Below are 54,546 nucleotides of genomic sequence, written 5' to 3' on the forward strand. Positions count from 1 at the left end.
CCGCCGCCGAAATGTTGCGTCAACTCGGCTACGACTCCGTGCGGTTGATGACCAACAACCCGGAGAAGCTGCGCCAGCTCGCCCGCTGCGGCATCGCCGTGGTGGAGCGCGTCGCCCACATCTTCCCGGCGAATGGCCACAACGAAGCCTATCTGCGCACCAAGGCCGAGCGCAGCGGCCACATGTTCTGACCCGCCCCGACGAAGGCGGGACCGGGGCAGGAATCGCCCCGCCCCCGGCAGTTCTTGCCGCGTTCCGCCCCACGGGGAATCCGATTCCGGGCGAATCGGGGGAAAACACTCCAAAATCCTGGCACAAACCTTGCTTACCTTGTCGATGACCCTCGTTCCGGGAGAACGCTCATGGCCATCGACGCCGCCTCATACGACAGCACCGCCGCCGCCCGCCCGGTCGTCGCGCGCGAGCGTGAGACGTCGCCGTCGGTCAGCCGCGACAGCGAGCCGGTCGAGATTGAAGGCGACCTGTCTTTTGGCGATTTCCTGGACGTCATCAACCCTCTGCAACATTTGCCGATCATTGGCACGCTGTATCGCAGCCTGACCGGCGAGACCATCCAGCCCGCCGCCCGCGTTATGGGCGGCATTCTGTATGGCGGCGTCATCGGCGGTTTGGCGTCCATCACCAACGCGGTGATCGAGCAGGCCAGCGGTCAGGATGTCGGCGATCAGGTCATGGCCTCGCTCGGCTTCGGGGAAGGCGCCCATCCCGCCGACTCCGTCGCCGTCGCGGCAACCACGGGGGGGCGGCGCCCGCCGCCTCCCCCGTGGCCCTTGCTTCGAGCGCGGCCCCCGCCGCCGGGACGCCCCTGACAACCCGCCAAGCGTCCGTCCCCGTTCAAGTGGCCCAAACCGCCCCACAAACGGCGCAAAAGACCGCCGACCCGGCGGCGGCCAGCGTCGGCGCGCCGATCAAACTTGCGGCGGCGGCGCCCACTGCGGCGGCGCCCGCTTCCGCGATGCCCAGCTCCGCGATGCCCAATTCCGCTCAGGCCGGTCCCACCCAGGCGTCCCTGTCGGGCGGCCCGACTCCGACGCTCAGCAAGATGCCCGCCCGCGACACCCCGCTGGCCAGTTCGACCATGGTCAAGCACGCGGTTCCGAAATATGCCGCGCCAATGCCCGGCTCCATCCCGGTCAGCGCCCAGGCGGCAAACGCCAACGCCGCCGCGTCGCCGGAAGCCCTGTCGGAAACCATGATGCGCAACCTCGCCAAATACGAACAATCGCGCAAAGCCGCCCAATCCGCCGCCCCGGCGATGCGGGTGTCCAGTTGAGCGGAGCCATGGAGAGCGGGGCCATCGAAATCGCCGTCTACCCCGACGGGCGGCTAAGCTGGCCGAATCACACGGTGCGTTGCGCGCTGGGTCGGGGCGGCATCCGCGCCGACAAGCGCGAAGGCGACGGGGCCACGCCGGTTGGCCGCTTTCCCTTGCGCCGGGTGCTGTGGCGGGCCGACCGGCTGGAGCGCCCGGACAGCGGCCTTCCCACCCAACCCATCGCCCCCGACGATGGTTGGTGCGACGCGCCCGAGGATCCCGCCTACAACCAGCCAGTCACGCGCCCGCACCCGACCAGCCACGAGTCGCTGTGGCGCGAGGACGGGGTTTACGACGTGATCGTGGTGATGGGCCACAACGACGATCCGGTCGTCGCCGGTTTTGGCAGCGCCGTGTTTTTGCACGTCGCCCGCCCGGATTGGCAGCCGACGGCGGGCTGCGTCGCCCTGCCCTTGGACGATCTGCTGGCCCTGCTGAAGGATTGCGGACCAGGCAGCGCGTTGACCGTTCCCGACCCGTCCGCCCAAAACCCCGCCTAGGTCAGGCCGCCGGGTAGGGGCGCGAGCCGAAAATCGCCGTGCCGACCCGGACATGGGTCGCGCCAAAACGGATGGCGGTTTCAAAATCGCCGCTCATCCCCATGCTGACCTCGGCCAGCCCGAGGCGGCGGGCCATCTCCGACAGCAGGGCGAAATGCATCGCCGGTTCCTCGTCCACCGGCGGAATGCACATCAACCCCGTCACCGGCAGCCCGAGTCGATCCCGGCAATCGGCCAAAAACGACTCGACCTCGGCGGGGGGAATGCCGGCCTTCTGGGGTTCCTCGCCGGTGTTGACCTCGATCAGGCAGCGTGGGCGACGCCCGGATTTCACCATCTCCTCGGCCAACGCCTCGGCCAGCTTGGGCCGGTCCAGCGTTTGGATGACGTCGAACAGGGCCACCGCGTCCTTGACCTTGTTGGTTTGCAGCGGACCGATCAGATGCAGTTCCAAATCGGGGAAGCTGGCCTTCAGATCGGGGAATTTGCCCTTGGCCTCTTGCACGCGGTTCTCACCGAACACCCGCTGACCGGCGGCCAAGGCTTCCGCCACGGCTTCCGCCGGGTGGGTTTTCGACACCGCCACCAGCGTGGGCGCGCCCGAGTCGCGACCGCAGGCGGCGCTGGTTTGGGCGATGGCCGCGCGCACGGCGGCCAAACGCCCCGTAACATCGGTCACGGCGACGTCGGCCCCTGTGACATCGGTGGGACGGGCGGGGTGCGTCGGGGTCATGGCGGCTTTCCCTATGATCGGGGCGGGTGTACAGCGAACCGTGCGGCGTGTTAGCGGACAGTCGTCGGAAAGGCAAGCCTCCCACGGAACGCTTCGCCACCCCAAACGCTTATCTTTTGAAAACGCTCAAGGAGACCTCCGCATGCGGAGTCTGTTTCGCCCCCTGCTGACGGCCCTGACGCTGAGCTTGGCCATCCCGACGATCGTCAACCCGGCCCTGGCCCAAGACGCCGCCAAAGACGCCGCCAAACCTGCCGCCAAGCCCGCCGCCAAACCACCCACGCAGAAAGCGGCGCCAGCCAAGCCCGCGATGCCGCGCACCATGCCGGGATCACCGATGGCGCAGATTCCCTTCGCCGATCAGCCCTTTCCTCTTCAGGACGACGGCACCTTCCGAGGCATTCTCGACAAAATCGCCGCCGACGCCAACCGCCGCTGCACTCGCCAGGAACAATTCGGTTGGGAAATCGCCAAAGGCGATCAGGAGCGATTGGACCGCATTTTTGGCGGCACAATGGCCGCCTTTGAGCAGAACGGCTATCTGCTCGGTCAATTCACCGCCAAAAGCGCCCCCAACCCGGACATCGTCACCTATCTGGCCGACAAGGACAAACGACGCCTGCTGCTGGTCTGGGCGCCGATGACCGATTCCGCCATGTTGATGATGTGCGACACGGATTCCTTGGGCGCGCACAAACCCTGAGCAATCATCCAAACGAAAAAAAAGGCGGCGGATTTCTCCGCCGCCCTCGTTTGCTGCCAGAATGCGTTCGATTAGAACGACAGACGGGTGTCGATCAGGAACATGTTGGCCTTGTCCTTAGCGGCAGTGCCAACCTTGTTGTCAAAGTAGCTGTATTCCAGACCCGTGGTCAGGCCGGGAGCGATCGTGTAGGTCGCGCCGACCTGGTACAGCTTGGCGCGGGCGTTGTCGGCGACGGTCGAAGCCAACTGGCCCGTGGCGCCACGGCCATCGGTGTAGGTCGCGGCCAGGATGACCGGGCCGACGGTGTACTGGGCGCCCAGGATCCAGACCTGCTGGTTGTCAACACCGCGCGAGGACTTGGTGTAGCCGGACTTGCCGCTGTTGGCGTAGCTGCCGCCAATGACCAAAGCGCCATAGCTGACGTTCAGGCCAGCGTGGATCGAGCTGAGATCCTTGGTCGTGGCCGCTTCGGCGTCGGCGAACTGATAGGCCACGCTGCCTTCGAGGCCAACGGCGCCGACCGTGCCCTTGTAGTAGGCCTGGACTTCAGCGACGTCAGAGTAGATCTTGCTGCCCTTGACGCGGTTCACCGAGGTGGCGGTGTCGCTGTACTTCGGAGCGTAGGCGGCGCCGAGCTGGAAGCCCGAGAAGCTCGGGGTCAGGTAAACGAGCTTGGTGGCGTTGTCACCCGACTCGAGGGTGCGCAGCGCGCCCATGACGTAGGGCATCGAGCCGTTGTAGAAGGTCGACCAGAAGCCGTCCGGCGAACCCGAGATGCCGTCGACGTTCGGGCCGATGACGCCGGATTCGTCCGACAGGCCGTTGATCGTGCCGGCCTGGACCGTGCCGAAGCTGCCGTTGGCGAAGATGTACGCGCGGTCGGCGGTGACGGTGTTGCTGGGGCCGGAAGTGCGGATGCGCAGACGCGCGCCGTATTCCAGACCGTTGTCGGCCTTGGCGGTCGGCGTGAACTTCAAACGCATACGGTTCGAGAATTCGGTCTTGCGCAGGTTGCCGTCGTTCTTCTGGTCGGTGTAACCGGCCTGGAAGAAGGCGTCGCCGCCGACCAGAATGTCGAACTTGGTCTTCGACTGGGCGGAGGCGGAGCCGCAACCAGCGGCGAGGGCAACTGCGGCGCAGCCGATGACGAGAGAACGCTTCATGGATTGTCCATCCTTATGGCAGTCGCCCCTGTTCCGGGGCTGAGCGGTTTTCCTGGTCCTTTGGAGATACCCTCTTCGCGTTTGCCTCGGCAAGCACCAAAACAACCTTGAAACACGAGCGTCATCACAGCGTGACATCAAAGACACAGGATTAAGCTGTTGTATTTGCTTTCATTTGCTCATCTGCATGCAAATTTGGCGCATCGCTGCTCGCAATTTGTGCGATGCGTCACGAATTGAGGCGGACCGTGTTTGGACAAGACGACATTTGGACAAGAAAAAAGGCGGTGACAAACGTCACCGCCCTTCTTCAGCAAACGGACGAAGCGTTGATTAGAACGCCAAGACCGAACGCAGGATCACGACATGGCCCTTGTCGTCATCGTCGCCGGTGACAACGGTGTTGACCTTGTCGCTCTTAGCCGTGAAGTAGTCGTACTGAGCCTGGAGAGCCAGACCCGGGGCGACGGTGTAGCTGGTGCCCAACTCGTAGACGTCCAGCTTGCGCTTGCCAGCCAGGATGGTCGAGCCGGGATCTTCGCCGTGCTTGTAGTTGGCGCCGACGACGATCGGGCCAGCGGTGTACTGCACGCCGACGGTCCAGTTGGACACGTCGCCGGTGTAGGTGTAACGGGTGTTCTGGCCCGACTTGCCGAAGTCGACATAGCCGCCGCCGAGCACGAAACCGGCGTAGCCGATCTGCGCGCCAGCCTGCCAAGCGCTCAGGTTCTTGAAGCTGTCAGCCGCGTTGCCGCTCTTCGAGGTCGTGCCGCCGGTGTAGGCCGCGCTGCCCTTGACCGTCACGCCACCGAAGGTGTCGCTGAAGTTGGCGCCGATTTCGAAGACGTCCTGGTAGGCGCCCGAAGCCTGGGCGGCCGCCGTGGTGACGTTCTTCACGCGGTTCACGTCGGTGTAGTAGCTGTCCGAACGCGGGGTGTAGGCGGCGCCGAGCTGCAAGCCCGAGAAGCGCGGCGAGTAGTACACGACCTTGGTCGAGTTGCCGCCCATCGGATCGAGCGTGGCCCACACCAGGCTGTTGCCGCCGTTGACGGTCTGCGCGACGCCGCCGTTGCTGCCGATGTCGGCGCCGGCGTAGCGGCCGTTGATGGTGGTGCTCGCGCCGTTGCTGGCACCGATGTACGCGGTCACGCGGTCATAGAGACCGAGCGGCAGGTAATCGATCGGGGTCGAGACGGCGGTGTCGTCGTTGAACTCGTTGGTCGAGCCGAGACGAACCTGACCGAAGCTGCCCTGCGCGAAGATGAACGCGCGGTCAGCCGTCACGTTGTTGTTCGTGCCGTTGCCAGCAGCGCGGAAGCGCAGACGGGCGCCGTATTCCAGGCCGTTGTCGGCCTTGGCGGACGGGATGACGGTGATGCGCATCCGGTTCGCGAATTCGGTCGAACGCAGGCCGGTGTCGTTGTCTTGCGACACGAAGCCAGCTTCGAAGTAGGCGTCGCCACCGATCTTCAGATCAAACTTGGTCTGGGCGTTGGCGGCGCTGGCGCCGACCACGAGAGCGACGGCGGCGGAGCCGGCGAGCAGATAACGGTTCATAATTGTTGCCTCCATCCTGGCAGCAGATGTTTCAGCCTGGTTGACGTCCTGGCTGTGACCTAGGTACGCACCCCGGCCCAACCCAGCAAGCGGCAAATCGAGACGAATGCTGCATTGAAGGGACAGTGTGTCGCACGGAGCACACTAACAACGGGTGATGACCGTCTGTGACTTGGTTGTTCCGCAACTGCGAAGCCCCGCTTCCGCTGTTGCGCGGGGCCGTCCATTTATGGTCTTTTCAGCGGCATTCCGCGCGTGACTCACGCGCGGCGCCCTTCTTTCTTGATCCGGGTTCCCGACCATGCGCCGCTTGACCGCTTTTCGCCTTGTCCCCGTTCTGCTCGCGGCGTCCGTGACGGTCGCAGGCTGCGCCGATTGGGGCGGCAAGACCGAGACCATGGAAGAACAGACGAAGAGGCAGGACTACAAGTTCGGCAGCATCCTCGGCACCGAGGGTGGCTTCAATCTGTTCGGCAAAAACAAGCGCGGCAGCGGCGACCAGGACAACGCCAACGGTCTTGGCGTCAACAGCTTCCTGTGGCGCGCCTCGCTCGACACGCTGTCCTTCATGCCCATCGCGTCGGCCGATCCGTTCGGCGGCGTCATCCTGACCGACTGGTACACGTCGCCGGAAACGCCGAACGAGCGTTTCAAGGTCAACCTCTACATCCTGGACAAGCAACTGCGCGCCGACGGCGTGCGGGTGTCGGTGTTCAAGCAGCAGCGCAACGGGGCCGACTGGCGTGACAGCAACGTTGGCGCGGAAACCGCCGGCACGCTGGAAGACGCCGTGCTGACCCGCGCCCGCCAGTTGCGCGTCGCCGCGCAAGCCGCCGCGCGTTAAAGACCCCGCGCGTTAAAGAGTTGGGACCGGCGGGGCGTGACCGGCACGCCCCCCACTTCTGTCTCCGCAAAGCTGATCGATTCAACGGGAAACGGCGTCCTCCTCATGTCGCGTTACAATGTCAAGGAAACCGAAGCGAAGTGGCAGAACGCGTGGGAGAGCCAAGGCTGCTTCACCGCGCGTGAGGACGCGTCCCGTCCGAAATACTATGTGTTGGAGATGTTCCCCTATCCGTCGGGGCGCATCCACATGGGCCATGTCCGCAACTACACCATCGGCGACGTGATCGCCCGTTTCAAACGGGCCAAGGGCTTCAACGTCCTGCACCCGATGGGATGGGACGCCTTCGGCCTGCCCGCCGAAAACGCCGCGCTTGAGAAGAAGACCCACCCGGCGACCTGGACCCGCGAGAACATCGCGACCATGCGCAGCCAGTTGAAGACGATGGGCCTGTCCATCGACTGGGACCGCGAGATCGCCACCTGCGACGTGGAGTATTACCGCCACGAGCAGAAAATGTTCCTGGATTTCCTGAAGGCGGGCCTCGCCTACCGCAAGGAAAGCTGGGTCAATTGGGATCCGGTGGACAACACCGTGCTGGCCAACGAACAGGTGATCGACGGGCGCGGCTGGCGCACCGGCGCGCTGGTCGAAAAGCGCAAGCTGTCCCAATGGTTCCTGAAAATCACCGCCTTCGCCGAGGATCTGCTGAAGGGCCTGGAAACGCTGGACCGCTGGCCCGAGCGCGTCCGCATCATGCAGGAAAACTGGATCGGCAAATCGACCGGCGTGCGCTTCCGCTTCGCGCTGAAGGACCGCGCCGACACGCTGGAGGTGTTCACCACACGGCCCGACACGCTGTTCGGCGCCTCCTTCGCCGCGATTTCGCCGAATCACCCGCTGGCCGCCGAATTGGCCGCGTCAAACCCGGAACTCGCCGAATTCATCGCCGAATGCAACCGGCTGGGCACCAGCGAGGAAGCCATCGAAACGGCGGAAAAACGCGGTTTCGACACCGGCCTGAAGGTCGTTCATCCCTTCGACTCGGGCTTGGAGCTGCCGGTTTACGTCGCCAACTTCGTGCTGATGGAGTACGGCACGGGCGCGATCTTCGCCTGCCCGGCCCATGACCAGCGCGATCTGGACTTCGCCCGCAAATACTGCCTGCCGGTGCTGCCGGTGGTCGTTCCCGCCGACGCCGATCCGGCGACCTTCACGGTGGGGACCGAGGCCTACACCGGCCCCGGCCTGCTGCGCAACTCGCGCTTCCTTGACGGACTCGACACCGAGTCGGGCAAGCAGGAGGTCGGCAAAAAGCTGGAAGAGGCGGGGCAAGGCGAACGCACCACCCAGTACCGTCTGCGCGACTGGGGCGTGTCGCGCCAGCGCTATTGGGGTTGCCCGATCCCGGTCATCCATTGCGACTCTTGCGGCATCGTCCCGGTTCCCGCCGACCAGTTGCCGGTCGTGCTGCCCGAAGACGTGACCTTCGACAAGCCGGGCAACCCGCTGGCCCATCACCCGAGTTGGAAGCACACGACCTGCCCCGACTGCGGCAAACCGGCGCTGCGCGAAACCGACACCTTCGACACCTTCATCGAGTCGTCGTGGTATTTCGCCCGCTTCTGCTCGCCCAAGGAAGACTCGACCGCCTTCACCCGCGAGTCGGTGGATTACTGGCTGGGCGTTGACCAGTACATCGGCGGCATCGAGCACGCGGTCCTCCATCTGCTCTATTCGCGCTTCTGGACCCGCGCCCTGAAGACTTGTGGTTATCTGAACCTGGACGAGCCGTTCACCGGCCTGTTCACCCAGGGCATGGTCAACCACGAGACCTACAAGGACGCCGACAGCGGCGCCTGGCTCGCCCCGACCGATCTGGAAAAGGACGACGCGGGCCAGTGGGTCCGCGCTGACAGCAAGGCCCCGGTCAATGTTGGCCGCGTCGAAAAGATGTCGAAGTCCAAGAAGAACGTGGTGGACCCGGCGCACATCATCGGCACCTACGGCGCCGACGCCGCCCGCCTGTTCATGCTGTCCGACAGCCCGCCGGAACGCGATCTGGAATGGACCGAATCCGGCATTGACGGGGCGTGGCGTTACATCAACCGCCTGTGGCGGATGATGACCGAGACGCCGGTCGCCCTGCCCGCCGCCGGATCGCCCAAGCCCGCCGCCTTCAGCCCCAAGGCCGAAGCCGCCCGCCGCCTGGTCCATAAGACTATCGCCGGAATGTCGGAGGATCTCGACAAGTTCCGCTTCAACAAGGCGGTCGCCCGCGTTCGTGAACTGTCCAACACCCTTGGCGAGTTGGACGGCAGCGGCGAGGGCGAAGCCTGGGCGCTGCGCGAGGGCTTCGAGTCGGTCGTCCGCCTGATCGGCCCGATGATGCCGCATCTGGCCGAAGAGCTGTGGATCGAGCTGGGTCACAGCGGCCTGCTGACCGATCAACCTTGGCCCGAGGCCGACCCCGCTTTGGTGGTGGAAGACAGCGTCACCATGGCCGTTCAGGTCAACGGCAAGCTGCGCGCCACGCTGGAGCTGCCGCGCGACATGGCCAAGGACGCCGCCGAACAGGTTGCTCTGGCGGACGCCAACGTGCAACGTGCGTTGGAGGGCAAGCCCGTCCGCAAAGTCATCGTCGTCCCGAACCGGGTGATCAATGTCGTCGTCTGACCTCAGCGCTTTCCGCCGCGCCTTGGCGCCCGCCCTCAAGGGCGGGCTGCTGGCTTTTGCCCTTGTCCTCCTGTCCGCCTGTGGTTTCCAGCCGCTGTACGGCGACAAGAGCTATGGGGCGGGGGCGACGGAAAAGCTGAGCGAGGTCGACATCGGCCCAATCGCCGACCGGGAAGGGCAAAAGCTGCGCAACCTGCTGATCGACCGTTTCTATCCGTCGAGTCGGCCCAGCAGCACACGCTACCGTCTGGAGATTTCCCTGACCGCCAGCGAACAAAAGCTGGCCTTGCAGAAAGACGCCTCGGCGGTGCGCGCCCAGCTCAACGTGATGGCGCCCTACCGGCTGATCGACACCACCAACGGCGCGGTGGTGTTCAAATCCAACTCCCGGACGATCATCAGCTACAATGTTCTTGAGCAGCATTACGCGGGCGTGTTGACGGTCGAAAACGCCTATGATCGGGCGTTGCTGGACATCTCGAACGACATCACCACCCGCATCGCCATGCATCTTGGCCGTCAACCGTAAGCGCGTCCGCCTGCGCGGCCGGTCGGAAGCGCCGAAAATCTCGGCACAAGGACCCCGTTTGTGAAGCTGCAAGCCAGGGCGATTGATGGTTTTCTGCGCAACCCGGACCCCAAGGTCCGGGCTGTGTTGCTTTATGGCCCCGATGGCGGGCTGGTGCGTGACCGCGCCCAGCAATTGGGCCGCAAGATCGTCGCCGATCTGTCCGATCCCTTCCGCGTCGCTGAATTCACCGGGCGGGCGCTTGCCGACGATCCGGCCCGGCTGGTGGACGAGGCCGCCGCCCTGTCTTTCACCGGCGGGCGCCGCCTGATCCGGGTGCGCGAGGCCGAAGACAACGCCACCGCCGCCTTCGCCGCCTTTTTCGATCCGTTGCCCCTCGGCGACAGTCTCATCGTCGTCGAGTCGAGCGATCTCGGCGCCCGGTCCAAACTGCGCCTGCTGTTCGAGGGGGCCGAGGGCGGCGTCGCCATTCCCTGTTACGTCGAGGATGAAGCCTCGCTGGGCCGGGTCATCGCCGACCTGCTGCACGGCCATGGCCTGAGCGCCGACCCCGACGCACTGGAATTTCTCAGCGCCCATCTGGTCGGCGACCGCATGGTGGCGCGCGGCGAGGTCGAAAAGCTGGCGATCTACATCGGCGAGGCCAAGCGTGTCCGGCTGGAGGACGTCCAGGCCTGCGTCGGCGACAGCGCCGCCCTGTCGATGGACGAACCCATTTGGGCGGCGGCGGAGGGCGACTTCACCACGCTCGACCGCTCGCTGGCCCGGCTGTTCGCCGAAGGAACCTCGCCGGTGCCGATTTTGCGCGGGGCGCAGCGGCATTTCCAGCGGCTGCATCTGATCGGCGGCCAGATTGCGGCGGGCAAATCCGCCGAGGCCGCCGTCGAGTCGATCCGCCCGCCGGTGTTTTTCAAGCTGAAATCCCGCCTGATCGCCCAGACCCGCCGCTGGTCGCCCAACCTCGTCCGTCAGGCGCTGGAACGGCTGGTGGACGCCGAGGCCGATTGCAAAAAGACCCACATGCCCGACGAAACCATCTGCGCGCGGGTGCTGTTTCAATTGGCGTCGCTGGCCCGGCGGTAAAGCGTCGGCGTCGCGGCCCCCTCCCCATCCCTCCCCCGCGTTGCGGGAGAGGGGGCCGGAGCTTTGTCAGGGTTCTGTTTTGTCGGGGTTCTGCAGAGTTCCCTCTCCCGCAAAGCGGGGGAGGGTTAGGGAGGGGGAAAAGGTTGCGGCGGCGAGATTGTGAGAAACCCGCCCCTCACTGCCCCAGAACGTCAAAACTCGGCGGGGCCGCGTCCACCACGCGGGCGCCGGTGGGCGCGACCTCCAAAACCGCCAAGCCACGCTCCACCAAACCATTGGCGCGCAGGCGGAACAGACCGTCCAGCCCCTCGAACCCACTCGGGTTGGTCATCGCCTTGCGGTCCATCGCCCCGCCCGCGCGGCTCAGCACGGCGGCGACCGACGTCGCGTCATAGGCCAGCGTGGCGATGCGCGGCGGCTTGCGGCCATAGGTCTGCTCGAATTTCGACTCGAAGGCGGCGCGCGCCTGCGGCGTCGGGGCGGCGTACCAGCCGCCGACCAGCGCCGGTTCCTGGCCCAGCGCCGCCGTTCCCTGCTGCGCGTCGTCCCACAGGCCGGTGCCGAGGAATTTGACCTGCTGCGGCGACACGCCGTTCGCCGCCAGCGCGGCGGCCAGCCCTTGGGCGCGGTTGCCGCCCTCGGCCAACAGAACCGCTTGCGGCTGACCCACGCCCTGCGCCACCTGCTTGGCCGGACCCGACAGATCGGTGACGGCGGCGTCGTAGCGCTCGACCTGCGCCACCGCCCCCAACCGCTCGGTCGCGCCCTGCATGGCGCTGACCACGGCGTCACCATAGGGGGTGCGCGGAGCCAGCACGACGAAACGGCTGACGCCGCGCGATTTGGCGAAGCCCGCGACCCGCCCAACCTGATCGGCGGGAACGAAGCCCATCACGAAGGCGCCGTTTCCGGCCTGGGTCCAATCGTTGGTGAAGGCCAGCACGTCAACCCCGGCGTTCTGCGCCACCGGCTTGACCGCCGCGACCTCCGCCGCGAAGAGCGGGCCGAGGATGAGGCGCGCGCCTTCGGCCAGCGCCTGTCGCGCCGCCTCGGCGGCTCCGGCGGGGCTGCCCTTGGTGTCGCGGGGCAACAGCTCGAAACGGTCGCCCGCCATGTCGAACAAAGCGAGCTGCGCCGCGTCGAGCATTGACTGACCAATGCCGGCGCTTGGCCCGGTCAACGGCAACAGCAGCGCCACCTTGACCGTTTCCGACGCGTCGGCGGACGATCCCGACGCCGACGCCGAGGTGGCGCCCGGTTGCGGCCCTTGTGCCACGGGCGGCGGGGCCGTTACAGTCGAGCACGCCGACAAACCGCCGGCGATCAGCAAGGCCGCCACGCCGTGACGTTTCAGACCCAGTGAGAAAGCTGTTGCCAAGCGTGCCACCGATTGTCTCCACATCCGCTACGGCTCAAACCGAAGGCCAAGGTAGCGGCACGGAGTCCGTAAGTAAACTCGCGCCCGGTCTGTATGTCGTGGCGACCCCCATCGGGAACGCCGCCGACATCACCCTGCGCGCCCTCGACACCCTGACCCGCGCCACAGCCATCGCCTGCGAAGACACCCGCGTGACGGCGAAGCTGATGGGGATGCACGGCATTCACACGCCCTTCGTCTCCTACCACGAGCACAACGCCGCCAAAATGCGCCCGATTTTGATCGAGCGGATGAAGGCGGGCGACTCCATCGCGCTCGTCACCGACGCGGGAACGCCGCTGGTTTCCGACCCTGGCTACAAGCTGGTGCGCGAATGCGTCGCGGCGGGGGTGGCCGTCACGACCCTGCCCGGCGCCTCGGCCCCGCTGGTGGCGCTGGTGCTGTCCGGCCTGCCGACCGACCGCTTCCTGTTCGCCGGGTTCCTGCCGAACAAGAGCAGCGCGCGCCGGGCCACCGCTGGCGAGTTGAAGGGCGTTCCCGCCACCCTGGTCTTCTTTGAATCGCCGCAGCGCCTGCCGGAATCGCTGGCCGATCTGGCCGAGATTCTGGGGCCGCGCGAGGCCGCCGTCGCCCGCGAACTGACCAAATTCTACGAAGAGGTGCGGCGCGGCACTCTGCCCGAACTGGCCGCCCATTACGCCGAGGCCGGTCCGCCCAAGGGCGAGGTGGTTCTGGTCATCGGCCCGCCCGGCGAAGAGGCCACCCCCAGCGAAGCCGACGTGGACAGCCTGCTGCGCGAAACGCTGACCCGGCTGTCGGTGCGCGACGCGGCGGCGGACGTCGCCGCCCGCACCGGCCAACCCAAACGCGCCGTCTACGCCCGCGCCCTGGAGCTGGCGCGGGACGAGGGAAAAGGCCATGTCTGACCCCGATGCGATGCGCCGACACGCCGAGAGTTTCGGGCGCTTCGCCGAGGGCCTTTGCCGCTGGGCCTTGCGCCTGAAGGGCTACCGCATTCTCGCCAACCGGCTGCGCACGCCGCTGGGCGAAATCGACATCGTGGCCCGGCGCGGCCAGACCATCGCCATGGTCGAGGTGAAGGCGCGCCGCGACTGGGATTCCGCCAACGAGGCGGTCAACGCCCGCCAGCGCGGTCGGTTGGCCCGCGCCGCGCATGTCTATCTGGCGGCCAACCCGCAATATGCGGGCTATGTCTTGCGCTTCGACGTGATGCTCGTTACGCCTTGGTCCTGGCCCCGCCACCTGATCGACGCGTGGCGACTCTGACCACGGGACAGAGACAGCCCCCTCCCCCTTGGAAGGACAGAAGGACAGGCCTTTGACCAGCCACGCCGAAGCCCGCGAGATCCTGCGCCAGATCGGCGACCAACCCGACGACGCCATCAATCTGGCCGAAGCCGCCCTGGCGCTCGCGGCGCTGGACGTGTCCACCGCCGACCTCACCGGCTACCGCCGCCACATCCAGGCCATCGTCGCCGATCTGGCCGAACGGGTTGACGACGCCTTTCGGGAGGCCGACAGCCTGGAGGCCCGCATCGCCCTGCTGCATCAGGTGATTGGCGAGCGCCACGGCTATTCCGGCGATCACGACACCTACGATGATCTGCAAAACGCCAACATGATGCGGGTGATCGACCGGCGGCGCGGCCTGCCGGTGGCGCTGGGCATCCTTTACATGCACGCGGCGCGCTCGCAGGGCTGGTCCATCGTCGGGCTGAATTTTCCCGGCCATTTCCTGGTCCGCGTCGATCTGGGATCGGCCCGCGCCATCATCGACCCGTTCAACGAGGGGCAGGTCCGCAGCGTCGTCGATCTGCGCGACCTGCTGAAGGCCACGGCGGGCAGCGCCGCCGAGCTGTCGCCCGACCATTACCAGCCGGTGGCCAACCGCGACGTGCTGCTGCGCCTGCAAAACAACATCAAGCTGCGCCACCTGTCGGCCCACGACATCCCCAAGGCGCTGGAGATTCTGGAGGGCATGCGCCTGTTCGCCCCGCATGAACCGGCCCTGTGGCGGGAAACCGGCCTGCTGGAAGCCCACACCGGCAAGCTGGCCGACGCCATCACCGCGCTGGAAACCTTCATGGCGCTGAGCGGCGACGAGCACCAGCGTCACCAAACCGCCTCGCTGATCCAGACCTTGAAAAAGCGTTTGAACTGAACAGGTCTTTCGCGCCGAACACCCGAACCAACCGACCAAGCAATCCCTAGGGCCGTTTGAAGGCCGGAGACGTCGCCATGAGCCTTGCCGTTGCGTTCCAGATGGATCCCATCGAGTCGATCAACATCGACACCGATTCCAGCTTCATGATGGCGCTTGAGGCGCAAAAGCGCGGCCATCGCCTGTACCACTACCACCCGCGCGACCTGATCCTGACCGGCAACCGCCTGACCGCCCGCGTCCGCGAACTGACCGTCGCCCGCCAGCGCGGCGCGCATTACACGCTGGGCGAGCCGGTGATGACCGACCTGTCCACGCTGGACGTCATCCTGCTGCGCCAGGATCCGCCCTTCGACATGGCCTACATCACCTCGACCCATCTGCTGGAGCATGTGCAGCCCAAGGTTCTGGTGCTGAACGACCCGGCGGAGGTCCGCAACGCCCCGGAAAAGCTGTTCATCACCCGCTTCCCCGATCTGATGCCGCCGACGCTCATCACCAGCGACAAGCAGGCGATCCTGGATTTCCGGGCCGAGCACAAGGACATCATCGTCAAGCCGCTGTTCGGCAACGGCGGGGCCGGGGTCTTCCACCTGAAGGCGGATGACGAAAATCTCGGCTCCCTGCTGGAGATGTTCACGCAGTTGTACCGCGAGCCGGTGATCGTCCAACGCTACCTGCCGGAAATCCGCCAGGGCGACAAGCGCATCATCCTGATTGACGGCGAACCGGCGGGCGCGGTCAGCCGCATGCCGCAGGCTGGCGAGGCGCGCGCCAACTTCCACGCCGGGGGCAGCGCCAAGAAAACCGAACTGACCGAGCGCGAGCGCGCCATGTGCGCCGCCATCGGCCCGGTCTTGCGTGAAAAGGGGTTGGTCTTCGTCGGCATCGACGTGATCGGCGATTACATGACGGAGATCAACGTCACCTCCCCCACCGGCATCCAGGAGATCAACCGCCTGGATGGCGTTCAGTTGGAATCCCTGCTGTGGGACGCCATCGAACGCCGCCGCGCGGCGGCCTGACGTCTGGGTCTCTGCAATCTTTTCGTGCGTTTGGCGGCGTCCCCCTCTTGCGGTCAAGCGGGCGTCGTCTTATCTTCGGGATCAAGGGGACGGTGGCTGTCACCACCGTCCCCCCGGTCCGGTCCTTAGCCGAGAAGGTCAAGCAGACGCTTGATGACTTCCAGGATCAGGACCAGAAGGGTGAGGATCTCTTTCATCCCCGATTCCTTCTTCGTGTGGCGGGGGCGGCCAGTCCGCCCCCTCCCGACCACACGGATTGGCGGTAGCACACGACGGTGTGCTGCACAACCGAAACAACGCATCCCCCGGTTGCCAAATCCTGCGCCGTCACACCCGCGAACCGCCCCCATTTTCGCGCCGCGCCTTGACCACCGGACCGCAGAGGGCGATAACGTCGGCCTCCCAGAGTTTTCGAGCGAGACCACCCGTGAACCGCATTTTCTCCGGCATGCAGCCGACCCGGCAGCTTCACCTCGGCAACTATCTGGGGGCGCTGCGCAATTGGGTGGAGTTGCAGAACAGCTACGAATGCATTTTCTGCGTCGTCGATCTGCACGCCCTGACCATCGACCAGGACCCCGAGGTTCTGCGCAACAACATCCGCGAGGTCACGGCGGCCTACATCGCCGCCGGCATCGACCCGGACAAGAACATCCTGTTCAACCAATCCTATGTCTCGGCGCACGCCGAGCTGGGCTGGATCCTGTCCTGCCACACGCCGCTCGGCTGGCTGAACCGGATGACCCAGTTCAAGGAAAAGGCGGGCAAGCAAAAGGACATGGCCAATCTGGGCCTGTACGCCTACCCCACCCTGATGGCCGCAGACATCCTGCTGTACAAGGCGACCCATGTGCCGGTCGGCGAGGACCAGAAGCAGCATCTGGAGCTGGCCCGCGACATCGCCGGGGCCTTCAACCGCCGCTATGAGACCGATTTTTTCCCGCAGCCCGAGCCGCAGATCCTGGGCGAAGCCACCCGCGTGATGAGCCTGCGCGACGGCAAAAAGAAGATGTCGAAGTCGGACGAATCCGAATATTCGCGCATCAACATGACCGACGACGCCGACACCATCGCCCAGAAGATCCGCAAGGCCAAGACCGACCCGGAACCCCTGCCCGAAACCGTGACCGAACTGGAAACCCGGCCCGAGGCCGACAACCTCGTCACCATCTATTCGGCGCTGTCCAGCCAGACCCGCGAACAGACGCTGGCCCAATTCGCCGGCGCCCAGTTCTCCGGCTTCAAGGCGGCGCTGGTCGATCTGTCGGTCGCCAAGCTGGCGCCGATGACCACCCGGATGAAAGAGCTTCTGTCCGACAAGGGCGAAATCGACCGGCTGCTGCGCCAGGGCGGCGAGCGCGCCGCCGCCATCGCGGAAAAGAACCTGAACGACGTCAAGGACATCATCGGCCTGCTGCGGCCATAAGGGGAAAGACCCGCGCGATGACGCCCCCGATCCTGCTCACCGGCTTCCAGCCCATGAACGATGACGCGGTCGATCCGACCGCCATCCTGATGGACCGGCTGGCCGGGGAGCCGGGGGTGGCCGCCGCCCTGTTGCCCCCCGTCTATGACGCCTGCGGCGACGCCTTCGTCGCCCTGTTGAACGAGCATCGCCCGCTGGCCGCCCTGTGTTTCGCCGCGTCGGCGCGCAGCGACAGCGTCCAGATCGAGCGGCTGGCCTGGAACCGCGACGAAAGCGAACAGGCCGACGCGGCGGGAAGCATCCGCCTCGACCAGCCCATCCTCGCCGACGGGCCGACCGCCTACGGCTCCACCCTGCCGCTGCCGCGCGTGATGCGGGAATTGGCGATGGCCGGGGTTCCCGTGACCTTCAGCGATTTTGCCGGGGGCTTTCTCGGCAACCACCTGTTCTACCGCGCCCGCCACGCCATCGACCGCGCCAACCTGGACGTGCCGATGGGCTTTTTCCACATGCCCTTGCTGCCCGGACAGGCGCAGGCGGTTCCGGGGCGGCGCGGCATGGGTTTGGAGCGTCAGGAGTTGGCCGTGCGCACGCTGGCGACGATGCTGCGGCGGGCGCTGGTCCCCACCGCTTAAAACTATACGGCCATCAAGCGGATTTGACGGCGACGGCCCGGCGGTTGTCCGGCGGGTTCACGATGGCGCGCAGTTCCGCCAGAAAGGCGCGACCCTGGTCGGTCAGCGTCACGATCTTGCGGCGGCGTTCGCGCGGGTCTTCCTGCGCCTGGACCAGATCCAGCCCGGCCTTGCCGAAGCTGTGCCAGCGGCTGAGCGCGGCGACGTTGCGCGAGGCCGAGGATTGGGCGATGGCCAAACGTTCCGCCAGCTCGCCGATGGAAATGCCGTCGCTCTGCGCGATGGTCATGAAACTCAACGCGTATTGAATCGGCAGGTCGGGGTCGAGCTTGCGGAACGCCTCAAGCACCTGGACGACGGTGGCGACCTCGTCATGACGAACACGGTTCGGCATCAGATCGCCCCCGCCATGTCCAGCGCTACGCGGAGCGCGACGGTGGTCCCCAACGGGCCGGTGTGTAGATGACGTTCAAACGTCCAAGCCATAGGATGACTTCCCCGTTTTCCCGCCGCAGGTCGAACGACCCGGTCGGCGATGCCCAAAGGGCGTGTTCAACGAAGAGACGATGGCCGCAAAAGCCCAGAAAAACACTCATAGGATCCTCTCGATGTCCGAAAGTCGCGTTCGCTCAAAGGTTCGGGGGCGGCGTGATATTGGCGATTTGGCGTTGCGGCGTGATTGGCCGGACCGGCGGTTCGGCAAGTCCAAGTGGCGGGTACGACGGTTTTCATCGTGGTTCTCCAAGGGTTGAACAGAATTGAGGGTTGATGTGAGGGCCGGCGCGCAAGCGGCGTCGGCGGATCGGGTATCGCCGCTCAGCGCTGCGCTTGCAACGCCAAAAAGCTCCGCGCGTCGGTCAGGCTGCGGTCGCGGATCGGCGTGGGGGTCTGGAACCGCTGGTCTTCGCGGGGCAGCCCGATGTCGCGCCGCAGATGGTCGTTCAGACGGTCAAATCCAACCAAACGATCCATCCCGGCGCCGCCGTCGGAATCGAGCCAGCGACTCCGCAAGGCCGTCCACAGGGTCGGCATGATGATGCTCCTTTCATGAGCGGGGGAGACGACCGGATCGGTCGCCTCCTGCTCACGAAATAATTCCGCAGGCGGATGTGTTGCGTCAAGCAGCGATCCGCCATCCGCCGTGTTTTCCAGACGATTTTGTGACGGGTGTGTGTTTCAGAACGCGGCGGAGCCAAACCGGAAGGTTCAGCGTCCGCCGAACCGACGGGCCAGCGCCGCGTCCAACGACCAGGAACCGGCCCCGCGCGCGATCAGCAACAGAAAGCAGGTCGCCCACACGCCGTGAGTCGGCCAAGCCGCCGGATAGACGAACAGTTGGATGACGGCGGTCATCGTCAGCAGCGCCAACGCCGACAGGCGGGTGGCGAAACCGGCCACCAGCAGCAGGGGAAACAGATGTTCGGCCAACGCCGCCAGATGCGCGGCGACGGCCGGGTCGATCAGCGGCAAGCGATACTCGTCTTCAAACAGGAACAGGGCGTTGTCCGACAGCCGCCACCCCGCCATCTTGGTGCGGCCCGATTGCCAGAACAGCGCCGCCGGAAACAGACGGGCCGCCAGCAGCAGCGCCGCGTCGGGAATCCGCGCGAGCCTTGCGGCGGCGTGGGTCAGGCCGGTGAGAGCGGTCATGACGAGTCCCCTGGCTGGCGTCTGAGTCAGGTGGGACGCTTCACGGGATCCAGCGATCCCGGCCCAAAGGGCGTGGTGATGCTGGTGCAGCTCCCTTTCGGCGTCAGCTTCCAGGCGTCGCCCTGGTAATCGACCTTCGAGGTTCCGGCGCAGCTTGTGCCCGGCGTGGCGCAATCATTCTGACCGGCCAGCGAGACGCCGTAGCATTTTTCTTTGCCGCTGTTGGTTCCCGCCTGCGACGGCAGCGCGGCGAGGGCGAGCGTGCTGGCGATCGACACCGCCAGCGCCAGTTGGAAATCGCGACGATTCATGATGGATCCCTTTCAATCGAAAGACGCTCGGGTCTTTGGAAACAAGGCCGGGGCAGGCGGGATCAACGCCCGCCCGCCGCCGACCGTTGATCGCCTCAGTTCAGATCCTTCGGGGCCTTGGCCTTGATGTCGGGCCAATTGGTTTCGGCCTTGGCGATGTTGCCGGGAACGTCGCGGCTCCACGCCTTTTGAACATCGGCGTTGACGTTCAGGAACAGCTTGCCGTCCACCACCCGGAACAGTTCGGGGTCGCCGTCCAGCTTCTTTTCCAGGGCCACGCCCATGGCGCAGAAGCCGCCATAGGCCGGTTCGTATTTCGCCGGGTTGGCCTTGAACAGATCGCGGTTGGCCGCCGAGACGAACTGATAGGTCGCGCCGTTGTGGCTGGCCGAATATTGAGCCATCCCCTTCATCGCCTTGTTCTGGGTCTGATAGGCGACGGCGTCGTAACCGCGCAGGATCAGCGTGTTCTTGTCGATGTTGATCGTCGCGGTCGAGGCCGGGTCATAGGCGAAGCTGGGCGACGGCGCGACGGCGACCGCCAGACCGGCGACGGTCAAACCAACCAGCGCGGCGTGGCGCAAAACGGACAGAGTGGTCACGGGCATGATGTGAGTCTTTCTTGCGGGGATCGCAGCGGCGGCGATCAGGCCGACAGCGGGCGGGCCGCCGGGAAATCGATGGTCGTTTCGGCGATGTGGTTGGCGTAGTTGGTCAGGATGTTCAGGACGACGTTCGCCAGAACCTCCAGAATCTCGCCGTCGTTCAGGCCCCCGGCGCGGGCGGCGTGCAGGTCGGCGTCCGACAGCTTGCCGTGATCGGCGACGATGGCGCGGGACAGCCGGACCAGCGCCAGACCACGCGGATCGGCGGCCTCGCCCTTGCGGGCGGCGTCGATCTCATCCGGGGTCAGACCAGCGCCCTTGCCGATCAGGCTGTGAGCGGCGAGGCAATAGTCGCAGGCGTTGACCTCGGCGACCGCCAGCGCGACGCGCTCACGGTCCGGCGCGGAGAGCAGACCCGCGCCGACGGTCTCGGCCAGACCGAGATAGGCGTTGAGCGCGACCGGCGACTGGCCCAGCGTGGCGACCAGATTCGGCACCATGCCCAGCTTGCCCTTGACGGCGGCGAATTGCGGGGCGACGGAGGCCGGGGGAGCGTTGCGGTCCAGCGGAAGAATGCGCGGCATCGGGAAAATCCTTGGTGCAAGATCGCAGGGTCTGCGGTGGGGGGAGAGCGGGGAGCCGCTCGACACAGGACGGAGAGTGCCGTACCCTTCGATACAAATCGTCCTGATGAAATTGCAGATCGTCCAAATGACCACGCTCGCGATCAGCGCCTCCGATCAATTGGCCGCCGTCTTCAGCCGGGTCCGCTTGACCGCGCGGGTGTTCCACACCGGGGTGCTGTGCCAGCGCGTCGATTTCCCGGCGGGCGGGGCCGGGCATCTGCATCTGTTCCGATCCGGACACTTGGAGGTGCATGGCCCAGGAGCGGCGCGGCTGTCGCTGGACCGCCCAACCGCCCTGTTCCTGCCCCGCCCGGAGGATCACCGCTTCGTCGTCGGCGACGAGGGCGCCGATCTGGTTTGCGCCGAGATTGATCTGGGCGGGCCAGGCAACCCGTTGGAAAGCGCCCTGCCCGCGATGATCGCCCTGCCGCTCGACCCGTCGGACATGCTCAGCGGCTCGCTCGGCCTGCTGTTCGGCGAGGCGATGGGGCATGGCAGCGGGCGTCAGGTGGCGTTGGACCGGCTGGCCGAGGTGGTGGTCATCCACCTGCTGCGCCGCTTGATGGAAACCGGAGAGAGCGACGTCGGCCTGTTGGCCGGGATGGCGCACCCGGCGCTGTCGCGCGTTCTGGCCGGGCTGCACGCCAACCCCGCCGGATCCTGGACGTTGGAGCGGATGGCCGACGAGGCGGGCATGTCGCGCAGCGCTTTCGCCGAGACCTTCCGCAGCGTCGTCGGAACCACGCCCGGCGATTATCTGCGCGAATGGCGGCTGCAACTGGCGCGAACCGGCATCGCCGCCGGTCAATCGCTGAAGCGCGTGGCGGCGGAGGTCGGTTACGCCAGCCCCGCCGCCCTGTCGCGCGCCTTGGGGGAAAGCCCCAGCGGCTCCCTGCGGGTTCTCCGCCGTCTTTGGCAGGAATAGCCGCGCGGCGGCGGGCGCGACTGTGGCAATTTCGCATCGCTGCGGCGGCGTTTTGCTGCGCGGAACGTGACGATCCGGCACATCTGGACAAGCGGCGGCGGCTCGGTCAAACAATCCGCAGCCGTTTCGGGGGCTTGGCCCCACCCCTTCCCGCCAGCGAGACCGTCACCGTGCCTGTCCGCGCCACCTCCGCGCCGCTCCGGCGGTCGTCAATCGCTCGATTGGGTCCGGCGGCGCGCGTGGCCGCCGCCGCTTTTGGAGTCGTCGTCGGCCTGGCCGCGTTGGCTTGGTCGCCGCCGCTGCGGGCGGAGCCGCGCTTCACCCCTGGCCCCTGCTGGTTCACCGTGCCGGATGGCGAGGCCGCGCTGTGCGGCACCGTCGCCGTGCCAGAGCGGCGCGACCGCGCCGGATCCGGCAGCTTCCGTCTGCCCGTGGCCGTGCTGCTGAGCACCGCCCGCCAGCCCGCCGCCGATCCGGTCCTGTTTCTGGAGGGCGGCCCCGGCGCCTCCCCCTTCGGCAGCGGCGAGGCGACGGAAGAGAGGATGGAGGTGTGGTGGGAACTGTCCGCCCCCTTCCGCCGGTCGCGCAACCTCATCCTGTTCGACCCGCGCGGGGTTGGTCGGGCCGCCCCCGACACCGATTGCCCAGAGCTGGACAGCGTCGACGCCTCGCCGCGCGCCCGCCCCGTCACCCGCGAACAGCGGGCGGCGGCGGAACGCGCCGCCGTCACCACCTGCGCCAACCGCTTCAAGGCCACCGGGTTGAGCGGCGCCCTGTTCTCCACCCCCATCTCCGCCGACGACGCGCTGGACGTGGCGACCGCGCTGGGGGCGCAGCGGGTCAATCTGTTCGCCGTGTCCTACGGCACCCGCGTGGCGCTGGAGATTTTGCGCCGGGCGGGCGGGCGGGTGCGCAGCGCCGTGCTGGATTCGGTCTACCCGCCCGACGTCAACGCGCAAGAAGAGGCGCCCTGGCTGGCCCAGCGCGCCTTCCGGCGGCTGTTCGACGATTGCGCGACCAACCGCGCCTGCCGCGCCGCCTATCCCGATCTGGAAAAGCGCTTCCTCGCCATGGTCGAGCGGCTGGACCAAAACCCGGTCGATCTGGTGGTCGGGGAATTCGAGTCGCGGCGCGCCTTGCGGCTGACCGGCGCGGCGGTGATCGCCGCCGGGTTGGAAGCCATGTCCACCGGCGAGGCGTTGGCCAGCGTCCCGGCGATGCTCGACCGCGCCGCCCGTGGCCGGTACGACGCGGTGGCGGAATGGGCGCCGACCAGTTGGTTGGGCGACCCCGACACCGCCGACGGTCTGGCCTTTTCCATCGAATGCCGCGAGACGGTCAATCCCGCCGACCCGATCAAGCAGGCGGAAAGCGCCCGCCGCTATTCCCCCTATGGCTCCGTCGTCGCCGACGATCCGGGCCAGCGCGTGTGCCGTCTGTGGCCCGCCGGGCAGCAAGAGCCGTCCGAACGTCTGCCGGTCGCCAGCCCGGTTCCGGTCCTGCTGCTGTCGGGCGCCTATGACCCGGTGACGCCGCCGGACTGGGGCGAGCGCGCCGCCTCCACCCTGCCGAAAAGCCGTCACCTCGTCTTCCGCAGCGCCGGACACATCGTCACCGCGAGCGAGGATTGCGCGATGACCGCCGCCGTCGCCTTCGTCGACAACGAAACCCTGCCCGCCAACGCCTGCCCCGGCGCGGCCAAGCCGCCGCAGTTCGACGGGCCGTGACAGGATCCCGCCATGCCCTTTTCAAACGAGGAACGTGACGCCTTGTTGCGGGTCAAGGGAGTCGGCCCGAAGGTCATCGAGCGGCTGGAACAGCTCGGCATCGACAGCTTCGCCACACTGGCCCAGCAAAACGCCGCCGCCGTGTGCAGCGCCGCCGCCGCCGCGCTGGGCAGCTCCTGTTGGAAAAACAGCCCGCAGGCGCGGAAAGCCATCGAGGCCGCCATCGCCCAGGCCGCAAGTCTTCGCTGACCGTTTCGCTGACCGACGCGCTCACCGCCCCGGCGCGATCCGCCGGTAGCTGAGCGCCTCGGCGATGTGGCGGCGGCGGACGCCGTCCAGCCCGTCCAGATCGGCGAGCGTGCGCGCCACCCGCATCACCCGGTGATAGCCGCGCGCCGACAGCTTCATCCGCTCCGCCGCCTCGGTCAGCAGGCTGCGCCCGGCGGCGTCGGGGGCGGCGATTTTTTCCAGCAACTCGCCGTCGGCTTCGGCGTTGGTGCGAACGACTGGGACGCCCGCCGACCGGGAGAACCCCGCCCCGGTGAGCGCGGCGAAACGCTCCGTCTGGATGGCGCGGGCGACGGCGACGCGGGCCGCCACCTCGGCGCTGCCCTCGGCGGGGGGCGGCAGGCTGAGATCGGCGGGGCTGACGGCGGGCACGTCGATGTGCAAATCAATCCGGTCGAACAAGGGGCCGCTGATCTTCGACTGATAGTCGGCGGCGCATTTCGGCGCGCGGGCGCAGGCGAGCGAGGCGTCGTCCAGATAGCCGCAGCGGCAGGGATTCATCGCCGCGATCAACTGGACCCGCGCCGGATAGGTGACGTGGTGGTTGGCCCGGCTGACCACCGACTTGCCGGTTTCCAGCGGCTGGCGCAACGCCTCCAGCAACGGACGGGGAAACTCCGGCAGCTCGTCCAAAAACAACACGCCCTGATGGGCCAAGGAGATTTCCCCCGGCTTGGCCCGCGTGCCGCCGCCGACCAGGGCCGGCAGGCTGGCCGACTGGTGCGGCGCGCGGTAGGGGCGTTGACGCAACAGCTTGCCGTCCTCCAACAGCCCGCCGACGCTGTGGATCATCGACACCTCCAGCGCCTCCGCCGGGTCAAGCGGCGGCAGCAGGCCGGGCAAGCGGGCGGCCAGCATCGACTTGCCCGATCCGGGCGGGCCGATCATCAGCAGATTGTGCGACCCGGCGGCAGCGACCTCCAAGGCGCGCTTGGCGGTTTCGTTGCCCTTGACGTCGCGCAGGTCGAGCGGCGGCGGCCCCGCCTCTTGCAGGCGCGGCTTGGGCGGGGTCAGCACTTGGCTGCCCTTGAAATGGTTGATGAGCGCCAAAAGATTGGCGGGCGCCAGCACGTCCAGCCCCGGCCCCGCCCACGCCGCTTCGCCGCCGCAGGCCGCCGGGCAGATCAAGCCCCGGTCGTGGGCCAGCGCGTCGATGGCGGCGGGCAGCACCCCCGCCACCGGGGTCAACGCCCCATCCAAAGCCAATTCGCCCAAGGCGACGTAGCGGGCCATTTCGGCGTCGGGCAGCACACCCATGACGGTCAGCAGCGCCAGCGCGATGGGCAGATCGAAATGGCTGCCCTCTTTCAACACGTCGGCGGGGGCGAGGTTGACGGTGATGCGCTTGGCGGGCAGCGCCAACCCCAGCGCGTGCAGCGAGGCGCGCACCCGTTCCCGGCTTTCCCCCACCGCCTTGTCGGGCAGGCCGACCACGGTGAAGGCGACGATGCCGCCCGACATTTGGACCTGCACGTCGATGCCCAGCACCTCAATGCCCTGAAACGCGACGGTGTTGATGCGAGCGACCATCGTCTTGTCAGCCTTGTTGGCGATTATTTTGGGAGTACCGCGAGAATGATCGGCAAAGCCCATCGCCGACGACCGAATCCGCCGGTAAGAAGCTTGAGTTGTTCGTCGCGTACGGCCAACTCCCATTCACCGCAGAAGTCCCTGCGGAAATCGTCCAGCGCAATGCCCTGGCACGCAACTGGCCCACCGTCAAGATTGAGAGCCATCGTCAGGTCCAAAGGCGCATTTTTGAGGAAACTGGCCAAACGCTCCAAGGAAAAGAATGCGTCTTTCGTCGTCCCAAGAATGATGCGACCCGAACGATCAAGCGCGATGAAGCTCCGATTGGCCAGCCAACGGCTGTCGCCATTAACGCGGCTTCGCCCCTCGGCGTCGATCAGAATTGGATAAGAGACCATGGCGTCATCGGCGTCGCGCAGCACATCGCGCCATGTTTTCCCTGCCAAATCTTCAATTGTCGCCTTGCCGGACATGGACACGAACGCGCCATGGCGCGCGTCATAGTCTTGCGGACCGAGCGCGAGGCCATCGCTTATGAACGGCGTATCTGGAAGCCCCCGACGCGAATAATAGCTGCCATTGATGACCGCGACGGCGCCAAGCATGTCCATCCAGTCGGTCAACTCCCGGTCTGCGGTTGGAGCATTGCGGACAATGAAGCGGAAGCGGCTCGGCTCAACGCGCGCCAGAAGCAGATGGTCAACCGAAACGCCTTCAGCCAATACCGGCAATTCAGCAACGTCGAAGCCAGGGCGGATTTCACGCCACTTGAAATCACCGGCTGTAACGGTGAGGGTCTTGGCTTGCAAGGCAAGCCGCATGGAAGCGGACAAGCGAGGATCGTCTTCGGTGACGGACACCCAGTAACTGCCGCCTCGTCGCAACAGGACATTGATACCGTACAAACCACCGTAGGCGTAGACGCCGACCAACAGCAGAAGCAAGACTAAGATGGCGCTGACGACGGCGGTTGATCTTTTCAGCCATCTTCCCCTTAACAAACGCATAAGCGCCTCACTTCCGAAATGGCCCCGATCATCAGCGGATTGCGCGACTCGGCGGCAGCGACTTCTACCGCGCGTTTGGCGGTTTCGGTACCCTTGACGTCGCGTAAATCGGGCGGCATTCGCCCAAGGCTACGTGGCGGGCCATTTCACCCCCGGGCAAGCCGACCACGGTGAAGGCGACGATGCCGCCCGACATTTGGACCTGCACGTCGATGCCCAGCACCTCAATGCCCTGAAACGCGACGGTGTTGATGCGAGCGACCAAGAGCGGACCCTCGTTGCGGAGGCTGATTGCACGCCAGTGTATGGCGGGAGAAAACCTGTCCGGTCAATCCCGTTCCGCGATGATCCCGGCGTTGACGATCACCAAAGATGGCGTTTTCCAACTCGCCCGGCTTGCCCGCTCGACAAAGCGGATTACATTAGAAAAAAATTATGCAATAGATGGGGCGTGGATGAAGCGCCCGGCGCTTGGCGAAAAACGAGGTGACGCGATGGCGGGTCCAATCGAGGCTTTGATCGGCGGCGCGCTGATTGGCGCGGCGGCGGCGGGGATGCTGTTGGTGAATGGGCGGGTCGCCGGAATCAGCGGCATTCTGGCCCGCGCCGTCCGTCCGGGCGGCGCGTCTTGGCAATGGGCCTTTGTCGGCGGCCTGATCCTCGCCGGGCTGGCCGCGCGGCTGTGGGGGATTCCGACCCCGGAGGCATTCGCGCTGCACCCGGCGTCGCTGTTGATCGCCGCCGGGTTGATCGTCGGGATCGGCACGCGGATCGGGTCGGGCTGCACCAGCGGACACGGCGTTTGCGGCATCGCCAATCTGTCGCCGCGTTCGCTGGCCGCCACGCTGGTCTTCATGGCCGTCGCCGCCGCGACGGTCTTCGTCATCCGCCATCTTTTGTAGGAGACTGACGATGCGCAGCCTCACCGCCGGGCTTTTCGGCTTTCTCTTTGGGATCGGGTTGATCGTCGCCGGGATGACCGATCCGGCGCGGGTTCTGGCCTTTCTCGACGTCGCAGGTGCCTGGGATCCAACCCTGGCCTTCGTCATGATCGGGGCCATCGCCGTCGCCGCCCCCGCCTTCGCCCTCGCCCGCCGCCAGCCGGTCGCCCTGTTGGGCGAGACGATCAGCCTGCCCGACACCAAACGGATCGACGCCCGGTTGATCGGCGGCTCCGCCCTGTTCGGGTTGGGCTGGGGGTTGGCCGGGGTGTGTCCCGGCCCGGCGCTGGTTCTGCTGGGCAACGACGGCCTGTCGGCGCTGCTGTTCGTCGCCGCCCTGCTGGCCGGGGGCTGGATCGCCGATTTGGCGTTGCGGCCCTGGAATGGCCTCCATCGCAAGGTCCATCGCCCGGCGTAAGCGTCCGCCGCATGGCGCCCCCCACGCCGAGCGGGGTTGGTCGAGCAAACCCGCCGTCCTATGTTGGTGGGACCAATCACCCCGGCGGGAAGAGACAACCGTGCAACTGCATCTCAGCACCTGGATCGAGGTCGAATCCTATCTGACGACGTCCAAGGGCGTCATCATGCCCATCGGTTCGACCGAGCAGCACGGGCCGAACGGTCTGGTCGGCACCGACGCCATTTGCGCCGAGGTCCTGGCGCGCGGAGTCGGCGACGCCACCGGCGCCTTGGTCGGCCCGACGATTCCAGTCGGCATGGCGGTTCATCACATGGAATTCCCCGGCTCCATGACGTTGAAGCCGTCCACCTTGATCGCCGTGATCCGCGATTACGTCAGTTCGCTGGCCGAACACGGCTTTGAGCGTTTCTTCTTCATCAACGGCCATGGCGGCAACATCCCGTCGATCCGCGCCGCTTTTTACGAGGTTTACGCCGAACAGCGCGCCTTGAAGGGCCGCGCCGCTCCGGATCTGCGCTGCACCCTGGTCAATTGGTGGGAAAGCCCGGAGATTGGCCGCCTGTCGCGCGAGTTCTACCACGGCAAGGAAGGCTCGCACGCCACCCCCAGCGAGGTCTCCTTGACGCAATACGCGTACCCCGAGGCGATCAAGCGCGTGGCGATGGAGCCGGAACAGGCCCCCGCCGGTGGTTTCCACGACGCCCGCGATTTCCGCCGCCGCTACCCCGACGGGCGCATCGGCTCGGCCCCCGGTCTGGCCAGCCCGGAGGATGGCAAGCGCCTGTATGACGCCGCCGTAACCGCCATCGCCGCCCAATACAGCGCCTTTGTCGCCGACGCGTGAGGAAGCTTGCGCCCCGCACGTTGATTCGGCGGTCGGACCTGCCTAAATTCGGACGGCGTTGACGCGCTTCGCCCAACGCCGTCCAACCTGTTCAGGCCATGATTACCGAGTTGAACCTGCGGTCGCGCGAAATTTTCCGGTTGATCGTCGACGCCTATGTGGCGTCGGGCGAGCCGGTGGGGTCGCGCACGATCTCGCGGCGGCTCGGCATGAGCCTGTCGCCCGCCACCATCCGCAACGTCATGGCGGAGCTGGAGGAGCTGGGGTTGCTCTACGCCCCGCACGCCTCGGCGGGCCGCATCCCGACCGACGCGGGGCTGCGCATGTTCGTCAGCGGCCTGCTGGAAATCGGCTCGCTGAGCGAAGACGAACGGGTGTCGATTGAGGCGCAATGCGCCGTGTCGGGCCGCGCCCTGTCCGACGTGCTGTTGGAAGCCACCGGCATGCTGTCGGGCCTGTCGCGTTGCGCCGGGCTGGTGCTGGCCCCCAAGACCGACCGACCGCTGAAACACATCGAATTCGTCTCGCTGGGGCCGGGCCGCGCGCTGGTCGTGCTGGTCAACGAAGACGGGCTGGTGGAAAACCGCGTCATCGAGGTGCCGCTCGGCCTGCCCGCCTCCACCCTGCAACTGGTGTCCAACTATCTCAGCGCCCGGCTGGTCGGCCGCACGCTGGACGAGGCCCGGCAGGGCGTTCTGACCGAAATTCAGGAGCAGCAGACCGAGCTGGACGAATTGTCCCGCCGCGTCGTCGCCGCCGGTCTGGCCACCTGGTCGGGCAGCGCCGGGTCGAACGCCGGGCAACTCATCGTGCGCGGCCAGTCCAAGCTGTTGGAGGACGTCACCGCCCTGTCCGACCTGGAGCGCGTGCGTTCGCTGTTCGAGGCGTTGGAGACCAAGGAAGCCATGCTGCGCATGCTCGACGCCACCGGCCAGGGCGACGGCGTGCAGATTTTCATCGGGGCGGAAAATGTCCTGTTCAACCACAGCGGTTGCACCATGATCATCTCGCCCTTCCAAAACAGCCGCGAGCAGGTGATCGGCGCCATCGGCGTCATCGGCCCGACCCGCATCAATTACGCCCGCATCATCCCGCTGGTGGATTACACCGCCAAGGTCATCAGCCGCCTTGTCGGCTGAGCGGCCAAGGCCCACAACCAGCACCACGCAACCCGCCTCAATCGACCGAACCAAGAAGCCGAGAATCCCATGAGCGAAGAGCAGAACAAGCCCGCCGACGCCGAGATCGACCAGACCGCCGCCCCCGAAGCCGCCGAGGATCGCGTCGCCACGCTGGAGGCCGAAGTCGCCAGCCTGAAGGACCAGCTTTTGCGCGCCGTGGCGGAAACCGAAAACACCCGCCGCCGCGCCCAGCGCGACCGCGAGGACGCCAGCAAATACGCGGTGTCGAGCTTCGCCAAGGAGCTGGTGACGGTGGCCGACAATCTGCGCCGCGCCCTGGACGCCGTCCCGGCGGAAGGCCGCGAGCAGGACGAGATGCTGAAGGGCTTGGCCGTCGGCGTCGAGGCGACCGAACGCCAGCTCTTCGCCGCCTTCGACCGCGCCGGGATCAAGCGCATCGACCCGACCGGCGACATGTTCGACCCGAATTTCCATCAGGTGATGTTCGAGATCGAAAACACCGGCAAGGCGGCGGGCACCGTCGTTCAGGTGCTCCAGCCCGGCTACACCATCCATGGCCGCCTGCTGCGCGAGGCCATGGTCGGCGTCGCCAAGGCCAGCGCCAACGAGGCCGGCGGCCAGCACGTCAACACCACAGCGTAACGGCCAGCGCGGCGTGACAGGATGGCGGCGGAAAAGGACCGCCGCCGCCTTCCTGTTGACGCTGTCGGCAAAATTGCCTAGGGCTTCGGTATGACCACCGGCCAAACCAGCGGCGAACAACGACCAAGCCGCTGGTTTCCAGGCCGATCCCGAGGAAGCGATCCCCATGGCCAAAAGCGTTCTGACCGTCGATGATTCCAAGACCATCCGCGACATGGTCGGTTTCACCTTGCAGAAGGCCGGTTACACCGTGGCCGAAGCGGCGGACGGCAACGCGGCGATGCTGCTGGTCAACCGGCAGAAATTCGACTGCATCATCACCGACCTGAACATGCCCGGCATGGATGGTCTGGCCTTGACCAAGGCCATCCGGGCCAGCGTCAGCAACCGCGCCACCCCGGTGCTGCTGCTGACCACCGAAGCCGACCCGGCCAAAAAGACCGCCGGGCGCGAGGCCGGGGCCACCGGCTGGCTGGTCAAGCCCTTCAACCCGGAAAAGCTGGTCGAAACCGTCAAGAAGGTCTGCCCGTAACCGGGCGCGGGACCAGAAACGCACCCATCGGGTCATGCTGGGCGAAGCGCCGTTGCGCCGCCGCCCGGTCGGCCACGGCGTAACAATAGACGCAACCGTGCGGGCAACTGTCATAATCGCCGATGTCGCGGCTTTCCGCGCACAGGCAGCCCGGTCGGTTGCCCTTTTCCCGCGCCGCCAGAGGGCGCCCGGCGACGTCCGACAAACGCCCGGCGTCCACGCAGCGCGCCGCTGACGCGCCGGGCGCGTCAACCAACTCCGGCTGCGTGCACAGGGTCAGGCTCATCCCTTCCTGCGCCGCGATCTCCGCCAGATCGGCCAGCAGCGCCCGTTTTTCCTCCCGGTCGGGATCGCGCCAGCCAATCCCGGCGGCGGCCAGATTGCGCGCCGTCTTGCGATAAGGCTGAAGGAAGGACGCCGTCACCTCGTCCGTCACCCCGCGCAGCGCCTGGGCCAGCGCCGCGAAGGTCGCCCGGTGCCAGGACGGCGGCGTGGCGTCGGTGATGATGATCGGGTCATAGCGCCACACCGCCGCGCGCGGCCCCCAGCGGTCGCGCACCCCGGCCAGATGGCCCACCGTCACCCGCCAGTCGGGGACAGACCGCTCCAGCGCGCCCGGCAAGCCCCCGCCCGGCAATCCGGTGACGCTGTGCTGCACGACAAAGGGAAAGCCCCGCTCCGCCACCCCATCGAGCGCGCCGAGAAACGGCCCGAGATTCTTGGTCCAGAAGACGAAACCGTCCACCGCCGGACGCGTCAGATCCACCCGCAGGCTTTTCCCGCTGTAGGGATTGACCATCATGCAAAACCCGGCGTCGAGCCGGTTGAGGAACCAGCGGCCGTAAAAGGCGGGAATGTCGGTCTTGTAGCTGGCGGAGACGATCATCGGGCAAGGATGGCGCGCGCGCCCGGCGGCGGCAAGCCTGAGCGTTCGTTGCCGCCCGCGCGTGAGGGATTGGATCGCGCCCTTTGTCCGCCTAGAGTGCCGCGCAAGCGAAGAACCACGACCCCAAGGACCATGAGATGAGCGGCGCGCAAATCCCGAACGGCGACGGCGAAGCGGAAGGCCGGATGACCGAAGGCCGGATGATCGGCTGGAACGACACCGTGCGTTTCCGCCTGCCCCCCAACTGGGCCGCCGAGGTGGAGGAGCATGAAGGCCAGCCGGTCGCCACTTTCCGCCCGCCGCCGCCCGCTGGCGGCACGCTGCGTCTGGTCACGGACCGGGTGACGCCGAAGCCGGACTCCGGCGGCGTCGCCGGAACCTTGCAGGAAATGGCCTTGCGCTTTGTTCGTCCCCACGATCAACGGGCGGGGGACCGCACCGTGGAAGCCCGCCCCGACGGCGGCGTGATCGCCCAGGCGATGATGCGGACCGACGAGGAGGGTCGGGCCGAAACCCATTATCTGTGGCTGATCGGCGCCGACCGCGACGGCGTCGCCGCCGTCGCCATGTTCAGCGTCGCCCTGCCCGCCATTTTGGATGGTGATGAATCCTGCGCGGCGATGTTGGGCGACATTGACGACGCCATCCGCGCCGCGCGGATTCTTTAAAGCCGACCTGTCGGGGCAAGCGCATTCGTCGCCCGAAACACGGTCAGCAATGCCCGGCGTCGCTCTCCATCAGGACTTTCAGGCGCGCTGCCTGTGGGTCATAGGCGGCGACCGCGTCTTCCGCCGCCAGGGCCGCCAAGCTGATGAAATGCGCGAGGTCGCCCAGGTCGCAGCGCGCGGCGTCGCTCATCAGACTGTCCAGGCAAGACTTGATGGCCAAGGCCACATCGCGTCGTTCATCCATCATCGCGCTTCCCCTCTACGCTGAGCTGTCCTTAAAGCGCGGCGCCGCCAGCGACCCCAAATCACAAGCAGCCCCCAACCGCGCAAAATTGAAGCGCGATCAGCAAGGCGGCGGCCAGCAACACCATCGTGCATGAAAAGGAGATAGCACAATCCTTTGTCCATTTCACGCACAGAATCACAATGAGACCAATAAAGACAGCAACTCGGAATTGATTTCCTTCTATTAATCACCCGGATGCTTGTTAATGAAAAGTTAAGACTGCGCGTGCCTTTTGGTGTTCTTGATGAACGACTTGTAACATCTGCTACAATTTGTCTCATCATCAGTGAATACCCCGGTATATAACCGTCTGTGCTTGAATACGCGGGTATTCTATTCGGGTTGATCGGCAGGGTCCGAAGCGACGCAATCCGCCGTCAGGGCGGATTTCCCGGAATTTCCCGGATTTTGCGTCGGGATCTGTTCAGCGCACCGTTGCAGCCCGAAACGCACCCGCCTATATCTCGCCCAGCAGTGATCCACGTGAAACCGTTCCACCGACCCCAAGGGGATCGCGGCGGCGCCGGACTTGACGGGCCGCTACGCATCTGCCGAACACAAGAGGCTGAACATGAGCAAAGTCATCGGTATCGATCTCGGCACCACCAACTCCTGCGTCGCCGTGATGGAAGGCGGGACCGCCAAGGTCATCGAGAACGCGGAAGGCGCGCGCACGACGCCGTCGATGGTCGCCTTCGCCCAGAATGGCGAGCGTCTGGTCGGCCAGCCCGCCAAGCGCCAGGCCGTGACCAACCCGGAAAACACCCTCTTCGCGATCAAGCGTTTGATCGGCCGTCGCTACGACGATCCGCTGACCAAGAAGGACCAGGGTCTGGTCCCCTACAAGATCATCTCCGGTGACAACGGCGACGCCTGGACCGAATCCCACGGCAAGAAATACAGCCCCAGCCAGATCAGCGCCTTCATCCTGGGCAAGATGAAAGAGACGGCGGAAAATTATCTGGGTGAGAAGGTCAGCCAGGCCGTCATCACCGTCCCCGCCTATTTCAACGACAGCCAGCGCCAGGCGACCAAGGACGCCGGCAAGATCGCCGGGCTGGAAGTCCTGCGCATCATCAACGAGCCGACGGCCGCCGCGCTCGCCTATGGCATGGAGAAGAAGGGAACCGGCATCGTCGCGGTCTATGACCTTGGCGGCGGCACCTTCGACATCTCCGTCCTGGAAATCGGCGACGGCGTGTTCGAGGTGAAGTCCACCAACGGCGACACCTTCCTGGGCGGCGAAGATTTCGACGCCCGCATCATCGAGTTCCTGGCCGACGAGTTCCACAAGGAGCAGGGCATCGACCTGCGCAAGGACAAGCTCGCCCTTCAGCGTCTGAAGGAAGCCGCCGAAAAGGCGAAGATCGAGCTGTCCTCGACCACGCAGACCGAAGTCAACCTGCCCTTCATCACCGCCGACCAGACCGGGCCGAAGCACCTGAACATCAAGGTGACGCGCGCCAAGCTGGAAGCGCTGGTGGATGATCTGGTCCAACGCACGATCGAGCCGTGCAAGGCCGCCCTGAAGGACGCCGGTCTGAAGGCCGCCGAAATCGACGAGGTGATCCTGGTCGGCGGCATGACCCGCATGCCGCGCGTCATCGACGCGGTGAAGCAGTTCTTCGGGCGCGAGCCGCACCGTGGCGTGAACCCGGACGAGGTGGTCGCCATCGGCGCCGCCATCCAGGGCGGCGTGCTGAAGGGCGAGGTCAAGGACGTCCTGCTGCTCGACGTCACCCCGCTGTCCTTGGGCATCGAGACGCTGGGCGGCGTCTTCACCCGCCTGATCGACCGCAACACCACCGTGCCGACCAAGAAGGGCCAGACCTTCTCGACCGCCGAGGACAATCAGAACGCGGTGACGATCCGCGTGTTCCAGGGCGAGCGCGAGATGGCGCAGGACAACAAGCCGCTGGGTCAGTTCGATCTGGTCGGCATCCCGCCCGCCCCGCGCGGCGTGCCGCAGATCGAGGTGATCTTCGACATCGACGCCAACGGCATCGTCAGCGTCACCGCCAAGGACAAGGCGACCGGCAAGGAGCAGCAGATCCGCATCCAGGCCTCGGGCGGTTTGTCGGACGCCGACATCCAGAAGATGGTGAAGGACGCCGAAGCCCACTCCGCCGACGACAAGAAGCGTCGTGAGCTGGTGGACGCCCGCAACCACGCCGACGCCCTGATCCACACGACCGAACGCACCATCAAGGAAAACGCGGACAAGATCCCGGCGTCCGACAAGACCGCCGCCGAAGCCGCCGTCGCCGAGTTGAAGGGTGTGATGGACAGCGAGGATCTGGAGACGGTGAAGGCGAAGACCGAGGCTCTGGCCCAGGTCTCGATGAAGCTGGGCGAAGCGATGTACAAGGCTGGTCAGGCCGAGGGCGCCGGCGACGCCGCCGCGCCGCAGCAGCCCAAGGAGTCCGGCGTGGTTGACGCCGACTTTGAAGAAGTCCATGACGACAAGAAGAAGTCGGCCTAAGTCAGCCGTTTCTTTTTGATCTGGACGTGATGCGAGCATCGTTGGCCCGCCGCCTTTGACCGGCGGCGGGCCTTCGGTATGCTGGGGTCAAGGTCCAGCGTGACCCGGACCCAGAACGATGTGAAGGCGGTCGGCCCCCATGGCGAAACAGGATTATTACGAGCTGCTCGGTGTGGAAAAAGGCGCCAGCGCGGACGAGCTGAAAAAGGCTTACCGCAAGATGGCGATGCAGTACCACCCGGACCGCAACCAGGGTGACAAGGACGCCGAGCACAAGTTCAAAGAAGTCAGCGAAGCCTATGAGGTCCTGAAGGACGATCAGAAGCGCGCGGCTTACGACCGTTTTGGCCACGCCGCCTTTGAAAATGGCGGTGGGCGTGGCGGGCCGGGGGCTGGCGGCGGCGGCTTCAACTTTGATTTCGGCGGCTCGGGCGGTTTTGCCGACATCTTCGACGAGATGTTCGGCGAATTCATGGGCGGACGTCGGGGCGGCGGCGGCGGCGGATCCGCCGGTCGCGGCCAGGATCTGCGCTACAATCTGGAGATCGGCCTGGAAGAGGCGTTCAAGGGCACGCAAACCAACGTGCGCGTCCCCACCTCGGTCCAGTGCGACGGCTGCAACGGCAACGGCGCGGCGGCGGGCACCCAGCCGATCACCTGCCCGACCTGCCAGGGCCACGGCAAGGTGCGCGCCCAGCAGGGCTTCTTCACCATCGAACGCACCTGCCCCGGCTGCCACGGCGCCGGCAAGGTCATCAAGGACGCTTGCAAGACCTGCGGCGGCGCCGGTCGTCTGCGCAAGGAAAAGACCCTTCAGGTCAACATCCCGGCGGGCGTCGAGGACGGCACCCGCATCCGCTTGGCGGGCGAGGGCGAAGCGGGCTTGCGCGGGGCGCCGGCGGGGGATCTCTACATCTTCCTCGCCATCGCGGCGCACCCGATCTTCCAGCGCGACGGGGCCAACATCCATTGTCGGGTGCCGATCCCGATGACCACGGCGGCCCTGGGCGGCACGGTCGAGGTGCCGACCATCGACGGCACCCGCACCAAGGTGACGGTGCCGCCCGGCACCCAATCCGGCCATCAGTTCCGCATCAAGAGCAAGGGCATGTCGGTGCTGCGCAGCCCGCAGCGCGGCGACATGTACATTCAGGCCGTGGTCGAAACCCCGGTCAATCTGACCAAGCGTCAGCAGGAATTGCTGCGCGAGTTTGAGAGCGGCGGGAAAGAAGGATCGAATCCGCAATCGGAGGGATTCTTCGCCAAGGTGAAGGAGCTTTGGTCTGACTTGAAAGATTGATGCGTTGGGTTTGTTTCATTGAGACAAAAGAAGCGGCGAAAGCCGCTTCTTTTCGTTTTGGCGCGCTTTGTCGCAGCCGCAACCGCCCAACTCCCGCTCCATTTTGGCGAAAAGCGTTGCCGGGCTTTGAATGCCCGTGTAATCAGCCCAGATCATGTTCACTTCGGCTGTTGCTGGGAAAATCCCGCGTGATGCTCGGTAAATTGTTCCTCACGGACCTTGTTCGTGGCGACCAGCTTCGTGACCTGATCCGTCCCGACCGCCACACGCCGATCTTGAGCCGCCGCCGGGCCGCGATGATCCAATCGCGCATCCGCATGGTGGCCTTGGTCTTCGGCCTGTTGACGCCGCTGTGGATCATCATCGATGTCAGCGTCTTCAATTGGCCGCTGTCGGGGCAGTTGATGGCCTTGCGGCTGACCGCCAGCGCCGCCTTCCTCGCCCTGGCCCTGGATCCCCGCCCGTGCGAGGACATTCAGAACGCGTGGCTGCGGCTCAGCGCCCTGCTGGCCATCCCCACCCTGTTCTTCACCATCTCCCACCCCCTGCTCTACGCCGAGGGGATGGATGATCTGCGCATCGCGGTGACGGCGGGATATGGCTATCTGCCCTTCGTCATGGTCGCGGGCCTCAGCGTCTTTCCGTTGACCGCCGTTGAGGGCGCGCTGTTCGCCGCGCCGATGCTGGCGGCGCATCTGGGGGCTGGGTTCTATGGCTCGCTGGTGCTGCCTTTCCCGTCTTATCTCAGCGCCCTGTGGCTGCTGGTCCTGATCGCCGTGGTGGCGACGCTGGCCGCCATCAGCCAATTGCATTTCATGATCGCCCTGCTGGAACAGGCGGCGCACGATGTGTTGACCGGCGCCTTTTCCCGCCGCATCGGCGAGGAGTTGTTGAAGCTCCAGGTCGCCAACGCGCAACGCTCGCATCAACCGCTGTCCACCGTCTTCGTCGATCTTGATGATTTCAAGACGGTCAACGACCGCTTCGGCCATGACGAGGGCGACCGCGTGTTGCGCCACGCCGCCACGACGATTCGCAGCATGCTGCGGGAATCCGACGCGCTGGTCCGCTGGGGCGGCGAAGAGTTCCTGCTGATTATGCCCGACACGTCGGCCAGCGGGGCGATGATCGCCATCGAGCGGATGCGGCTGGTCGGTTTTGGCAAGCGCCCCGACGGCAGCCCGCAAACCGCCAGCGTCGGCCTCTCCGAGCAGGGCGCCGACCGCCTGTTCGATTGGGAAGCTCTGGTGGATCTGGCCGACCACCGCATGTATCAGGCCAAACAGGCGGGCAAGAACCGGGTGGTCGGCGTCGAAACGAAAGAGGCGTCACCCGCCGATTGAACGACCGCGTGAGACGATGGTTGCCGCCACATGCTAAGATGCGCGCGCGCCCATCGTCGGAGACTCCACCTGTGCCGTTCAGCAGCATCCTCGGAAAATCGCTGGCCGTTCTGACCGCCGACCGGCTCAACGCGCGCAAAGCGCTGACCCAACTGGTGGATGTCGGGCCGGGTTTGGGAACCTACGGGCGGCTTCTGCGCCCGATCCTGCCGCAAGCCCGTTTCATCGCCGTCGAGATCTGGGCGCCCTACGTCAAAGAATTCGGGCTGACCGAGATCTATGACGAGGTCCACATCGCCGACGCCCGCGTCTTCGATTACCGGCGGCTGCCCACCGGCGGTTTGGCCGTGCTGGGCGACATGCTGGAGCACATGACGAAGGACGAGGCCCAGGCGGTGGTGCTCGCCCTGCTTGACCGTTGCGACGCCGTCCTGCTGTCGATCCCCATCGGCCATTGGCCGCAGGATGAGTTCATGGGCAACCCGTGGGAGGCCCATGTCGCCAGCTATGGCCCCGGCGACGTCCGCCGGGTGTTTCCCTACAGCATCGCCGAAATGACCTTCAACATGAGCGAGGACAGCGGCATCGGCGTCTTCGTCCTGTCCCAGCGGCTCGACTTGCAGGATCAAATTTCCGCCTGCTTCATGGAATCGGTCGAACTCATCAAGGCGAACAACGGTTTGGTCTTTTGCGGCCTGCAACATTTGTCGGACCTGTCCGACCCGGCCAACGCCCAGCGCTTTTTCGAGGAACTGACGCCCTTCCTGACCAACCCACCAGCCTGACCAACCCACCTTGAATCAGCGCAAACGAAAACCGCCCGGAAGCAGGGTGCTTCCGGGCGGCTTGAAGGCTTGGCGTCAAGACGGCGGGTTACTCGTCGCGCTGCCCCAGGAAGTGCAACAGGAACTGGAACAGGTTGACGAAGTCGAGATACAGCGTCAGCGCGCCCATCAGGGCCAGCTTGCCGTTGCTCTCGCGGTCGTAACCCTCGGCGTAGCTTTCCTTGATCGACTGGGTGTCATAGGCGGTCAGGCCCGTGAAGATCACCACGCCGATGGCCGAGATCGCGAAATGCAGGGCCGGCGACTGGAAGAAGATGTTCGCCAGACCGGCGATCACGATGCCCAGCACGCCCATCATCAGGAACGACCCCATCTTCGTCAGGTCGGCCTTGGTCGTGTAGCCGTAGAGGCTCATCGACAGGAAGGTCGCGGCGGTGACGAAAAAGGTCAGCGCGATGGAGGCGCCGGTGAAGACCATGAAGATGGACGCCATCGACAGGCCCATCGACGCGCAATAGCCCCAGAAGACGAGCTGCGCGGTGGCGAAGGACAGTCGGTTGATGCCGAACGACAGCACCATGACGAACGCCAACGGCGTCAGCATCACCACCCATTTCAGGGGCGTGCCGAAAATGGCGGCCATCAGGGCGACGTTGGTGGACACCAGCGCGGCGATCAGGCCGGTCAGCACCAAACCAGCGCCCATGTAATTGTACACGCGCAGCATGTGCTGGCGCAGGCCTTCGTCGAAGTATCCCCGATCTGTCGCGCGGCCCATGGTCGCGAAGCGGTTAAAGGTCGGGTCAGCCATGGTTCAATCCTCGGTCATAGTAGGTGGTCCCGGTGCTCTGACATATTGGCGAGTCCTCCCAACGGTTCAATAGGAATCGAAAGAGGATTCGTCGGATAAAAAAGACGTCATGATTCGGCGTCTGTGAAACTCCTTTGGACACAACGCGCGTTCATGGTCATTCGTTGCGCAGCAGTGGGGCCGACGGCTGGCCCAGCGCCCGCCATGTCCCGTAAAAGCCGAAGGCCAGCGTGATCGCCGTGCTGAGCAGAATGGTCGTCAGCACCGCCGACGGCTGAAAGCCCCAATCCCACCGCATCAGGAACCGCAAAACCGCCCAGGCGGCCAGCGTGCCGATAGCTCCGGCGATGATGGCGGTCAGCAGCCCCAACAGGCCGTATTCCATCAAAAAGGCGCGCAGCACGTCGGCCCGCGTCGCCCCCAGCACCTTCAGCACCACGGCGTCATAGACCCGGCGGCGATGCCCGGCGGCGACCGCCCCGGCCAGCACCAGCGTTCCCGCCGCCAGCGTGATGAGGGCGACGACGCGCACCGCCGCGCCAATGTGGCCCAGCATGTCGCCCACGGTGTCGAGCGCGTCCTTGACCCGCACCAGCGTGATGTTGGGGAAATGGCTCAGCACCGCCTTTTGCACCGCGCCTTCGGCCTCGGGCGTGGCGCGGACGGTGGCGATCCAGGTTTGCGGCGCGCCTTCCAGCGTGCCGGGGGCGAACACCATGGTGAAGTTGATCGCCATGGAGCTGAATTCGGCGGCGCGCACGCTGGCGACCGTCGCCTCGATGCCGCGCCCCAGAATGTTGACGGTCAGCTTGGCCCCAGGCCCGATGTTGAAGGCGTCGGCGACGCTCTGGTGAATCGACAGCAGGGGCGGCCCGCGATAATCCGCCGCCCACCAGTCGCCCGTGACGATCTGCGAATGCTCCGGCAGGGTCGCGGAATAGGTGATGCCCCGGTCGCCCGCCAGAATCCAGGCCTGTTCGGGGTTGACCAGCGCCTTTTCCGCCTCCACCCCGTTCACCCGCTCGATCCGGCCGCGCAAACTGGGCACCGCCTCGAACGCGCTGGTTCCGGGAACCCCGGTCACGGTGTCGCGCAGGGCGGCGAACTGGTCGCGCTGGATGTCCACGAAGAAAAAGGCCGGGGCGTCCTTGGGGATGGTTTCCGACACCCGGCGGGAGAAATTCGCCTCGATCTGCGCGACCGCCACCAGCACGGTCAGACCCAGACCCAACGACAGCACCACCGCCGCCGTCGGGTTGCCGGGCCGGTGCAGATTGGCCAGGGCCAGCCGCAAACCCGGATGGCGCACGCGCCCGACCCGCGCCGCCGCCAGCGTGATGAGCGCCGCCGCCCCGCGAAAGGTCAGAAAGGTGGCGATGGAGCCGCCGACGAACCACAGGGCGAACAGCTTGTTGTCCGCCGTCGCCACCGCCAGACCGGCCAGCGCCAGCGCCGTCAGCGCCAGGGCGATCAGATAGGGCGCGCGCGGGCGGCCCTGCGCCGGGGCGATCACGTCGCGGAACAGCGCGCCCGCCGGAACCTCGCGCGCCCGGCCCAGCGGCCACAGGGAAAAGGTCAGCGCCGTCAGCAGCCCATACAGCGCGGCCAGCGCCAGCGCGCCGGGATACACCCCGATGTGGGCCGACACCGGCAACACCCCCTCCAGCACACGGCCCAACGCCAAGGGCGCGACCGCCCCCAGCGCCAGCCCGGCGAGAATGCCCAGCAGCGCCAGCGCCAGGATTTGCGCCAGATAGATCTCAAACACCAACGCGCCCGGCGCGCCGACGCATTTCAACGTGGCGATGCTGCGGGCGCGGGAATCGAGATGGCTGCGCACCGCGTTGCCGACCCCAACGCCGCCGACCAACAGCGCGGTCAGACCGACCAGCGTCAAAAACAGCGTCATCCGCTCGATGAAGCGTTCAACCTGCGGCGAGGCGTTGGTGACGTCGCGCATCGTCCAGGGCGCGGTCGGGAAGCGGGCCTTCACCTCTTTCTGCCAGGCCCACGCGTCGGTCCCCGGCGGCAGGGCGATCTTGGCGCTCCACCACGTCAAACTCCCCGGTTGCAGCAGCCCGGTCGCCTCCAGCGACGGCAGGGCGACCATCAGGCGCGGCCCCAGGGAAAAGGCGTTGGACGACGCGCGATCCGGTTCGCGGTCCAGAACGCCCGCCACCCGATAGACGCTGTCGCCGACGCGGATCGGATCGCCCAGCGCCACGCCCAGCCGGTCCATCAGGCTGGCCTCGACCACGGCGCCCCATTGGCCGTCGCGGCGGGCCAGCGCGCTTTTCAGATCGACGCCGTCGCGCAAGCTCAACGCGCCATAGAGCGGGTAAAGATCGTCAACCGCCTTCAACTCGACCAGCGACGCCTTGCCCTCGTCCAGCGCCCGCGCCATGCCGCGCATTTCGGCGGCGGTGGAAACGCGCCCGGCCCCGGTCAGGAAGGCCGTCTGTTCGGTGGTCGGCGGGGTGTAAAGCTGGCGGACCGCCACGTCGCCGCCAAGAATGGCTTGCCCATCCTGATTCAGCCCGGCGAGCAGGCCGCTCGACACCGACTGCACGGCGGCGATGGCGGCGACGCCCAGCGTCAGACAGCCCAGAAAAATCCAGAAGCCCTTCAAGCCGCCGCGCAGCTCGCGACGCGCCAAGCGCAGGGCGAGCCAGAAGGTGAAAAACGGCGAGGGCGCCGCGCTGTGAGCCATCCCCCTCACTCCCCGACCAGCGCGGGCCGCGCGCGCCGGGTGGCGACGCCGTCGTCGGCGATCCGCCCGTCGGCCAGCCGCACCGTGCGGTCGCAGCGCGCCGCCAACGCCGGATCGTGGGTGATGAGCACCAGCGTCGTCCCGCGCCGCTCGGCCAGATCGAACAGCAATTTGACGATGGTGACGCCGGTGTCGATGTCGAGATTTCCCGTCGGCTCGTCGGCCAGCAACAGCGACGGTTCGGTGACGAAGGCGCGGGCCAGCGCCGTGCGCTGTTGCTCGCCGCCCGACAATTGCCCCGGATAATGGTGGATGCGGTGGCCCAGCCCGACCGACTCCAGACCGGCCTGCGCCCGCGCGAAGGCGTCGCGCACCCCGGCGAACTCCAGCGGGATCGCCACATTTTCCAGCGCCGTCATCGTCGGAATCAGATGGAACGCCTGAAAGACGATGCCGACATGGTCGCGGCGGAAGCGCGCCAGACCATCCTCGTCCAGCCGGGCCAGATCCTGCCCGGCCACCCGGATCCGGCCCGAACTGGCGCGCTCCAGCCCCGCCATCACCATCATCATGGTGGATTTTCCCGAACCGCTGGGACCGACGACGCCGACCCGCTCGCCGCGCTCGACGTGAAGACTGACGCCCCGCAGGATGTTGACGGGTCCGGCCCCGCTGTCCAATCTCAGATGGACGTCGTCGAGATCGACGATGGTGTCGGACGGCGTTGCGTTGGAGTGAACCCTGGACATGCGTCTCTCGATCATGCGGAAAGGACGTTCGCCATATGGCATGGACCGCCGCGCTTTCAACGGTCGCGCGCTGGTCGCCGCCGCAGCCCTGCTGCTGGGCGTCGGCGTCGTGACCTCCCCGGCCCCCGCTTTTGCCGCCCCCGCGTCCGCCGCCCCGCCGGTCAAGCTGCTGGCCTTCGGCGACAGCCTGACCGCCGGTTACGGACTGCCCGAGGCGCAGGGCTTCACCAGCCAGTTGCAACGGGCGCTGACCGCCAAGGGCTACGCCGTCACCGTCATCAACGCCGGGGTGTCGGGCGACACCACGGCGGGCGGTTTGGCCCGGCTGGATTGGGCCTTGGCCGACCAACCCAACGCGGCCCTGGTCGGGTTGGGGGGCAACGACATGCTGCGCGGCCTTGATCCGGGCGCGGCGAAGACCAATTTGGACGCCATCCTGACCCGTTTGGGAGAGCGGAAAATCCCCGTCCTGCTGCTCGGCATGCTGGCCAGCCCCAGCCTTGGCCGCACCTACACCGAGCCGTTCAACGCGCTCTATCCCGATCTGGCGGCCCGCCACAATCTGCCGCTCTATCCCTTTTTCCTCGACGGGGTGGCGACGGATCGGGCCTTGATCCAAGCCGACGGGCTGCACCCCAACGCCCAGGGCGTGGCGGTGATCGTCGAACGGATGCTGCCCGCCGTCACCAACCTGCTCGATTCCCTGCCCAAAGCCGGAGGCTGACGCCCCAATGAGAACCGCCTCCGCCCCGCCCGACCAGCCCTTTCACGCCGCCAGCGCCACCGGCGCCGATTGGGGGCTGGCGACGAAAGCCTGCCTCGACCGGCTGGGGCCGGTGGCGGGCTGCAATCTGGGCCTGCTTTACATCACCGACGGGCTGGCCGAACACGCGACCAGCATCGTCACCCTGTTGCGCGGCGTCACCGGCATTCAGGATTGGGTCGGCACCGTCGGCATCGGCGTCGTCAGCACGGACGGCGTGTTCTTCGACGAACCGGCGATGGCGGTGATGGCCGTCCGTCTGCCCGAGGACAGCTTTCGCCTGTTCCCGATGCTGACCACCGACCTCGACCCGCTGCGCCGCGCGGCGGGCGGCTGGCTGGACAAGCATGGCGCGGCGCTCGCCCTGGTCCACGCCGACCCGCGTTGCCAACAGCTCGCCAGTCTGGTCGCCAACCTGTCGGACAGCGCCAGCGCCTTTCTGGTCGGCGGAACCAGCGCGTCGCGGGCGGAGTTTCCGCAATTCACCCAGACTGGCGACAGCAGCGGCGGCGCCGTGGCCGATGGCGGCCTGTCGGGCGTGCTGTTCGCGCCCTCGATCACGGTGGCCACCGCCAAGACGCAAGGCTGCCTGCCCATCGGGCCGAAACGGACCATCACCGCCAGCGACGACAATGTGATCCTGGAGATCGACGGACGCCCAGCCCTGGAGGTGTTCAAGGAGGACATCGGCCCGGATCTGGCCAATGATCTGCGCCGCGTCGCCGGGTTGATCTGCGCCGGTCTGCCCATCGCCGGGTCGGACACCCAGGATTATCTGGTGCGCGACCTCATCGCCATCGACCCGCGCGCCGGGTGGCTGTCCATCGCCGAGCCGGTGACGACGGGGCAAAGCATCCTGTTCACCCGCCGCGACGGCGACAACGCCGCCGCCGACATGCGCCGCACGCTCGCCACGCTGAAAAAGCGGGTGACGTCGCCGCCCAAGGGCGCGGTCTATGTCAGTTGCATCGCCCGTGGCCCCAGCCTGTTCGGCGACCCCAACGCCGAATTGGCGATGATCCGCGAGGCCTTCGGCGACGTGCCGCTGGTCGGCTTCTACGCGTCGGGCGAGATATCCCACAACCGCCTTTATGGTTACACAGGCGTATTGACCCTTTTCCTGTAAGGATTGTTTCGGATGCAGTATCGTTCCCTTGGCCGCAGCGGCCTGTCGGTCAGCGCCATCGGCCTTGGCACCATGACCTGGGGCGCCCAGAACAGCGAGGCCGAAGGCCACGCCCAGATGGACGCCGCGTTGGAGCGGGGCGTCACGTTTTGGGACACGGCGGAAATGTACGCCATCCCGCCGACCGCCAGCAGCTATGGCAAGACCGAGGCGATCATCGGTTCCTGGTTCCAGTCGCGCGGCCAGCGCGACAAGGTGATCCTGGCGACCAAGGTCATCGGCGGCGGCGGCGGATTCGCCTGGGTGCGCGACGGCAAATCCCGGCCCGACCGCGCCAACCTGTTCGCGGCGGTCGAGGCCAGCCTGTCCCGGCTGAAGACCGACTACATCGACCTTTACCAACTCCATTGGCCCGACCGCGCCACCGCGCGTTTTGGCGCGCGGCTCTACAGCCACACGCCGGAGAAGGACGGCGTGCCGATTGAAGAGACGCTGGCGGCCTTCGCCGATCTGGTGACAGCGGGCAAGATCCGCCATGTCGGCCTGTCGAACGAAACCCCGTGGGGCGTCATGCGCTTCCTGCGCGCCGCCGAAACGGTCGGGCTGCCGCGCGTCGTCTCCATCCAAAACGCCTACAATCTGCTGAACCGGACCTTTGAACAGGGGCTGTCGGAGGTTTCCCTGCGCGAGGAGGTCGGGTTGCTGGCCTATTCGCCGCTGGGGGCCGCGACCTTGACCGGCAAATACCTGAACGGCGCCGTGCCGCCCGGTTCGCGCCGCGCGCTGGATCACCGCGCCTCGCGCTACGCCACCGCCAACGCCGACGCGGCGACGCTGGCTTATCTCGACATCGCCCAGCGTCACGGCTTGTCGCCGTCGCAAATGGCCATCGCCTTCACGCTCCATCAGCCCTTCGTCGCCTCCTCCTTGATCGGGGCGACGACAATGGAGACGCTGATATCGAACATCGAAGCCATCGACGTCACCCTGTCGGACGAGGTGCTGGCCGAGATCGACGCTGTGCACAACCGCCTTCCCGACCCCTGCCCCTAAGCCCCCTGCCCCGAACCCAGACGCGGACCCGCCGCCGATGATCCGTCTCTTCGTCGCCATCACCATCGCGGACGCGGTTCGCCAGCGCCTCGCCGGATTGTCCGGCGGGGTGCCGGGGGCGCGCTGGATGGAACCGGAGAGCCTGCATCTGACCCTGCGCTTCATCGGCGACGTCCATGAGGATCAAGCCATCGACATGGATGAGGCGTTGACGGCGCTGCGCGCGCCGTCCTTCGCCTTGACGTTGGAAGGTGTCGGCGTTTTTGGCTCCGCGCGGCGCGCCCGCATCCTATGGGCCGGGGTGGAGCGGAACGAGGCGCTGAGCCATCTTCAGGCCAAGGTGGAATCGGCGCTGGTCCGCTGCGGCCTGCCCGCCGAGGAGCGGAAATTCTCCCCCCACGTCACCTTGGCCCGGTTGCGCGACCCGCCACCGGATCGGCTGGGCCGCTTCCTGACCGACAACGGCCTGTTCCGCGCCGGGCCGATGGTGGTTGATCGCGTCACCCTCTACCGCAGCCATCTCGGCAACGGCGGGTCGGTGTATGAGGCGTTGAGCGATTACCCACTGGCCGGGCCGCTGGCCGGATCCGGCCCCTGATGGGCGCGCTGAAGACGGGAGCGTTGCGGCGACAGCGATTGACAGCGGAGCGCTGTCGGGATTTATGCCCCCAACCCCCGAGCCAACCGCTCCAGCAGATCGAAGAAGGTTCGCGCCGATGACCCGCCGACGCCTGCCCACGCCTGAGGAGCGGCATTTGTGGCGGATCGCCATGCGCGACGCCGACCCCATGCCGGGCCGGGCGCTCGATCCCGAACCGGAACCGCCGCCGCCCGCGCTCGACGAGCCGGTGGCGACCCGCCTCGCGCCGCCGCCCACCGCCCAGCCGCGCGCCGCCGCCGCGCGACCGGGCCGCAGTCTGGCCCCGCTGACGCCGGGATCGACCGCCAACATCGACCGCCGCACCAGCGACCGTTTCCGCAAGGGCCAATTGGTGATCGAGGGGCGGATCGACCTGCATGGCATGACCCAGGCGCAAGCCCACATGGCGCTTGCCGGATTCGTTCATCACGCCTGGAACGACGGGCGGCGCTGCGTGCTGGTCATCACCGGAAAGGGCAGCGACAAAAGTGGACTGGGGGGAGGATTGGGCGTGTTGCGTCAAGCCGTGCCGCGTTGGCTGGGCGACCCGGCCCTGCGCCCGATGATCGTCGCCATTCAACCCGCCCAACCCAAGGACGGCGGCGACGGCGCCTTGTATGTCTTGATAAAAAGGCGGCGCGACCGTAAGGACTAAGCACGTCCTTGACCCTTTGGGAAACTCCCCGATGACTCCGTTCGGCGAACGGGTCCGTTCGCTGCGCGACGCCAAAGGCGTGACGCTGAAGCAGATGGCGACCGACCTGTCGATCTCGTCCGCCTATCTGTCGGCCTTGGAGCATGGCAAACGCGGCCAGCCCTCCCCCCAACTCGTCCGCCAGATCTGCGCCTATTTCGGCATCATCTGGGACGAGGCGGAAGCGCTGGAGCGGCTGGCGGATCTGTCCCACCCGCGCGTGACGGTGGACAGCTCCGGCCTCAGCGCCAAGGCGACCGAACTGGCCAACCGCCTGTCCGAACGCATCGGCGATCTGGACGAGGAGACGCTCGACCGCCTGCTGACGATCCTCGACGCCGTGCCGCCGCGCAAAACAATCGGCGTCCGCCGGGTGGCCGGACGGCGGCGTTGAGCGGTCCAACGTCGCCACCTGTCAGGCAGGCGCCCAGATTGTGAAGGACAGACAATCCAGTTACACACACGCAATATATAGATTCTATCCCTTGCGGGGTTCGCGTATTTTTCTTACGGTCGCCGGACAAAATTCTTCTCATCCGGGGTCCTTGCCATGATGTCTCCTAAAAACATCGAGATGGTCACTGTTTCCTTTGGTCGCCTCGCTCTGTCCAAAGCAAAAGTCGCTGACGATTTTTACAACCGCCTCTTTGAGATTGATCCGTCTCTGCGCAAACTCTTCAAGTCAGACATGAAGGCGCAGGGCGAAAAGTTGATGATGACGATGTCGATTGCGGTCAGCAACCTCAAGAATCCAAACGCCATTCGCAACACGGTCGTCAATCTGGGAAAGCGCCACGTCACGTATGGCGTGACCAAAAAAGACTATCAAACGGTGGCTCAAGCGTTGCTGTTCGCCATCGAAAAAAATCTGGGCGACGCGTTCACGCCCGAGATCAAGACCGCCTGGGTTGAGATGTACACGGTGGTCGCCGGGATGATGCAGGAAGCGGCGTAAATCACCCGCCTGATCGGCCCCACGGCGGCGGCGAACCCTTGGAAAAACAGTTGGGAACGTCGGCTGTCCCCTGTCGGACTCCCGGCCATCGTCGTTGCCGCCAAGGCGGAGACGACGCCTTGAAACAACGTGGCCACTTCAAACAGCGCTGAATGATGAGGGGAAACGCCATGAGCCGATGCGCGGTCGTCACCGGAGGCCAGTCGGGCATCGGGCGGCGTCTGGTCACAGCGCTCGCCCAGAACGGCTTTCGCGTGGCCTTCAGCGACCGCTCCCTGTCAGACGCCGTCCAAACTCTGGAATCGAACGCCGAGAGCCATGGCGGAGCGATCCGTGGCTTCCCATGCGACGTTGGCGTCGGTCAGGATGTCGACCGATTCTATCAGGCGGCCGCCGATTGGTTTGGGACCGCGCCGGACGTTCTCATCAACAACGCCGGGACGCAAAGCTGGTCGAGCCTGTTGGAGTTGGATGAGGACTCCTGGGACAGCGTCATCCGCACCAACCTGAAGGGCTGCTTCCTGAACACCAAGGCCGCCGCCCGTCTGATGATCGACGCGGGCAAGCCGGGATCCATCATCAACATCGGCTCCGGCTGCAACAAGCTGGCCTTCCCAAAGCTGGTTGACTACACGGCGTCCAAGGGCGGCGTCGAGCAATTCACCAAGGTCGCCGCCGTCGAATTGGGGCCGTATGGAATCCGGGTGAATTGCGTGGCTCCCGGCGCCATCGCGACCGAACGCACCAGCGGGGAAGCGGCGGGTTATTCGGAAAAATGGGCGAAGATCACGCCCTTGCGCCGGGTGGGAACGCCCGACGACATCGTCGGCCCGGTGATGTTCCTGACCAGCGAGTCCTCATCCTTTGTGACCGGACAAACGCTGTGGGTGGACGGCGGCGTGTTCTCGCAAGCCAATTGGCCCGACTATTGACAAAAAGCCCCTCCCCACGGCGGAGGAAGGGCTTTTGGCCTCGGCAAACCGCCCTTACAGAATGAACTTCGACAAATCGGTGTTCTTGGCCAAGGCGGCCACCCGGTCGCGGACGTAAGCGCCGTCGATGGTGATGGTCTCGCCGCTCTTGTCGCTGGCGGTGAAGCTGACCTCTTCCAACAGACGTTCCAGCACGGTGTGCAGACGGCGGGCGCCGATGTTTTCGACCGACGCGTTGATCTCGGTCGCCAGACGGGCCAGCTCGTCGATGCTGTCGTCGGTAAAGACCAAATCCACCTCTTCGGTTTTCAGCAGCGCCTTGTATTGGCGGATCAAGCTGGCTTCCGGTTCGGTCAGGATGCGCTTGAAATCATCCTGCCCCAGCGCCTTCAGCTCGACGCGGATCGGCAGGCGGCCTTGCAGTTCGGGCAGCAGGTCCGACGGCTTGGCGATGTGGAAGGCGCCCGACGCGATGAACAGGATGTGGTCGGTCTTCACCGCGCCATGCTTGGTGGACACGGTGGTGCCCTCGATCAAGGGCAGAAGATCGCGCTGCACGCCTTCGCGGCTGACGTCGGCCCCGCCGCGCGTGTCCGACCGGGCGGTGATCTTGTCGATTTCGTCGAGAAAGACGATGCCGTTCTGCTCCACCGCGCGAATCGCCTCGGCGATCACCGTGTCCTGGTCCAACAGCTTGTCGGATTCCTCGGCCATCAGCACGGTGTGGCTGTCGGCGACGGTCAAGCGGCGCGGCTTGGTCCGCCCGCCCATCATCTTGCCGAACATGTCGTTGAGATTGAGCATGCCCATCTGGCCGCCCGGCACGCCGGGAATGTCGAAGGTCGGCAGGGCGCCGCCGGATCCGGTCTCGGCGACCTGAATCTCGATCTCCTTGTCGTTCAGCGTGCCTTCGCGCAGCATCTTGCGGAATTTGGCCCGCGTCTCGGCGCTGGCGCTGTCGCCGCACAGCGCGTCGAGCACGCGCTCCTCCGCGCGCAATTCGGCCTTGGCCTCGACCTCTTTGCGCAGCTTGTCGCGGGTCATGACGATGGCGGATTCGACCAGATCGCGGATGATCTGCTCGACGTCGCGCCCGACATAGCCGACTTCGGTGAATTTGGTCGCCTCGACCTTCAGGAAGGGGGCCTGCGCCAGCTTGGCCAGACGGCGGGCGATTTCGGTTTTGCCGACGCCGGTCGGGCCGATCATCAGGATGTTTTTCGGCTGCACCTCGTCGCGCAGCGCCTCGGGCAGTTGCTGGCGGCGCCAGCGGTTGCGCAGCGCGATGGCGACGGCGCGCTTGGCGTCGTTCTGGCCGATGATGTAACGGTCGAGTTCCGAGACGATCTCGCGGGGGCTGAAGGCGGCGGTCATGGCGGATTCCCCGGTCAGAGCTTTTCAAGCGTGACGTTTTCGTTGGTGTAGACGCAGATTCCGGCGGCGATCTTCATCGCCTTGCGGGCCACCGCCTCGGCGTCGAAGCCGTCCAGGTCGATCAACGCGCGCGCCGCCGACAGGGCGTAGGAGCCGCCCGACCCGATGCCGATCAAGCCGTCTTCGGGTTCCAGCACGTCGCCGTTGCCGGTCAGCACCAGACTGACGTTCTTGTCGGCCACCGCCATCATCGCTTCCAACCGGCGCAGATAGCGGTCGGTGCGCCAATCCTTGGCCATCTCCACACACGCGCGGGTCAATTGGCCGGGATGCTGCTCCAGCTTCCCTTCCAGCCGCTCGAACAGGGTCATGGCGTCGGCTGTCGCCCCGGCGAACCCGGCCATGACGCTGCCGCCCGCCAGCCAGCGCACCTTGCGCGCGTTCGACTTCATGACCGTCGGGCCGACCGAGACCTGACCGTCACCGGCGATGACCACCTGCCCGTTCTTGCGCACCGACAAAATCGTCGTGCCGTGCCACTGGATCGGGTCATGGGGGTTGGACGCGTGAGAAGACATGGGACAACCGCGCTTGTGAAAAGGACCTGCCGAACCCACGGCGACGGTCATAAGGATGACACGCGCGCGGGCCTGCGGTCTATGTGGGAGGGTCGCCGTTCCCGTCAAGCTCCGCGTCGTGGTCGTTGTCCGGGGAACGGTCCCGATCCTTCCGGCTGACCGGCGCCGCCCCCTCCTGCCGCAGATCCACCCCAAGGCGCGACAGGATGCCGCTGACCGGCAAGAAGGCCGTCAGACCCGGCGGCGCCGTCATCGCCATGCCGGACGACCCCAACGCCACGCCAACCAACGCGCCGCTGTCGTCCAGCAGAGCGTCGCCCGCCTCGACGCGTCCCCCCGACGGGTCGGCCAACCCCAGATCCGCCTGGATCACCGCGACTCCACGCTGGGGATCAAGCGGCAGACCGCCGACGATGCCCTTGGCCTCGCGCTGTCCATCCTCGCCGCCCGACCGCGTCATCACGACACGAACCGGGTCGCTGACCCGCAGCGGCGCGCCCCGCACCGCGACGGCGGTCAGCCGCGCCGGAACACGGACCAGGGCGAAGCCGCTGACGGCGTCCCAGTCCTCCACGCTGCCGGTCAACTCCACCCCACGCGCCGGATGAACCATGACGCTATGGCCAGGACTGATCTGCGGCGCCAGCAACAAGGAGTGCCAACCACCATCCCGAGACACCGCGCCAATCACGAGGCCATGGCCGGATCCGGCCCGGATCCGGGCCGCGCCAAGCCGCGCGTCCATTCTGTCCGAACCGCCACGCTCCGCCGCCGGAGTCAGAATGGTCAGCGTGGACGCTGGGCGGCCCGGCGATGAGTCCAAGCCGGGATCCGCAAGACCGCGCCCGACCGTCTCCCCCGCCACCGCCGCCGATCCGTCGCCGCCGCCCAAGCCGCTGCCGCCCGAGGGAACCGGCGGGCCACCCCGACGCAGCGCCGCGCGGAAACCAGGGTCGGCGGCCAGACGATCCGCCGCCGCCGCGAAGGCTTCCTCAATCAACAGGATGTCGCCCTGGGGAACGCCGCTGTCCTGGCGGCTGACCCCGCTGGTGGCGGCGCGGTGGACCAGCCGACCATCGCGCGCGTCATAGACCGACCAATCGACCCGCGCGCTGCCGGTTCCCGACACGCCCTTGTTGGCGCCGGTCAGCCAGTTGTTGCGATGGCACAGCTCCAGCCGGATGTCGCGCAACTCTCCCTGCACGGTGAAACGCGCCCGGTTGTCGCCGCCGCTTGGCGCGTCCGGCCCGCCGTCGCGCCCAACCACGTCAAAGCCGGTGTCGGCCATCACCTCGCCAAAGCGCGCGTCAATGGTGGAGCCGCGCCGCATGCCCGCGCCGCTGGTCCAGAACACCGGGTCATAGGGCGGGGCGCAATCCAGATCCCAGACATAGCGCCCAATCTCCATCCCCCGCCGCATCGCGTTGATCGACAGCCCGCCAAAGCGCAGCGGCTCGGTGGTTCCCGGCGCGACCCGCGCGGCGGGGTCGGGACGTGGTTGGGTCGTCGCGGTCAAACAGCCCGTCAATGGCAAGGCGGCGGCCATCACCAGGAGAATGACCGCGCAAAGGCGGCGCCAGGGTCGCGGCTGGATCGACATATCGGGCTATGCTCGTAATGCGTGTGTTCAACAGTAATTCACACACGCGCATCCGACAATCGTCGGAATTGAATCACCGACAACAACAAGCGGGCGGCCAAGCGCGCCGCCGCTGGCGCCCCTGCCCGCTTCCTGCTACAAAATCAGCATGGACCAGAGCCTTGCCAATGGCGTCCGCCGCGCCTCGATCGAGCGGAACACGACCGAAACCCGGATCCGGGTTGCGGTGAATCTGGATGGAACCGGCGTGTATGACGTCAAAACCGGCCTCGGTTTTCTCGATCACATGCTGGAGCAACTGTCGCGTCACAGCCTGATGGACCTGACGGTCCACGCCGACGGCGACCTGCACATCGACGGCCACCACACCACCGAAGACAGCGGCATCGCCATCGGCATGGCAGTGGCGAAGGCGCTGGGCGACCGCAAGGGCATCCAGCGCTACGGCCACGCCTATGTCCCGATGGACGAGACGTTGACCCGTGTGGCGTTGGATTTCTCCAACCGCCCCTACCTGATCTGGAAGGTCGCCTTCACCCGCGACAAGCTGGGCGATTTCGACACGGAGCTGTTCAAGGAATGGTTCCAGGCCTTCGCCATGGCCGCCGGGGTGACGCTGCACGTCGAAACCCTGTATGGCGAGAACAACCACCACATCATCGAAAGCTGCTACAAGGCGCTCGCCCGCGCCCTGCGCGCTGGGGTGGAGATCGACCCGCGCAAGCGCGACGCCGTGCCATCGACCAAAGGCACCTTGGGCGGGTCTCTGTAAGGCCAAGGACCTTGTTTTTCTGATTGGGTCCTTTTGACTGGGGTTTGAGACGTTCATGGAAACGGTCGCGCTGATCGATTACGGCTCTGGCAACCTGCGCTCCGCCGCCAAGGCGATCGAGCGCGCCGCCGGTGAGGCCGAAGCCTCTTACACCATTCTCGTGACGTCGGACGCCGACGCGGTGCGCCGCGCCGACCGCGTGGTTCTGCCCGGCGTCGGCGCCTTCGCCGACTGCAAACGCGGCCTGTCGGAGGTTCCCGGCATGCTGGAGGCGTTGGACGAGGTGGTCCACCGCCGCGCCCGTCCCTTCCTGGGCATCTGCGTCGGCATGCAGTTGATGGCCGAACGGGGCCGCGAATTCGGCGTGACCGAGGGGCTGGGCTGGATCAAGGGCGAAGTGGTCAAGCTTCAGCCGTCCGACCCGTCGCTGAAGATTCCCCACATGGGTTGGAACGAGCTGAACATCCAGCGCCCCCACCCGGTGCTCGCCGGGTTGCCGGAGGGCGCGCACGCCTATTTCGTCCATTCCTACCAGTTCAAACTGGACGACCCCGACACGCTGATCGCCTCGGTCGATTACGGCGGGCCGTTCGCCGCCGTCATCGGGCGCGACAACATGGTCGGCACCCAGTTCCACCCGGAAAAGAGCCAGGCGACCGGCCTCGCCTTGATCGCCAATTTCCTGCGCTGGAAAGCCTGAGACATGGCGCACATCGCCATCGAGCGGGTGGACGCGCTGAAAAACGGCGACCTGCATGATTTGTGCGACGCCGCCAACGACGCCATCACGGTCGGCGGCGGCTTTGGCTGGGTCGATCCGCCGTCGCGCGACGTCATGGAACGCTATTGGAAGGGCGTTCTGGTGGTGCCGGAACGCATCCTGTTCGTCGCCCGGCTGGACGGCGTCATCGCCGGATCGGCCCAACTGGTCAAGCCGCCGCGCAACAACGAGGCTCAAGGCCACGCCGCCACCTTGACCACCGCCTTCGTCGCGCCCTGGGCGCGCAGCCATGGTCTGGCCCGTCTGTTGACGCAAGCGGTCGAGGAAGAGGCACGCGCCGCCGGATTCCGCGTG

Annotated in this window: 62 protein-coding genes and 1 pseudogene (2 of these 63 running past the window's edge); 41 read left to right on the top strand and 22 right to left on the bottom strand. The window is 66.3% G+C overall.

The features are described from left to right. The 4 genes from ribA to D3877_RS14650 form a co-directional block, all read left to right on the top strand. Positions 1 to 191, top strand: the 3' end of a protein-coding gene (gene ribA / locus D3877_RS14640) for a GTP cyclohydrolase II (protein WP_119831494.1). The gene continues 979 nt to the left of window position 1, outside the view; 191 of the gene's 1,170 nt are visible here — the last part of the coding sequence; the start codon falls outside the window, past its left edge; its stop codon occupies positions 189 to 191. 171 nt (positions 192 to 362) lie between these two features. Next, a complete protein-coding gene (locus tag D3877_RS30590; RefSeq protein ID WP_238474893.1) occupies positions 363 to 830 on the top strand; it encodes a hypothetical protein in 468 nt (155 codons plus the stop codon). A gap of 29 nt (positions 831 to 859) precedes the next feature. Beyond that, the gene (locus tag D3877_RS30595; RefSeq protein WP_238474894.1) at positions 860 to 1,294 is read left to right on the top strand and encodes a hypothetical protein; all 435 of its coding nucleotides are present in this window, start codon (positions 860 to 862) and stop codon (positions 1,292 to 1,294) included. 8 nt (positions 1,295 to 1,302) lie between these two features. After that, positions 1,303 to 1,836, top strand: a complete 534-nt coding sequence (locus tag D3877_RS14650; RefSeq protein WP_119831495.1) for a L,D-transpeptidase family protein — start codon at positions 1,303 to 1,305, stop codon at positions 1,834 to 1,836. Between the two features lies 1 nt (position 1,837). On the opposite strand, the gene D3877_RS14655 is transcribed toward D3877_RS14650, so the two are convergent. After that, on the bottom strand, positions 1,838 to 2,569 hold the full coding sequence (locus D3877_RS14655) for a YggS family pyridoxal phosphate-dependent enzyme (protein ID WP_119831496.1): 732 nt from the start codon (positions 2,567 to 2,569) through the stop codon (positions 1,838 to 1,840). A gap of 142 nt (positions 2,570 to 2,711) precedes the next feature. Here D3877_RS14655 and D3877_RS14660 point away from each other — a divergent pair, with 142 nt between their 5' ends. Further along, complete coding sequence (locus tag D3877_RS14660; RefSeq protein ID WP_119831497.1) at positions 2,712 to 3,272, top strand: hypothetical protein; 561 nt, start codon at positions 2,712 to 2,714, stop codon at positions 3,270 to 3,272. Positions 3,273 to 3,343: 71 nt separating this feature from the next. Here D3877_RS14660 and D3877_RS14665 read toward each other — a convergent pair whose 3' ends face one another. Both D3877_RS14665 and D3877_RS14670 read right to left on the bottom strand, forming a co-directional pair. Next, positions 3,344 to 4,438, bottom strand: coding sequence for a porin (locus D3877_RS14665; RefSeq protein WP_119831498.1), 1,095 nt, complete (start codon positions 4,436 to 4,438; stop codon positions 3,344 to 3,346). Between the two features lie 333 nt (positions 4,439 to 4,771). Next, a complete protein-coding gene (locus D3877_RS14670; RefSeq protein ID WP_119831499.1) occupies positions 4,772 to 5,995 on the bottom strand; it encodes a porin in 1,224 nt (407 codons plus the stop codon). A 301-nt stretch (positions 5,996 to 6,296) separates the two neighbouring features. Here D3877_RS14670 and D3877_RS14675 point away from each other — a divergent pair, with 301 nt between their 5' ends. The 4 genes from D3877_RS14675 to holA all read left to right on the top strand — a co-directional run bounded on the left by D3877_RS14675 (position 6,297) and on the right by holA (position 11,127). Next, complete coding sequence (locus tag D3877_RS14675; RefSeq protein WP_119831500.1) at positions 6,297 to 6,839, top strand: DUF3576 domain-containing protein; 543 nt, start codon at positions 6,297 to 6,299, stop codon at positions 6,837 to 6,839. A 105-nt stretch (positions 6,840 to 6,944) separates the two neighbouring features. Beyond that, a complete protein-coding gene (leuS, locus tag D3877_RS14680; RefSeq protein WP_119831501.1) occupies positions 6,945 to 9,515 on the top strand; it encodes a leucine--tRNA ligase in 2,571 nt (856 codons plus the stop codon). Next, the gene (gene lptE / locus D3877_RS14685; protein ID WP_119831502.1) at positions 9,502 to 10,044 is read left to right on the top strand and encodes an LPS assembly lipoprotein LptE; all 543 of its coding nucleotides are present in this window, start codon (positions 9,502 to 9,504) and stop codon (positions 10,042 to 10,044) included. The genes leuS and lptE overlap by 14 nt, the downstream gene beginning before the upstream one ends. Positions 10,045 to 10,104: 60 nt before the next feature. Further along, positions 10,105 to 11,127, top strand: coding sequence for a DNA polymerase III subunit delta (gene holA, locus D3877_RS14690; RefSeq protein ID WP_119831503.1), 1,023 nt, complete (start codon positions 10,105 to 10,107; stop codon positions 11,125 to 11,127). Positions 11,128 to 11,302: 175 nt separating this feature from the next. Here the strand turns inward: holA and D3877_RS14695 are convergent, their stop codons facing one another. Next, the gene (locus D3877_RS14695; protein WP_238474895.1) at positions 11,303 to 12,466 is read right to left on the bottom strand and encodes a penicillin-binding protein activator; all 1,164 of its coding nucleotides are present in this window, start codon (positions 12,464 to 12,466) and stop codon (positions 11,303 to 11,305) included. A 128-nt stretch (positions 12,467 to 12,594) separates the two neighbouring features. On the opposite strand from D3877_RS14695, the gene rsmI reads away from it, so the two are divergent. From rsmI to D3877_RS14725, 6 genes are all read left to right on the top strand, one after another. Further along, on the top strand, positions 12,595 to 13,431 hold the full coding sequence (gene rsmI, locus D3877_RS14700; protein ID WP_199720853.1) for a 16S rRNA (cytidine(1402)-2'-O)-methyltransferase: 837 nt from the start codon (positions 12,595 to 12,597) through the stop codon (positions 13,429 to 13,431). After that, complete coding sequence (locus tag D3877_RS14705) at positions 13,424 to 13,792, top strand: YraN family protein (RefSeq protein WP_119831505.1); 369 nt, start codon at positions 13,424 to 13,426, stop codon at positions 13,790 to 13,792. Before rsmI ends, D3877_RS14705 begins: the two co-directional genes overlap by 8 nt. A 52-nt stretch (positions 13,793 to 13,844) precedes the next feature. Beyond that, a complete protein-coding gene (locus D3877_RS14710) occupies positions 13,845 to 14,687 on the top strand; it encodes a SirB1 family protein (protein ID WP_119831506.1) in 843 nt (280 codons plus the stop codon). Between the two features lie 77 nt (positions 14,688 to 14,764). Next, positions 14,765 to 15,712 (top strand): glutathione synthase, encoded by a 948-nt coding sequence (gshB, locus tag D3877_RS14715; RefSeq protein ID WP_119832459.1) that lies wholly within the window; start codon positions 14,765 to 14,767, stop codon positions 15,710 to 15,712. A gap of 427 nt (positions 15,713 to 16,139) precedes the next feature. Beyond that, a complete protein-coding gene (gene trpS / locus D3877_RS14720) occupies positions 16,140 to 17,138 on the top strand; it encodes a tryptophan--tRNA ligase (protein WP_119831507.1) in 999 nt (332 codons plus the stop codon). 17 nt (positions 17,139 to 17,155) lie between these two features. Further along, positions 17,156 to 17,773, top strand: coding sequence for a pyroglutamyl-peptidase I (locus D3877_RS14725; protein ID WP_119831508.1), 618 nt, complete (start codon positions 17,156 to 17,158; stop codon positions 17,771 to 17,773). A gap of 13 nt (positions 17,774 to 17,786) precedes the next feature. Here the strand turns inward: D3877_RS14725 and D3877_RS14730 are convergent, their stop codons facing one another. The 6 genes from D3877_RS14730 to D3877_RS14755 all read right to left on the bottom strand — a co-directional run bounded on the left by D3877_RS14730 (position 17,787) and on the right by D3877_RS14755 (position 20,923). Next, positions 17,787 to 18,167 (bottom strand): MarR family winged helix-turn-helix transcriptional regulator, encoded by a 381-nt coding sequence (locus D3877_RS14730; RefSeq protein ID WP_119831509.1) that lies wholly within the window; start codon positions 18,165 to 18,167, stop codon positions 17,787 to 17,789. 422 nt (positions 18,168 to 18,589) lie between these two features. After that, a complete protein-coding gene (locus tag D3877_RS14735) occupies positions 18,590 to 18,805 on the bottom strand; it encodes a hypothetical protein (protein WP_119831510.1) in 216 nt (71 codons plus the stop codon). Positions 18,806 to 18,979: 174 nt separating this feature from the next. Then, a complete protein-coding gene (locus D3877_RS14740; protein WP_119831511.1) occupies positions 18,980 to 19,423 on the bottom strand; it encodes a DoxX family protein in 444 nt (147 codons plus the stop codon). A gap of 26 nt (positions 19,424 to 19,449) precedes the next feature. Beyond that, positions 19,450 to 19,734 (bottom strand): BufA1 family periplasmic bufferin-type metallophore, encoded by a 285-nt coding sequence (locus D3877_RS14745; protein ID WP_119831512.1) that lies wholly within the window; start codon positions 19,732 to 19,734, stop codon positions 19,450 to 19,452. Between the two features lie 95 nt (positions 19,735 to 19,829). Further along, positions 19,830 to 20,342 carry a YHS domain-containing (seleno)protein gene (locus tag D3877_RS14750; protein WP_199720812.1) on the bottom strand — a complete coding sequence of 171 codons (513 nt, stop codon included), beginning with the start codon at positions 20,340 to 20,342 and terminating at the stop codon, positions 19,830 to 19,832. A 38-nt stretch (positions 20,343 to 20,380) separates the two neighbouring features. After that, positions 20,381 to 20,923 (bottom strand): carboxymuconolactone decarboxylase family protein, encoded by a 543-nt coding sequence (locus tag D3877_RS14755; protein WP_119831513.1) that lies wholly within the window; start codon positions 20,921 to 20,923, stop codon positions 20,381 to 20,383. Positions 20,924 to 21,050: 127 nt separating this feature from the next. Here D3877_RS14755 and D3877_RS14760 point away from each other — a divergent pair, with 127 nt between their 5' ends. From D3877_RS14760 to D3877_RS14770, 3 genes are all read left to right on the top strand, one after another. Then, entirely contained in the window at positions 21,051 to 21,890 is an 840-nt protein-coding gene (locus tag D3877_RS14760; RefSeq protein WP_119832461.1) for an AraC family transcriptional regulator, read from the top strand. A gap of 239 nt (positions 21,891 to 22,129) precedes the next feature. Next, the gene (locus tag D3877_RS14765) at positions 22,130 to 23,617 is read left to right on the top strand and encodes an alpha/beta hydrolase (RefSeq protein ID WP_199720866.1); all 1,488 of its coding nucleotides are present in this window, start codon (positions 22,130 to 22,132) and stop codon (positions 23,615 to 23,617) included. A 12-nt stretch (positions 23,618 to 23,629) separates the two neighbouring features. Beyond that, entirely contained in the window at positions 23,630 to 23,866 is a 237-nt protein-coding gene (locus D3877_RS14770) for a DUF4332 domain-containing protein (RefSeq protein ID WP_119831515.1), read from the top strand. 21 nt (positions 23,867 to 23,887) lie between these two features. On the opposite strand, the gene D3877_RS14775 is transcribed toward D3877_RS14770, so the two are convergent. From D3877_RS14775 to D3877_RS31045, 4 genes are read right to left on the bottom strand one after another with little or no spacing between them, the layout of a single operon-like run. Continuing rightward, positions 23,888 to 25,435 carry a YifB family Mg chelatase-like AAA ATPase gene (locus D3877_RS14775; protein WP_119831516.1) on the bottom strand — a complete coding sequence of 516 codons (1,548 nt, stop codon included), beginning with the start codon at positions 25,433 to 25,435 and terminating at the stop codon, positions 23,888 to 23,890. Positions 25,436 to 25,458: 23 nt separating this feature from the next. Then, positions 25,459 to 26,379 (bottom strand): phosphodiester glycosidase family protein, encoded by a 921-nt coding sequence (locus D3877_RS14780; protein WP_158599924.1) that lies wholly within the window; start codon positions 26,377 to 26,379, stop codon positions 25,459 to 25,461. Positions 26,380 to 26,429: 50 nt separating this feature from the next. Continuing rightward, the gene (locus D3877_RS14785; protein ID WP_119831518.1) at positions 26,430 to 26,561 is read right to left on the bottom strand and encodes an ATP-binding protein; all 132 of its coding nucleotides are present in this window, start codon (positions 26,559 to 26,561) and stop codon (positions 26,430 to 26,432) included. Continuing rightward, complete coding sequence (locus D3877_RS31045) at positions 26,507 to 26,707, bottom strand: hypothetical protein (RefSeq protein WP_119831519.1); 201 nt, start codon at positions 26,705 to 26,707, stop codon at positions 26,507 to 26,509. Before D3877_RS31045 ends, D3877_RS14785 begins: the two co-directional genes overlap by 55 nt. Before the next feature lie 229 nt (positions 26,708 to 26,936). Here D3877_RS31045 and D3877_RS14795 point away from each other — a divergent pair, with 229 nt between their 5' ends. The 6 genes and pseudogenes from D3877_RS14795 to D3877_RS14820 all read left to right on the top strand — a co-directional run bounded on the left by D3877_RS14795 (position 26,937) and on the right by D3877_RS14820 (position 30,964). Beyond that, positions 26,937 to 27,344 (top strand): YeeE/YedE family protein, encoded by a 408-nt coding sequence (locus tag D3877_RS14795; RefSeq protein ID WP_119832462.1) that lies wholly within the window; start codon positions 26,937 to 26,939, stop codon positions 27,342 to 27,344. A 10-nt stretch (positions 27,345 to 27,354) separates the two neighbouring features. Next, entirely contained in the window at positions 27,355 to 27,801 is a 447-nt protein-coding gene (locus D3877_RS14800) for a DUF6691 family protein (protein ID WP_119831520.1), read from the top strand. Between the two features lie 100 nt (positions 27,802 to 27,901). Then, positions 27,902 to 28,648 (top strand): creatininase family protein, encoded by a 747-nt coding sequence (locus tag D3877_RS14805; RefSeq protein ID WP_119831521.1) that lies wholly within the window; start codon positions 27,902 to 27,904, stop codon positions 28,646 to 28,648. A 98-nt stretch (positions 28,649 to 28,746) separates the two neighbouring features. Further along, positions 28,747 to 29,787 (top strand): heat-inducible transcriptional repressor HrcA, encoded by a 1,041-nt coding sequence (hrcA, locus tag D3877_RS14810; protein WP_119831522.1) that lies wholly within the window; start codon positions 28,747 to 28,749, stop codon positions 29,785 to 29,787. 48 nt (positions 29,788 to 29,835) lie between these two features. After that, positions 29,836 to 30,432, top strand: a pseudogene (gene grpE / locus D3877_RS14815) (nucleotide exchange factor GrpE); the annotation flags it as partial. Between the two features lie 166 nt (positions 30,433 to 30,598). Then, complete coding sequence (locus D3877_RS14820; RefSeq protein ID WP_119831524.1) at positions 30,599 to 30,964, top strand: response regulator; 366 nt, start codon at positions 30,599 to 30,601, stop codon at positions 30,962 to 30,964. Here the strand turns inward: D3877_RS14820 and D3877_RS14825 are convergent. Beyond that, positions 30,945 to 31,850, bottom strand: a complete 906-nt coding sequence (locus tag D3877_RS14825) for a DUF1848 domain-containing protein (RefSeq protein WP_119831525.1) — start codon at positions 31,848 to 31,850, stop codon at positions 30,945 to 30,947. The genes D3877_RS14820 and D3877_RS14825 overlap by 20 nt on opposite strands. 137 nt (positions 31,851 to 31,987) lie before the next feature. On the opposite strand from D3877_RS14825, the gene D3877_RS14830 reads away from it, so the two are divergent. Next, positions 31,988 to 32,518 carry a hypothetical protein gene (locus tag D3877_RS14830; RefSeq protein ID WP_119831526.1) on the top strand — a complete coding sequence of 177 codons (531 nt, stop codon included), beginning with the start codon at positions 31,988 to 31,990 and terminating at the stop codon, positions 32,516 to 32,518. Positions 32,519 to 32,561: 43 nt separating this feature from the next. Here D3877_RS14830 and D3877_RS14835 read toward each other — a convergent pair whose 3' ends face one another. Continuing rightward, entirely contained in the window at positions 32,562 to 32,708 is a 147-nt protein-coding gene (locus D3877_RS14835) for a hypothetical protein (RefSeq protein ID WP_238474896.1), read from the bottom strand. A gap of 22 nt (positions 32,709 to 32,730) precedes the next feature. On the opposite strand from D3877_RS14835, the gene D3877_RS30260 reads away from it, so the two are divergent. From D3877_RS30260 to D3877_RS14855, 5 genes are all read left to right on the top strand, one after another. Beyond that, complete coding sequence (locus tag D3877_RS30260) at positions 32,731 to 32,898, top strand: hypothetical protein (RefSeq protein ID WP_199720867.1); 168 nt, start codon at positions 32,731 to 32,733, stop codon at positions 32,896 to 32,898. Between the two features lie 477 nt (positions 32,899 to 33,375). Next, a complete protein-coding gene (gene dnaK / locus D3877_RS14840) occupies positions 33,376 to 35,286 on the top strand; it encodes a molecular chaperone DnaK (RefSeq protein WP_119831528.1) in 1,911 nt (636 codons plus the stop codon). Positions 35,287 to 35,425: 139 nt separating this feature from the next. Then, positions 35,426 to 36,586, top strand: coding sequence for a molecular chaperone DnaJ (gene dnaJ / locus D3877_RS14845; protein WP_119831529.1), 1,161 nt, complete (start codon positions 35,426 to 35,428; stop codon positions 36,584 to 36,586). A 191-nt stretch (positions 36,587 to 36,777) separates the two neighbouring features. Beyond that, on the top strand, positions 36,778 to 37,929 hold the full coding sequence (locus D3877_RS14850; RefSeq protein WP_119831530.1) for a GGDEF domain-containing protein: 1,152 nt from the start codon (positions 36,778 to 36,780) through the stop codon (positions 37,927 to 37,929). Between the two features lie 71 nt (positions 37,930 to 38,000). Continuing rightward, positions 38,001 to 38,714: a hypothetical protein gene (locus D3877_RS14855; protein ID WP_119831531.1), complete on the top strand. Its 714-nt coding sequence runs from the start codon at positions 38,001 to 38,003 to the stop codon at positions 38,712 to 38,714. Positions 38,715 to 38,802: 88 nt separating this feature from the next. On the opposite strand, the gene D3877_RS14860 is transcribed toward D3877_RS14855, so the two are convergent. The 3 genes from D3877_RS14860 to D3877_RS14870 all read right to left on the bottom strand — a co-directional run bounded on the left by D3877_RS14860 (position 38,803) and on the right by D3877_RS14870 (position 42,984). Beyond that, the gene (locus tag D3877_RS14860) at positions 38,803 to 39,525 is read right to left on the bottom strand and encodes a Bax inhibitor-1/YccA family protein (protein ID WP_199720813.1); all 723 of its coding nucleotides are present in this window, start codon (positions 39,523 to 39,525) and stop codon (positions 38,803 to 38,805) included. Between the two features lie 157 nt (positions 39,526 to 39,682). After that, positions 39,683 to 42,235 carry an ABC transporter permease gene (locus D3877_RS14865; protein WP_119831532.1) on the bottom strand — a complete coding sequence of 851 codons (2,553 nt, stop codon included), beginning with the start codon at positions 42,233 to 42,235 and terminating at the stop codon, positions 39,683 to 39,685. Positions 42,236 to 42,240: 5 nt separating this feature from the next. Then, positions 42,241 to 42,984: an ABC transporter ATP-binding protein gene (locus D3877_RS14870; protein WP_119831533.1), complete on the bottom strand. Its 744-nt coding sequence runs from the start codon at positions 42,982 to 42,984 to the stop codon at positions 42,241 to 42,243. A 40-nt stretch (positions 42,985 to 43,024) separates the two neighbouring features. On the opposite strand from D3877_RS14870, the gene D3877_RS14875 reads away from it, so the two are divergent. From D3877_RS14875 to D3877_RS14910, 8 genes are all read left to right on the top strand, one after another. Next, entirely contained in the window at positions 43,025 to 43,708 is a 684-nt protein-coding gene (locus D3877_RS14875) for an arylesterase (RefSeq protein WP_238474897.1), read from the top strand. Between the two features lie 7 nt (positions 43,709 to 43,715). After that, positions 43,716 to 44,873 carry an FIST signal transduction protein gene (locus tag D3877_RS14880; protein WP_119831535.1) on the top strand — a complete coding sequence of 386 codons (1,158 nt, stop codon included), beginning with the start codon at positions 43,716 to 43,718 and terminating at the stop codon, positions 44,871 to 44,873. 12 nt (positions 44,874 to 44,885) lie between these two features. Continuing rightward, positions 44,886 to 45,926, top strand: coding sequence for an NADP(H)-dependent aldo-keto reductase (locus D3877_RS14885; RefSeq protein WP_119831536.1), 1,041 nt, complete (start codon positions 44,886 to 44,888; stop codon positions 45,924 to 45,926). A 37-nt stretch (positions 45,927 to 45,963) separates the two neighbouring features. Then, positions 45,964 to 46,524 carry an RNA 2',3'-cyclic phosphodiesterase gene (gene thpR, locus D3877_RS14890; RefSeq protein ID WP_119831537.1) on the top strand — a complete coding sequence of 187 codons (561 nt, stop codon included), beginning with the start codon at positions 45,964 to 45,966 and terminating at the stop codon, positions 46,522 to 46,524. A 118-nt stretch (positions 46,525 to 46,642) separates the two neighbouring features. Beyond that, positions 46,643 to 47,221, top strand: a complete 579-nt coding sequence (locus D3877_RS14895) for a Smr/MutS family protein (protein WP_119831538.1) — start codon at positions 46,643 to 46,645, stop codon at positions 47,219 to 47,221. Between the two features lie 31 nt (positions 47,222 to 47,252). Next, a complete protein-coding gene (locus D3877_RS14900) occupies positions 47,253 to 47,654 on the top strand; it encodes a helix-turn-helix domain-containing protein (protein WP_119831539.1) in 402 nt (133 codons plus the stop codon). Positions 47,655 to 47,810: 156 nt separating this feature from the next. Next, on the top strand, positions 47,811 to 48,215 hold the full coding sequence (locus D3877_RS14905) for a globin domain-containing protein (RefSeq protein ID WP_119831540.1): 405 nt from the start codon (positions 47,811 to 47,813) through the stop codon (positions 48,213 to 48,215). A 170-nt stretch (positions 48,216 to 48,385) separates the two neighbouring features. Beyond that, on the top strand, positions 48,386 to 49,147 hold the full coding sequence (locus D3877_RS14910) for an SDR family NAD(P)-dependent oxidoreductase (RefSeq protein ID WP_119831541.1): 762 nt from the start codon (positions 48,386 to 48,388) through the stop codon (positions 49,145 to 49,147). Positions 49,148 to 49,201: 54 nt separating this feature from the next. On the opposite strand, the gene hslU is transcribed toward D3877_RS14910, so the two are convergent. From hslU to D3877_RS14925, 3 genes are all read right to left on the bottom strand, one after another. Further along, a complete protein-coding gene (gene hslU, locus D3877_RS14915; protein WP_119831542.1) occupies positions 49,202 to 50,521 on the bottom strand; it encodes an ATP-dependent protease ATPase subunit HslU in 1,320 nt (439 codons plus the stop codon). 14 nt (positions 50,522 to 50,535) lie between these two features. Next, the gene (gene hslV / locus D3877_RS14920) at positions 50,536 to 51,099 is read right to left on the bottom strand and encodes an ATP-dependent protease subunit HslV (protein WP_119831543.1); all 564 of its coding nucleotides are present in this window, start codon (positions 51,097 to 51,099) and stop codon (positions 50,536 to 50,538) included. A gap of 79 nt (positions 51,100 to 51,178) precedes the next feature. Next, the gene (locus tag D3877_RS14925; protein WP_119831544.1) at positions 51,179 to 52,699 is read right to left on the bottom strand and encodes a serine protease family protein; all 1,521 of its coding nucleotides are present in this window, start codon (positions 52,697 to 52,699) and stop codon (positions 51,179 to 51,181) included. Between the two features lie 148 nt (positions 52,700 to 52,847). Between D3877_RS14925 and hisB the strand changes: the two genes are divergently transcribed. The 3 genes in view from hisB to D3877_RS14940 are tightly spaced (at most 55 nt apart) and all read left to right on the top strand, a layout consistent with a single transcriptional unit that may run on beyond the window. Then, a complete protein-coding gene (gene hisB, locus D3877_RS14930) occupies positions 52,848 to 53,471 on the top strand; it encodes an imidazoleglycerol-phosphate dehydratase HisB (protein ID WP_119831545.1) in 624 nt (207 codons plus the stop codon). A 55-nt stretch (positions 53,472 to 53,526) separates the two neighbouring features. Continuing rightward, complete coding sequence (hisH, locus tag D3877_RS14935; protein ID WP_119831546.1) at positions 53,527 to 54,171, top strand: imidazole glycerol phosphate synthase subunit HisH; 645 nt, start codon at positions 53,527 to 53,529, stop codon at positions 54,169 to 54,171. 3 nt (positions 54,172 to 54,174) lie between these two features. After that, positions 54,175 to 54,546: the 5' portion of a GNAT family N-acetyltransferase gene (locus D3877_RS14940; protein ID WP_119831547.1), read on the top strand. Its footprint extends 177 nt past the window's final position; the window shows 372 of its 549 coding nt (coding positions 1-372); its start codon is at positions 54,175 to 54,177; its stop codon lies off the right edge, out of view.

Origin of the sequence: Azospirillum cavernae, from assembly GCF_003590795.1 — a bacterium.
GTDB lineage: Bacteria > Pseudomonadota > Alphaproteobacteria > Azospirillales > Azospirillaceae > Azospirillum > Azospirillum cavernae.

Bases quoted from the DNA above. Each gene is read 5' to 3' on its own strand.
- D3877_RS30590 (WP_238474893.1), top strand. From the start codon at position 363: ATGGCCATCGACGCCGCCTCATACGACAGCACCGCCGCCGCCCGCCCG.
- D3877_RS14650 (WP_119831495.1), top strand. From the start codon at position 1,303: ATGGAGAGCGGGGCCATCGAAATCGCCGTCTACCCCGACGGGCGGCTA.
- D3877_RS14655 (WP_119831496.1), bottom strand. From the start codon at position 2,569: ATGACCCCGACGCACCCCGCCCGTCCCACCGATGTCACAGGGGCCGAC.
- D3877_RS14660 (WP_119831497.1), top strand. From the start codon at position 2,712: ATGCGGAGTCTGTTTCGCCCCCTGCTGACGGCCCTGACGCTGAGCTTG.
- D3877_RS14665 (WP_119831498.1), bottom strand. From the start codon at position 4,438: ATGAAGCGTTCTCTCGTCATCGGCTGCGCCGCAGTTGCCCTCGCCGCT.
- D3877_RS14670 (WP_119831499.1), bottom strand. From the start codon at position 5,995: ATGAACCGTTATCTGCTCGCCGGCTCCGCCGCCGTCGCTCTCGTGGTC.
- D3877_RS14675 (WP_119831500.1), top strand. From the start codon at position 6,297: ATGCGCCGCTTGACCGCTTTTCGCCTTGTCCCCGTTCTGCTCGCGGCG.
- leuS (WP_119831501.1), top strand. From the start codon at position 6,945: ATGTCGCGTTACAATGTCAAGGAAACCGAAGCGAAGTGGCAGAACGCG.
- lptE (WP_119831502.1), top strand. From the start codon at position 9,502: ATGTCGTCGTCTGACCTCAGCGCTTTCCGCCGCGCCTTGGCGCCCGCC.
- D3877_RS14705 (WP_119831505.1), top strand. From the start codon at position 13,424: ATGTCTGACCCCGATGCGATGCGCCGACACGCCGAGAGTTTCGGGCGC.
- gshB (WP_119832459.1), top strand. From the start codon at position 14,765: ATGAGCCTTGCCGTTGCGTTCCAGATGGATCCCATCGAGTCGATCAAC.
- D3877_RS14725 (WP_119831508.1), top strand. From the start codon at position 17,156: ATGACGCCCCCGATCCTGCTCACCGGCTTCCAGCCCATGAACGATGAC.
- D3877_RS14730 (WP_119831509.1), bottom strand. From the start codon at position 18,167: ATGCCGAACCGTGTTCGTCATGACGAGGTCGCCACCGTCGTCCAGGTG.
- D3877_RS14735 (WP_119831510.1), bottom strand. From the start codon at position 18,805: ATGCCGACCCTGTGGACGGCCTTGCGGAGTCGCTGGCTCGATTCCGAC.
- D3877_RS14740 (WP_119831511.1), bottom strand. From the start codon at position 19,423: ATGACCGCTCTCACCGGCCTGACCCACGCCGCCGCAAGGCTCGCGCGG.
- D3877_RS14745 (WP_119831512.1), bottom strand. From the start codon at position 19,734: ATGAATCGTCGCGATTTCCAACTGGCGCTGGCGGTGTCGATCGCCAGC.
- D3877_RS14750 (WP_199720812.1), bottom strand. From the start codon at position 20,342: ATGCCCGTGACCACTCTGTCCGTTTTGCGCCACGCCGCGCTGGTTGGT.
- D3877_RS14755 (WP_119831513.1), bottom strand. From the start codon at position 20,923: ATGCCGCGCATTCTTCCGCTGGACCGCAACGCTCCCCCGGCCTCCGTC.
- D3877_RS14760 (WP_119832461.1), top strand. From the start codon at position 21,051: ATGACCACGCTCGCGATCAGCGCCTCCGATCAATTGGCCGCCGTCTTC.
- D3877_RS14770 (WP_119831515.1), top strand. From the start codon at position 23,630: ATGCCCTTTTCAAACGAGGAACGTGACGCCTTGTTGCGGGTCAAGGGA.
- D3877_RS14775 (WP_119831516.1), bottom strand. From the start codon at position 25,435: ATGGTCGCTCGCATCAACACCGTCGCGTTTCAGGGCATTGAGGTGCTG.
- D3877_RS14785 (WP_119831518.1), bottom strand. From the start codon at position 26,561: ATGCCGCCCGATTTACGCGACGTCAAGGGTACCGAAACCGCCAAACGC.
- D3877_RS14795 (WP_119832462.1), top strand. From the start codon at position 26,937: ATGGCGGGTCCAATCGAGGCTTTGATCGGCGGCGCGCTGATTGGCGCG.
- D3877_RS14800 (WP_119831520.1), top strand. From the start codon at position 27,355: ATGCGCAGCCTCACCGCCGGGCTTTTCGGCTTTCTCTTTGGGATCGGG.
- hrcA (WP_119831522.1), top strand. From the start codon at position 28,747: ATGATTACCGAGTTGAACCTGCGGTCGCGCGAAATTTTCCGGTTGATC.
- D3877_RS14820 (WP_119831524.1), top strand. From the start codon at position 30,599: ATGGCCAAAAGCGTTCTGACCGTCGATGATTCCAAGACCATCCGCGAC.
- D3877_RS14825 (WP_119831525.1), bottom strand. From the start codon at position 31,850: ATGATCGTCTCCGCCAGCTACAAGACCGACATTCCCGCCTTTTACGGC.
- D3877_RS14830 (WP_119831526.1), top strand. From the start codon at position 31,988: ATGAGCGGCGCGCAAATCCCGAACGGCGACGGCGAAGCGGAAGGCCGG.
- D3877_RS14835 (WP_238474896.1), bottom strand. From the start codon at position 32,708: ATGAGCGACGCCGCGCGCTGCGACCTGGGCGACCTCGCGCATTTCATC.
- D3877_RS30260 (WP_199720867.1), top strand. From the start codon at position 32,731: ATGGCCAAGGCCACATCGCGTCGTTCATCCATCATCGCGCTTCCCCTC.
- dnaK (WP_119831528.1), top strand. From the start codon at position 33,376: ATGAGCAAAGTCATCGGTATCGATCTCGGCACCACCAACTCCTGCGTC.
- dnaJ (WP_119831529.1), top strand. From the start codon at position 35,426: ATGGCGAAACAGGATTATTACGAGCTGCTCGGTGTGGAAAAAGGCGCC.
- D3877_RS14850 (WP_119831530.1), top strand. From the start codon at position 36,778: ATGCTCGGTAAATTGTTCCTCACGGACCTTGTTCGTGGCGACCAGCTT.
- D3877_RS14860 (WP_199720813.1), bottom strand. From the start codon at position 39,525: ATGGCTGACCCGACCTTTAACCGCTTCGCGACCATGGGCCGCGCGACA.
- D3877_RS14865 (WP_119831532.1), bottom strand. From the start codon at position 42,235: ATGGCTCACAGCGCGGCGCCCTCGCCGTTTTTCACCTTCTGGCTCGCC.
- D3877_RS14870 (WP_119831533.1), bottom strand. From the start codon at position 42,984: ATGTCCAGGGTTCACTCCAACGCAACGCCGTCCGACACCATCGTCGAT.
- D3877_RS14875 (WP_238474897.1), top strand. From the start codon at position 43,025: ATGGACCGCCGCGCTTTCAACGGTCGCGCGCTGGTCGCCGCCGCAGCC.
- D3877_RS14880 (WP_119831535.1), top strand. From the start codon at position 43,716: ATGAGAACCGCCTCCGCCCCGCCCGACCAGCCCTTTCACGCCGCCAGC.
- D3877_RS14885 (WP_119831536.1), top strand. From the start codon at position 44,886: ATGCAGTATCGTTCCCTTGGCCGCAGCGGCCTGTCGGTCAGCGCCATC.
- thpR (WP_119831537.1), top strand. From the start codon at position 45,964: ATGATCCGTCTCTTCGTCGCCATCACCATCGCGGACGCGGTTCGCCAG.
- D3877_RS14895 (WP_119831538.1), top strand. From the start codon at position 46,643: ATGACCCGCCGACGCCTGCCCACGCCTGAGGAGCGGCATTTGTGGCGG.
- D3877_RS14900 (WP_119831539.1), top strand. From the start codon at position 47,253: ATGACTCCGTTCGGCGAACGGGTCCGTTCGCTGCGCGACGCCAAAGGC.
- D3877_RS14905 (WP_119831540.1), top strand. From the start codon at position 47,811: ATGATGTCTCCTAAAAACATCGAGATGGTCACTGTTTCCTTTGGTCGC.
- D3877_RS14910 (WP_119831541.1), top strand. From the start codon at position 48,386: ATGAGCCGATGCGCGGTCGTCACCGGAGGCCAGTCGGGCATCGGGCGG.
- hslU (WP_119831542.1), bottom strand. From the start codon at position 50,521: ATGACCGCCGCCTTCAGCCCCCGCGAGATCGTCTCGGAACTCGACCGT.
- hslV (WP_119831543.1), bottom strand. From the start codon at position 51,099: ATGTCTTCTCACGCGTCCAACCCCCATGACCCGATCCAGTGGCACGGC.
- D3877_RS14925 (WP_119831544.1), bottom strand. From the start codon at position 52,699: ATGTCGATCCAGCCGCGACCCTGGCGCCGCCTTTGCGCGGTCATTCTC.
- hisB (WP_119831545.1), top strand. From the start codon at position 52,848: ATGGACCAGAGCCTTGCCAATGGCGTCCGCCGCGCCTCGATCGAGCGG.
- hisH (WP_119831546.1), top strand. From the start codon at position 53,527: ATGGAAACGGTCGCGCTGATCGATTACGGCTCTGGCAACCTGCGCTCC.